General features: G+C 43.6%; 36 protein-coding genes (1 of these 36 running past the window's edge). 15 read left to right on the plus strand and 21 right to left on the minus strand.

The window, feature by feature from the left end; translation table 11 throughout:
• Positions 1-217, plus strand: a 217-nt coding sequence (locus tag AC1DXF_RS19370; RefSeq protein WP_477449268.1) for a transposase, incomplete at its 5' end; no start/stop codon positions are given.
• Between the two features lie 135 nt (positions 218-352).
• Positions 353-586, plus strand: a complete 234-nt coding sequence (locus AC1DXF_RS19375; protein ID WP_477450348.1) for a hypothetical protein — start codon at positions 353-355, stop codon at positions 584-586.
• Between the two features lie 85 nt (positions 587-671).
• Here the strand turns inward: AC1DXF_RS19375 and AC1DXF_RS19380 are convergent, their stop codons facing one another.
• A complete protein-coding gene (locus tag AC1DXF_RS19380) occupies positions 672-1,220 on the minus strand; it encodes a hypothetical protein (protein ID WP_477450349.1) in 549 nt (182 codons plus the stop codon).
• A gap of 303 nt (positions 1,221-1,523) precedes the next feature.
• Between AC1DXF_RS19380 and AC1DXF_RS19385 the strand changes: the two genes are divergently transcribed.
• Entirely contained in the window at positions 1,524-3,023 is a 1,500-nt protein-coding gene (locus tag AC1DXF_RS19385) for a malate:quinone oxidoreductase (RefSeq protein WP_477450350.1), read from the plus strand.
• Here AC1DXF_RS19385 and AC1DXF_RS19390 read toward each other — a convergent pair.
• The 3 genes from AC1DXF_RS19390 to AC1DXF_RS19400 all read right to left on the minus strand — a co-directional run bounded on the left by AC1DXF_RS19390 (position 3,020) and on the right by AC1DXF_RS19400 (position 7,725).
• Positions 3,020-4,000 carry a TonB family protein gene (locus tag AC1DXF_RS19390; RefSeq protein ID WP_477450351.1) on the minus strand — a complete coding sequence of 327 codons (981 nt, stop codon included), beginning with the start codon at positions 3,998-4,000 and terminating at the stop codon, positions 3,020-3,022. The genes AC1DXF_RS19385 and AC1DXF_RS19390 overlap by 4 nt on opposite strands.
• A gap of 53 nt (positions 4,001-4,053) precedes the next feature.
• Entirely contained in the window at positions 4,054-5,055 is a 1,002-nt protein-coding gene (locus tag AC1DXF_RS19395; RefSeq protein WP_477450352.1) for an energy transducer TonB, read from the minus strand.
• 66 nt (positions 5,056-5,121) lie between these two features.
• Positions 5,122-7,725, minus strand: a complete 2,604-nt coding sequence (locus tag AC1DXF_RS19400) for a M1 family metallopeptidase (protein WP_477450353.1) — start codon at positions 7,723-7,725, stop codon at positions 5,122-5,124.
• A 322-nt stretch (positions 7,726-8,047) separates the two neighbouring features.
• Between AC1DXF_RS19400 and AC1DXF_RS19405 the strand changes: the two genes are divergently transcribed.
• From AC1DXF_RS19405 to AC1DXF_RS19445, 9 genes are all read left to right on the plus strand, one after another.
• Positions 8,048-8,998 carry a glycosyltransferase family 2 protein gene (locus tag AC1DXF_RS19405; RefSeq protein WP_477450354.1) on the plus strand — a complete coding sequence of 317 codons (951 nt, stop codon included), beginning with the start codon at positions 8,048-8,050 and terminating at the stop codon, positions 8,996-8,998.
• Between the two features lie 134 nt (positions 8,999-9,132).
• On the plus strand, positions 9,133-10,101 hold the full coding sequence (locus tag AC1DXF_RS19410) for a glycosyltransferase family 2 protein (protein WP_477450355.1): 969 nt from the start codon (positions 9,133-9,135) through the stop codon (positions 10,099-10,101).
• Positions 10,102-10,233: 132 nt separating this feature from the next.
• Positions 10,234-10,812 carry a hypothetical protein gene (locus tag AC1DXF_RS19415; RefSeq protein WP_477450356.1) on the plus strand — a complete coding sequence of 193 codons (579 nt, stop codon included), beginning with the start codon at positions 10,234-10,236 and terminating at the stop codon, positions 10,810-10,812.
• A 3-nt stretch (positions 10,813-10,815) separates the two neighbouring features.
• Positions 10,816-12,312, plus strand: coding sequence for a GH3 auxin-responsive promoter family protein (locus AC1DXF_RS19420; RefSeq protein ID WP_477450357.1), 1,497 nt, complete (start codon positions 10,816-10,818; stop codon positions 12,310-12,312).
• Between the two features lie 353 nt (positions 12,313-12,665).
• Entirely contained in the window at positions 12,666-13,853 is a 1,188-nt protein-coding gene (locus tag AC1DXF_RS19425; protein ID WP_477450358.1) for a 1-deoxy-D-xylulose-5-phosphate reductoisomerase, read from the plus strand.
• 16 nt (positions 13,854-13,869) lie between these two features.
• Positions 13,870-15,204: an RIP metalloprotease RseP gene (rseP, locus tag AC1DXF_RS19430; protein WP_477450359.1), complete on the plus strand. Its 1,335-nt coding sequence runs from the start codon at positions 13,870-13,872 to the stop codon at positions 15,202-15,204.
• A gap of 165 nt (positions 15,205-15,369) precedes the next feature.
• Positions 15,370-15,969, plus strand: a complete 600-nt coding sequence (locus tag AC1DXF_RS19435) for a GNAT family N-acetyltransferase (RefSeq protein ID WP_477450361.1) — start codon at positions 15,370-15,372, stop codon at positions 15,967-15,969.
• Between the two features lie 107 nt (positions 15,970-16,076).
• Positions 16,077-17,654: a glycoside hydrolase gene (locus AC1DXF_RS19440; protein WP_477450362.1), complete on the plus strand. Its 1,578-nt coding sequence runs from the start codon at positions 16,077-16,079 to the stop codon at positions 17,652-17,654.
• A 133-nt stretch (positions 17,655-17,787) separates the two neighbouring features.
• The gene (locus tag AC1DXF_RS19445; RefSeq protein ID WP_477450363.1) at positions 17,788-18,867 is read left to right on the plus strand and encodes an AI-2E family transporter; all 1,080 of its coding nucleotides are present in this window, start codon (positions 17,788-17,790) and stop codon (positions 18,865-18,867) included.
• Between the two features lie 263 nt (positions 18,868-19,130).
• On the opposite strand, the gene AC1DXF_RS19450 is transcribed toward AC1DXF_RS19445, so the two are convergent.
• Entirely contained in the window at positions 19,131-20,003 is an 873-nt protein-coding gene (locus AC1DXF_RS19450; RefSeq protein WP_477450364.1) for an AraC family transcriptional regulator, read from the minus strand.
• A 125-nt stretch (positions 20,004-20,128) separates the two neighbouring features.
• Between AC1DXF_RS19450 and AC1DXF_RS19455 the strand changes: the two genes are divergently transcribed.
• Positions 20,129-20,971, plus strand: coding sequence for a phytanoyl-CoA dioxygenase family protein (locus AC1DXF_RS19455; protein ID WP_477450365.1), 843 nt, complete (start codon positions 20,129-20,131; stop codon positions 20,969-20,971).
• 67 nt (positions 20,972-21,038) lie between these two features.
• Entirely contained in the window at positions 21,039-21,854 is an 816-nt protein-coding gene (locus AC1DXF_RS19460; protein ID WP_477450366.1) for a sugar phosphate isomerase/epimerase family protein, read from the plus strand.
• 157 nt (positions 21,855-22,011) lie between these two features.
• Here the strand turns inward: AC1DXF_RS19460 and AC1DXF_RS19465 are convergent, their stop codons facing one another.
• From AC1DXF_RS19465 to AC1DXF_RS19535, 15 genes are all read right to left on the minus strand, one after another.
• Positions 22,012-23,031, minus strand: a complete 1,020-nt coding sequence (locus AC1DXF_RS19465; RefSeq protein WP_477450367.1) for a DUF4097 family beta strand repeat-containing protein — start codon at positions 23,029-23,031, stop codon at positions 22,012-22,014.
• Positions 23,032-23,208: 177 nt separating this feature from the next.
• Positions 23,209-25,599, minus strand: a complete 2,391-nt coding sequence (locus AC1DXF_RS19470; RefSeq protein ID WP_477450368.1) for an ABC transporter permease — start codon at positions 25,597-25,599, stop codon at positions 23,209-23,211.
• A 155-nt stretch (positions 25,600-25,754) separates the two neighbouring features.
• Positions 25,755-28,136 carry an ABC transporter permease gene (locus tag AC1DXF_RS19475; RefSeq protein ID WP_477450369.1) on the minus strand — a complete coding sequence of 794 codons (2,382 nt, stop codon included), beginning with the start codon at positions 28,134-28,136 and terminating at the stop codon, positions 25,755-25,757.
• 186 nt (positions 28,137-28,322) lie between these two features.
• The gene (locus tag AC1DXF_RS19480; RefSeq protein ID WP_477450370.1) at positions 28,323-30,698 is read right to left on the minus strand and encodes an ABC transporter permease; all 2,376 of its coding nucleotides are present in this window, start codon (positions 30,696-30,698) and stop codon (positions 28,323-28,325) included.
• A 128-nt stretch (positions 30,699-30,826) separates the two neighbouring features.
• A complete protein-coding gene (locus AC1DXF_RS19485; protein WP_477450371.1) occupies positions 30,827-33,253 on the minus strand; it encodes an ABC transporter permease in 2,427 nt (808 codons plus the stop codon).
• Positions 33,254-33,345: 92 nt separating this feature from the next.
• Positions 33,346-35,730 carry an ABC transporter permease gene (locus AC1DXF_RS19490; protein ID WP_477450372.1) on the minus strand — a complete coding sequence of 795 codons (2,385 nt, stop codon included), beginning with the start codon at positions 35,728-35,730 and terminating at the stop codon, positions 33,346-33,348.
• Between the two features lie 134 nt (positions 35,731-35,864).
• Positions 35,865-38,255, minus strand: a complete 2,391-nt coding sequence (locus tag AC1DXF_RS19495) for an ABC transporter permease (RefSeq protein WP_477450373.1) — start codon at positions 38,253-38,255, stop codon at positions 35,865-35,867.
• A gap of 491 nt (positions 38,256-38,746) precedes the next feature.
• On the minus strand, positions 38,747-39,823 hold the full coding sequence (locus tag AC1DXF_RS19500) for a cellulase family glycosylhydrolase (protein ID WP_477450374.1): 1,077 nt from the start codon (positions 39,821-39,823) through the stop codon (positions 38,747-38,749).
• Between the two features lie 18 nt (positions 39,824-39,841).
• Positions 39,842-40,996 carry a sialidase family protein gene (locus AC1DXF_RS19505; protein ID WP_477450375.1) on the minus strand — a complete coding sequence of 385 codons (1,155 nt, stop codon included), beginning with the start codon at positions 40,994-40,996 and terminating at the stop codon, positions 39,842-39,844.
• A 12-nt stretch (positions 40,997-41,008) separates the two neighbouring features.
• Positions 41,009-42,052 (minus strand): family 43 glycosylhydrolase, encoded by a 1,044-nt coding sequence (locus AC1DXF_RS19510; RefSeq protein ID WP_477450376.1) that lies wholly within the window; start codon positions 42,050-42,052, stop codon positions 41,009-41,011.
• Positions 42,053-42,064: 12 nt separating this feature from the next.
• Positions 42,065-44,128, minus strand: a complete 2,064-nt coding sequence (locus tag AC1DXF_RS19515; protein ID WP_477450377.1) for a beta-L-arabinofuranosidase domain-containing protein — start codon at positions 44,126-44,128, stop codon at positions 42,065-42,067.
• Between the two features lie 166 nt (positions 44,129-44,294).
• Positions 44,295-46,136, minus strand: coding sequence for a glycoside hydrolase family 2 protein (locus AC1DXF_RS19520; RefSeq protein ID WP_477450378.1), 1,842 nt, complete (start codon positions 46,134-46,136; stop codon positions 44,295-44,297).
• 244 nt (positions 46,137-46,380) lie between these two features.
• Entirely contained in the window at positions 46,381-47,085 is a 705-nt protein-coding gene (locus AC1DXF_RS19525) for a DUF3823 domain-containing protein (RefSeq protein WP_477450379.1), read from the minus strand.
• A 20-nt stretch (positions 47,086-47,105) separates the two neighbouring features.
• Positions 47,106-48,998 (minus strand): RagB/SusD family nutrient uptake outer membrane protein, encoded by a 1,893-nt coding sequence (locus tag AC1DXF_RS19530; RefSeq protein ID WP_477450380.1) that lies wholly within the window; start codon positions 48,996-48,998, stop codon positions 47,106-47,108.
• 22 nt (positions 48,999-49,020) lie between these two features.
• On the minus strand, positions 49,021-52,119 hold the full coding sequence (locus AC1DXF_RS19535; protein WP_477450381.1) for a SusC/RagA family TonB-linked outer membrane protein: 3,099 nt from the start codon (positions 52,117-52,119) through the stop codon (positions 49,021-49,023).
• A gap of 293 nt (positions 52,120-52,412) precedes the next feature.
• Between AC1DXF_RS19535 and AC1DXF_RS19540 the strand changes: the two genes are divergently transcribed.
• A complete protein-coding gene (locus AC1DXF_RS19540) occupies positions 52,413-56,417 on the plus strand; it encodes a hybrid sensor histidine kinase/response regulator transcription factor (protein WP_477450382.1) in 4,005 nt (1,334 codons plus the stop codon).
• A gap of 109 nt (positions 56,418-56,526) precedes the next feature.
• Here the strand turns inward: AC1DXF_RS19540 and AC1DXF_RS19545 are convergent, their stop codons facing one another.
• Positions 56,527-57,671, minus strand: the 3' portion of a protein-coding gene (locus tag AC1DXF_RS19545) for a vanadium-dependent haloperoxidase (RefSeq protein WP_477450383.1). It continues 175 nt past the right edge of the window; the window shows 1,145 of its 1,320 coding nt (coding positions 176-1,320); its start codon lies beyond the right edge, outside the window; it ends in the stop codon at positions 56,527-56,529.

Here is a 57,671-nt window from a genome sequence, read left to right on the forward strand (position 1 = left end):
GTATAACGATGTGGAAGAGTCGGGAATAGATGCTTTTAAAACGGTGGCAAGGTCTGTACAAACGCATTATGAATCGATCCTGAACTTCTTTAACAACAGAAGTACCAATGCCTCAGCAGAATCATTCAACGCCAAGATCAAAGCATTCAGGGCTACTTCAAGAGGTGTTAGAGATACTACCTTTTTCCTCTTCAGGCTCGCTAAAATATATGCTTAAACTGATCTTCCCCCAGAAATACGGCTTGATCCGAAAGCATTTCCATTTCCGGTTGAACACGAAAAAATTATCCTGAACAAGATACTGACCAATGAAGATTATAACACGTTAATATTAGGTCATCGCCCACAGGATATGGACGATAGATGGTTTGTATATTATAAAGACTCGTGGCTTTACCTGCACAGAAGCTGGACCGGCTACTGCATCTTCAAAGTTAAGTTAGCCCTTATTGATGAGAGGTATGTGCTGACAGAAGCCTTGTTAAGCCGCGACCCTGACCAATTCAAATCGACCGATGAAGAATCGGACATTAACATTATTAATTTCGTTATCGATTTAGTTATAAAAGGCAATTTGCGTACTTAGGTTAAATCGCGCTGAAAAGGGCACTCTCCCGTCCGGTACCCTTGCAAATAAAAAAATCTTGCTACTTGATACTAACTACTTGATACTATTTATTTCCCGATGCTACTCCCCAATAACAACTGTTTCTGATCTTTTTCAGTAACTCGGGTGTAATGCTGCTTACCGCATGCTCCAGCTTATTTTGGGTGTTTATGAGGTACATTGTACCATCTACATTGTTATAAATATAGGCAATCAGCTTTTTATCCTCCCCGTCTTCTATCCTTTTCACATCTACCCGCACAGCATTGGTTTTGTCGCTCGTATCGGGTTGCAACACAGGATTGGTGGCTTTTACCCAATTAACGGTATAGTTAATATCCTGCGGCGATAAACCGGCGGTATTGGCCTTAAAACTCTTGCTATCCTGTATAACCTGCAACAGGCATTTTATGCATGGATCGCTAACGGTAGCCGTTCCATATTTTTTGCCGGGGTTATTGTAAACGCTATCTTTTTTTCCGGCCACCTGCACAGTGGTTTTGGTAATATCTTTTGATACAGCTTTTGGCCTGGCTTTTTCCTGTTTGCAGGCGCTTATGGTTATCAGCGCAAGCGCTATAACAAAACCGGCATTTAATTTATTAAGGATCATAACTTAATTACAATAGTGGCTTAATAAATACAGTCCAGTATCTATTTTGTGTTAATTTATTATAAATACAATTGTGGTAATTTGTTCAAAAACGTGGCTATCTAAATTTAAACATGGTTTTTATTGCAATTAATGGACAGATAGAGACAGATTTTCTGTAAAAAATCCTTAAAATTGTCAAATTTATTTCCCGCCTGCTTCAATCAGCTATCCGGGGTTAAATCAGCATAACAATTTTGCAAAAACCGGGTTATACCTGGTATAATTAATTTCAAAATACCTTTTACAGGGTATCATACTAAGATGGTTAACAGCGATAAAGTTTCGGGAACAACGGTTGATGTGGTTTTAATAGGCGCGGGTATTATGAGCGCAACACTTGGGGTAATGCTTAAAGAATTACAGCCCGATTTGACTATCGAAATTTTTGAACGGCTTGATGTTATCGCTTCAGAAAGCTCGGCGCCAATGAATAACGCGGGTACCGGCCACTCGGCTTTTTGCGAATTGAATTATACGCCCGAACTGCCCGACGGCACCGTAGAAATAAAAAAAGCCATCAAAATTGCCGAGCAGTTTGAGATTACCAAAGAATTCTGGACTTATCTCATCGATAAAAAATATATCGCGTCGCCGCAAAGTTTTATCCGTAAGATACCGCACATGAGCTTTGTTTGGGGCGCAGACAATGTAAACTACCTTAAAAAGCGCCAGCAGGCCCTTATCAAACATCACTTTTTTAAAGGGATGGAATATTCTGAAGATAAAGCGCAGATTAAAAAATGGATTCCGCTGGTAATGGAAGGACGCGACGAAAACGAGGCTGTATCCGCCACATTTATGGATATTGGCACCGATGTTAACTTTGGCAGCCTTACCAGCAGCTTAATTGATAACCTGAAACAAAAACCGGGCGTTAACCTAAGCCTTAACCACGATGTAAGCAACCTTAAACGCAATAAAGATGGCAGCTGGCTGGTTACGGTAAAAGATAAAACAAGCGGCGCCAAAAGAAAACTGAACAGCAAATTTGTTTTTGTTGGCGCAGGTGGCGGCGCTTTGCCGCTGTTGCAAAAATCGGGCATTCAAGAAAGCAAGGGCTTTGGCGGCTTCCCTGTAAGCGGGCAATGGCTGGTTTGTAACAACCCCGATGTTATCAAACGCCACGAAGCTAAAGTTTACGGCAAGGCATCGGTAGGTTCGCCGCCAATGTCGGTGCCGCACCTGGATACCCGGATGATTGATGGCAAACGCGAACTGCTGTTTGGCCCTTACGCAGGTTTCTCTACCCGTTTTTTAAAGAAAGGATCGTTGCTTGACCTGTTCGGATCAATTAAACTAAACAATATACTGCCTTTACTGGCCGTGGGCCGAGATAACTGGCCGCTAACCAAATACCTGATCAGCCAGGTGCTGCAATCGCCTGCCGACAGGCTTAAGGCCTTGCAGGAATACCTGCCGACCGCCAAAGCCGAAGACTGGACACTGGACATAGCCGGCCAGCGCGTACAAGTGATCAAGAAAGACGCCAAACACACCGGCGTACTGGAATTTGGAACCGAAGTGGTAACATCTGCAGATGGAAGCATATCGGCCCTGTTAGGGGCGTCGCCGGGCGCGTCAACATCGGTGCCAATTATGGTACATTTAATTGAGCGTTGTTTTAAAACCCATATCAAAACTACCGAATGGCAGGAAAAACTGAAGCTGATGATCCCATCTTACGGGCAATCATTATCAAACGATGAGGCTTTGAGCGTTGCCACACGCGAGCGTACGAGCAAGGTTTTGGGGCTGAATTAACGGCCACCCAGGCTAAAATTTATCGGTATCGAATACCGGACGCGTACCGGGGCACCGTTTTGAATGCCAGGCTGCCATGGTGGAGACAGTTTGACAACTCGTATAGCTTCTTCATCAATACTTTGACTTAAGCCCCGAATTACCTTTATGTCGTTTAAAGTACCGTCTCTCTCCACTACAAAAGTGACAATCACCTTACCCTGAATACCACTGTCGCGGGCATCACCCGGATAACGTAAATTTTGGGCGATAAAACGCATGAAGGCGTCCACCCCTCCCTTAAATTCGGGAAGCATTTCAAAACCTGTGAACTTATACTGATTTCCCTTTTTATCATAGGTAATACCCGAGATCATTTTACCGTTGGTGTATCGGCACACATAATAAACCGAATCATTTGGATAGCCTTTCCAATCGCCGTTTTCAATGCCATTTGTCACCTCACCTTCCTGGTACAGGGTTTTACCATCGGCCCTAAACTTTAACCATTTGCCGTTACCATTTTCGGCCAGTACTTTACCGGTTGAATCATTACAGGAAACGAGATTCAATCGGCCATTTTGATAGTTCCCTGTTAAATAAACCTTCCCGTTTGGATAAGATTCAATAATAGCGCCCTCCCTGTGGCCATCCTGGTAATTGCATATCAACTTCTTATGTCCATTGGGGTAAAATTCGATACAACTACCTTGTAAATTAACATTGGAAGTCCATACACTTGAATTACCCATCATTTTAAGTTTACCAGTCAAATAATAATCTTTTACCTGGAATAAAGTTTTATCGACCGAGGTATCCGGCGTAATTACAAGGCGAATAAAATCGGCGCTGTCTTTATCGTTAACAGGGATACTTTTTACCCTATCGTAATCCAAATAGGTATTTTTCATGTACGATACAATAGTGTCCTGCTGGGCTTTCACACTATGAATGCCTAATACCATTGTAAGGATAGCTAAGTAAATTATTTTACGCATAGATTTAGGAATAATGGTTGGTAAGGGGTTATTTAGATGATGTATTCTGATTATCATTCCAATGCAAAACTGATAGGCATTGAGTAACGAACGTCTGTTTTAATACCATATTTATACCCTGGCTTCCATTTAGGCGATTTCTTTATACAGTTTAACGCCTGTTCATCCAAACTCGGGTAAAGACTTCTGATAACTTTAACATCTGCAAGTGATCCATCCGTTTGAACAACAAATTGAACGATAACCCTACCCTGAATTCTTTTGTCGCGTGCATCAGATGCGTAAACAACTGAACGGGCAAGATAAGCGAGCAATTTATCTTGTCCTCCCGGGAATTCGGGCAGGCTTTGAATTTGAGTAAAAGGATATACATTACCTTTGGTACTTATACTTTTGCCTTCTTTTAAAAGGCCCATATCGTATTTACAGCTATAATTAACAGTATCATTTAGCTTGCCATGCCATTCACCATCCTCAACGCCTTTTTTCACTATTCCTTCGGCAAATGGCACATTACCACCGTGGTATTCTACCCACTTTCCATCGCCTCCATCTGCCAGTACATTACCTAACGAATCAAGGCATTGGGTTAACTTTAATACCGGTCGTCCAATACTGTTAACGTAATTGCCGTCGCCAACAGTTTTAACTGTATTTACACGGCCGTTGGGAAAACATTCAATCACATCCCCGGCTAACCTACCTTTGTCGTACTGGTAAATGTCTTTTTTATGACCGTTTTCAAAATATTCGATGCATGTGCCCTGTAACTGCGTACGCCACGTTGGTGATAACGACTCGCCAGAAAACTTAAGCTTGCCGTTTAAATAATAATCGTTAACCCGATAAAAACCACCATCAGTAGCAGGCGATAAAAGTACCCGAATAAAAGTAGCATCTTCCTTTTTCATGGCAGGCTCACCCGCTCCGGCATCGTAGGAATCGTAACCATCGTTAACATCTCGCATATACAACATTACCGTATCTGTTTGGGCAAACAGGTTATTGGTAACACATGCAGCTATTATTACTAAAACAAGTAAAATTTTCTTCATATAAATTAAAAAGGGCGTTGATATTTAAATATCAACGCCCTAAATATATAAAATGTTAACTAAAAACTATTGAAACTGCACCGCCGGCATATTGCTATTTACCGCCGTTTCTTTAACCTTAAAATCGGCCGGGTGGCCAAGGATAACCGTTTTTATTAAAAATGGAATTTTAACGCCACCGTTTATACCCTCGTAATTTCCCCATTCGGTAACCGAGCTTGAGGTGCCATCAATTACCTGCTTTATTTTGAGGCCGGTTTTTTGGCTGTAATAGTTTTTAATAGTTACCCCGTCGGCAATATGTATGTCAATTTCATACGCCATATCGTTGTTTACTACTTTCAGTGCAGAATCAAGTCTCATCGCATTTCCAAACCTGTCATAATCCAGTTCGGGAAATGGTTTGCTTTTTTCTTTAAGTATTTTTTTGGCTACATCATCCAAAGGCATATCATGATTTATCTGTTGCACACTGATGTTGTCGTTATTAACCAAAATACGGCTTAATGCCAGGTTATTATATGATGGAACTGTAATTTGCTGAAAGTACATCCCCGGAACACGGTACCTGGAAAGCATTTGCACTTCGGAGCCCTGAACGCTTGCCGCCGCCGAAACCTGCAGGTCTTTTATATTTTTCAGCTTATCAACCCCGCCAATAGCATCAAGATAGGTTTTAATTACGCTGGCAGCGGTAACCCCGGCCGGCACCGGCAACCCGCTAAACGAATTATTTTCGGGGTTAACATCCGGTAGTTTATGGTCAGGATCTATAGTCGCCAAAGTTATTTTGGAGGTCGATTTATACGGAAAAGTCCAGGTGCCACCCCGCTGCCATATTTCGGCAGGCAGTTTTACAATGCCGGTTTTGCCGTTTTCTTCTTTAATGCTGATGATTACCGGCAGGGCCATCTCTTCCAGGTTCTCTATAGTAATCAGCGCCCCTTTTGCCGGGTCGCCATCCTGGTAAGCAATACCGCTTATCGCCTGGTCAAGTTTCCAGGTGGTAAAAAACCATTCGTTCCAAAACCAGCTCAGGTCTTCGCCGGCGGCGTTATCCATGGTATGAAAAAAGTCCCAGGGCGTTGGATGTTTAAACGCCCAACGTTTTATATAGGTGCGGAACGCGTAATCAAAGCGCTGCTCGCCTAAAATTTGCTCGCGCAAAATCGTTAGCCCCAAAGCAGGTTTTTCATAGGCGGCTACGCCCAAAAAGCCCTCCTGTAGCACATCGGGAACGTTCATAATGGGCTCAGCATCGGCACTAAATAAACCCGATGCGGCTTTTTGTTGGTCTACAGGTTCATAATACTCGCCTTTATTAAATACGCGGGTATCTACATTATTTAAAAAGGTGTTAAAACCTTCGTCCATCCAGGCATATTTACGCTCGTTTGAGCCCACAATCATCGGGAACCAGTTGTGGCCAAATTCATGGTTGGTTACTTCCCAAAGGCTGCCTGCTTTACTTTCCCATCCGCAAAAAACAATTCCGGGGTATTCCATCCCCCCTACCGTACCTGCCACATTGGTTGCTACAGGGTAAGTGTACTCAAACCATTTATCTGAATAAAGCTCAATGGCCGCCTTCACATACTCTGTCGACCGGCTCCAGGCATCGTTACCCTTAACTTCGGCAGGATAAACCGATTGTGCCAGGGCTTTTTTACCGCTGGGCAAATTAATCCGCGCCGCGTCCCACACAAATGCCTTTGAGGCCGACCAGGCTACATCGCGGGCATTTTTACAGGCAAAGTGCCAGGTAAGCATCGGCTTTTTGGGGTGATCGTTACCGCTCAAAACATCAGCCTCATCCTTTATCATCACTGTTTTATCGCTTGCACGGGCAGCAGCCAGGCGGCTCATTGTAGTTGGCGAATAAACATCATTTGGATTAAGCAATTCGCCCGAGCCGGTTACCACCAGGCTTGCGGGGGCTGTAATGGTGTAATCAAAATTACCATACTCCAGGTAAAACTCGCCGGCGCCAAGGTAAGGCAGTACATTCCAGCCGGTTACATCGTCATAAACTTCCATGCGGGGGTACCACTGGGCAACCTGGTAAATCCAGCCATTTTTTGTTTGCAGGCGGCCCATACGGTCGGTACCATATTGGGGAATTTCGAAGCCGTATTCTACTTTAATCTGTAGCTTGCCACCAGCGGCCTTCAACGAATCTTTAAGTTTTATTTGCAGGCGGGTATCGGTAACCAGGTAGTCGGCCTTTGTGGTTTTGCCGTTTTTTATAATGTAAATAGCCTTTATTTCGTCGCCTTTGGTATAGCTACGGTTGGCAAACCGCCCCCCGGTAACCGAGCTGGTAGCTTCGGCGCGCGAATCCTCGCGGTAAATATTCTGATCGTCCTGCAGCCATAAAAAAGTCAGGGCATCCGGGCTGTTGTTGGTATAGGTTATGACGGCGGTTCCGTCAACGCGATGCTTCACGGTATCCAACGTAACATCAAGCTTATAATCGGCGCGGTTTTGCCAGTATTTTGAGCCGGGGGCGCCACCGGCATTCCGGTATTCGTTGCCTTTATCGGGATAAAATAATGGATTGAAAACTTTATGCTGATCGTATTTTGCCCCCTGTTGATCGTCGGTTTGAGCGTAGCCTAATGTGGAAAAAAAACACGGCAGAACAAAAAGAATTGCTTTACAAAATTTCATGAAGGCTTTATTTATAATGACAGGCAAGTTATGCAAATATTTCCAAGTGCTTTTAACGTAATAGAGGCTTTACATATTGTGAAGAGCCTCACCTAAATAAGCCTCACCCAACCCTCTCCAAAGGAGAGGGCTTAAAAACAATCGCAATCATGCAAATCAAAAGTCCTCTCCTTTGGAGAGGATTTAGGTGAGGCTTCCTTTGGAGAGGGTTGGGTGAGACCGAAGCTTAAAAATCATTATACAAACCATTCCCTATTTTTTATATTTTTGCGGATGATTGCGGGCAGACCATATTTTTAGCCCGGCATCACATTCCTTATAAATGGATATATCAGTTGTAGTACCGCTTTATGACGAAACAGAATCATTGCCCGAGCTTACCTCATGGATAAGCCGCGTAATGGATGATAATCGTTTTACTTATGAGATCATATTAGTTGACGATGGTAGCAAAGATGGGTCATGGGATACGATCAGGAAACTAAGTTTTGATAACCCATTCATTAAAGGCATCAAATTCAGGCGTAACTATGGCAAATCGGCCGCGCTTAATACTGGTTTTGCTGCCACCAGGGGCGACGTGGTAATTACTATGGACGCCGATTTGCAGGACAGCCCCGACGAAATACCTGAACTTTACCGCCGCATTACCGAAGAAAAATACGATCTGATATCGGGATGGAAAGCCAAACGGTATGATCCGTTGAGCAAAACCATACCAACCAAGTTATTTAACTATGCCACCCGCAAAATGAGCGGTATAAATAACCTGCACGATTTTAACTGTGGTTTAAAAGCATACCGCGGTACAGTAGTCAAAAACATCGAGGTTTATGGCGAAATGCACCGCTACATCCCGGTATTAGCCAAATGGGCCGGTTTTACCAAAATTGGCGAGCAGGTAGTTGAGCACAGGGCGCGCAAATACGGCAAAACCAAGTTTGGTATGAGCCGCTTTGTAAACGGTTTCCTGGATTTGCTGTCGATATTTTTTGTAGGCAAGTTTGGCAAGCGCCCCATGCACTTTTTTGGAACTATGGGTACAATCAGCTTTTTTACCGGATTGGTAATAGCGATTTGGATAATGTCAGACAAGCTTTATAATCTTTCGCATCACATCAAAGAAAGACAGCCAACAGATAATCCCTGGTTTTATATAGCTATTGTGGCCATTATTTTAGGCTCGCAGCTGTTTTTAACCGGCTTTGTTGCCGAACTGGTTTCCCGTAGTTCAAGCGAACGGAACCATTATTTGGTAGAGGAAGTAATCTGATTTGAAAATTTGAGGATTTGAAAATTTGAAAATTGATCTTTTCAAATTGAAATGATTGAAAAGCCCGACATTTTCAAATCCTCAAATTTTCAAACGGCGAAGCCCTCAACGAAGTTAATCCTCAAATTCAAAACATGTTTTTTTCCATCATCATTCCCTTATATAACCGCCCGCAGGAAATTAAAGAGCTGCTGGAAACACTGGTGCTGCAAACGTACCGGAATTTTGAGGTTTTGGTGATTGAAGATGGTTCGGTTAATGATGCCGAAGCCATTGTAAATAGCTTTGCCGGCAAACTGAATGTTCGATATTTTAAAAAAGCAAACGAAGGCCAGGGCTTTACCCGCAATTTTGGATTTGAACGCGCCCAAGGCGATTACTTTATCATATTCGATTCGGATTGTTTGATTCCTGCTGATTACTTGCAGATTGTGAACAATTCGTTAAGCGCAAACTACCTGGATGCCTATGGTGGCCCGGATGGTGCGCATGCTTCATTTACGCCAACGCAAAAGGCCATTAGCTATAGTATGACCTCCCCTTTTACAACCGGCGGCATCCGCGGTAATAAAAAAGGGATCGGGCAGTTTCATCCACGCAGTTTTAATATGGGTGTATCCAGGCAGGTTTGGGAAAAATCCGGCGGCTTTATTATTACCCGCCTGGGCGAGGATATTGAATACAGCATCCGCATCCATTCCATGGGTTTTAAAATAGGCCTTATCCCCGATGCTATTGTTTTTCATAAGCGCCGCACCAATTTTGTTCAGTTTTTTAAACAGCTGCATTTTTTTGGCAGGGCGCGTATTAATATTTATAAGTTTTTCCCCCGGGAATTAAAGGCGGTGCATTTTTTCCCGGCGGCGTTCACGCTGTTCCTGCTTTTCACGCTCATTTTCAACCTGTTGGGATGGCAGATAGCCAAATTGGGCAATTTTATAGTGTTGTTTATCATTTTGTTAATATTTTTTCATGCATGGTGGAAAAATAAATCAGCAAAAATCGCATTTTTGAGCATTATAGCTGCCTTCACTCAACTAACAGCCTACGGGATAGGATTTATGCAGGATTTTTGGAAGCGAGTAATTTTTAACAGATCATAATAACCTATGTACCACGCCTTTTCTGTTGCAGAAACATTTAGAACTGCATGGAATATTTTTAAACGAAATTTCGTCACAATTTCCGTATTTTCTGTTATCGGGTTTCTGATCGTTATTATATCAGGTTTTATTGTGTATTACTTTTTCGACGATGGCGCGGTATTCGGATTGGGCGGCTTTTTTATTTTACTTACCGAAATAAGCTTCATATTTCTGGCATTCAATAAGTTAGTCTTCAGGCTCATTGATAAAGAATATTACGATTTTGATTTTTCTGAAGTAGTGCCTACAATTAAAATGCTGGCAAGCTACCTGGCTTTATTAGTGTTGGTTAGCACCCTTGCCGTACTTGTTACCCATTTAATAGAAAGCTTTGATAAAGGTTATGCCAAGGATATATTCGGGATAACTATTGGCATTTTTGTACAGTTTTTTTTCCTTTTCTATTTTCCCATCTGCACTTGCTTTATAGTTGATGATGCTTCGGGCCCGATTGAATCGGTGGTGCAAAGCTTCCACTTGATACGAGGGAACTTTTTAAAATACCTTATTATATTTATCGTCATCGAGGCTTTAATATTTGTTGGATCCTTAACCATTCTCGGTATCTTATTTGTGATCCCTTTTGTGAATATCATCCTGATAGCCACCTACCGTAAACTGGTTTACAGCCACCAGGATGTAGATGATGACCTGTCTGAAACCAACTAACAAATGGGCTTTAAATCTGTATTGAGCAAAGTTTTTGCGGCCCTTGTAAACAGGGAGCTTAACTACCTGCGTAAAAACGCGCTCGTATTACAACAAAATACATTTAGCAACCTTATTTACCAGGCTAAGGACACCGCCTTTGGCAAAGCGCACAATTTCGCGCAGATCAATAATTACGAAGATTTTAAACGCAATGTCCCTATCCATGATTATGAAGACCTCCGTCCTTATATAGACAGGGTTGTAAAAGGCGAAGAAAATGTGCTGTGGCCGGGCAAACCAAAATATCTGGCCAAAACATCCGGTACCACATCTGGCGTAAAATATATCCCGATATCAAAAGAGAGTATGCCGCAGCACATCAAAGCTGCACGCAATGCCCTGCTTAGCTATATTCACGAAACAGGCAACGCCGAATTTGTCGACGGTAAAATGATCTTCCTGCAAGGCAGCCCTGTGCTGGCCGAAAAGAATGGTGTTTCAACCGGCAGGCTCTCGGGTATTGTGGCCCACCATGTACCGGGTTACCTTCAAAAAAACAGGCTCCCCAGCTATCAAACCAATTGCATCGACGATTGGGAACAAAAGGTTGATGCCATAGTTGAAGAAACTTTTAATGAAGATATGCGCCTCATCAGCGGCATCCCGCCATGGTGCCAGATGTATTTCGACAGGCTTTCGGCAAAGGCTGGCGGCAAAAAGGTGAAAGATATTTTCCCTAATTTTAAATTGTACGTGCATGGAGGCGTAAATTACGAACCTTACCGAGCCCGGATGGAAGAAAGTATTGGTTTTGATATCGATTCAATAGAAACCTACCCGGCATCCGAAGGCTTTATCGCTTTCCAGGATTCGCAAAAGGAAAAAGGGTTGCTGTTGCTGGTAAATTCGGGTGTGTTTTACGAATTTATCCCGTCCGAAGAATATTTTAACGCAAACCCTACCCGCATCAATATCAAAGATGTGGAACTGGAGAAAAACTACGCGCTCATTATGAATACCAGCGCCGGTTTATGGGGATATAGTTTGGGCGATACCATTAAATTTATATCTAAAAACCCTTACAAAATTATAGTAACCGGCCGCATTAAACATTATATATCCGCCTTTGGCGAACATGTTATTGGCGAGGAAGTGGAACATGCTTTAATGAGCGTGGCCAAAGCTGAGGGCGTAGATGTGGTCGAATTTACCGTAGCGCCACAAGTTAACCCGCCGGCCGGGCAACTACCCTATCATGAGTGGTTTGTGGAGTTTGGAACGCCGCCGGCCAATCTTCAGGCTTTTGCCATAAAAGTGGACAAAGCCCTGCAAAAGAAAAATATTTACTATTTTGACCTGATTGAGGGTAACATTTTGCAACCTTTGATCATCCAAGGCCTGAAAAAAGACGCGTTCATTAATTTTATGCGATCGGAAGGAAAACTGGGAGGACAAAATAAGGTGCCAAGGCTATCGAACGACAGGAAGATAGCGGATGGGTTAAAAGCGTATATTTAAGCCCCTCTAAATCTCACCTAAAGGGGAGACTTGAAAAAGACAAACAGGCATAACAGAAGCGTATTATAATTATATTCGCAGAAAAAAGTGGCATGGGTAGCCGTAAAATTTAATGAAACCCTGAAGCGGAGACGGCATTCAAAAACAAAGACTGTCATGCTGAGGTACGAAGCATCTATTCGCGAACTTTTCTATCGGTCATGCATAGCTGATAGATCCTTCGTTCCTCAGGATGACAGGAAAATTGGACATGTGATGGGTAGCCCGCCGAAGCATAGCGTGCAAAGGCCTGTCTGCGCGTGTTTTTACAAGCATAGGATGACCGGTATTTTTCTTATATAAAGATATTATAATTGAGTAACCAGATAAAAAACATTGCCATACTTGGCTCAACAGGCAGCATAGGAACCCAAACCCTCGAGGTGATTAAAGGTAACAGCAACCTGTTCAGGGCTTTTTTGCTTACCGCGCACTCCAACGCCGGGTTATTAATTAGCCAGTCTATTGAGTTTATGCCGGCGTATGCCATTATATGCGATACCGGCAAATACCTGCAGGTTAAGCAGGCATTAGCCCACCTGCCGATAGAAGTACTGGCAGGCCACCAGGCTATTATTGATACAGTTACACACCCCGATATTGAGATAGTACTTACCGCTATGGTTGGCTTTGCCGGTTTGGAGCCTACCATTGCAGCTATAAAAGCAGGTAAGGATATTGCCCTGGCCAATAAAGAAACTTTAGTTGTGGCTGGCGAAATAGTAACCAACCTGGCCAAACAACATAACATCAAAATTCTGCCTGTTGATTCCGAGCATTCGGCTATTTTTCAATGTTTGGCGGGCGAAGAAAACAACCCGATAGAAAAACTGATCATTACCGCGTCGGGCGGGCCGTTCCGCGGCCGCAGCCTTGATTTTTTGACAGGCGTAAGCCGCGAGGACGCTTTAAAACACCCAAACTGGGTAATGGGCGCCAAGATCACTATCGACTCGGCCTCGCTCATGAACAAAGGCCTGGAGGTGATAGAAGCCAAGTGGTTATTTGACGTAAGTGCAGATCAGATTGACGTAGTTGTTCATCCGCAATCTATTATCCATTCTATGGTGCAGTTCCGGGATGGATCGATTAAAGCGCAAATGGGACTGCCCGATATGAAGCTGCCTATCCAGCATGCGCTCACCTACCCTAACCGCATCCAGAATGATTTTAAACGCTTTGATTTTACGGCTTACCCTAACCTGACGTTCGAAAAACCAGACCTGGAAACTTTCCGCAATCTTGGTTTAGCTTATGCGGCGTTAAAAAAAGGCGGTAACATGCCCTGCATTATTAATGCGGCCAATGAGATTGCAGTTGCCGGCTTTTTAAACAACAGCATCGGATTTTTGGCCATGAGCGACCTTATTGAGGAGTGTATGCAGCAAATAACTTTTGTATCGCAGCCAACCATAACCGATTATTTGAATACCGACAAAGAAACACGCATCTTTGCGCAAAATTTTATACAAAAACGGCCGTTAAAGGCTATAAACTATTAATAGATAAATATAACTAATGAGTATAGTGATCATGGTAGGCCAGCTTGTACTGGGCCTTTCAATTTTAATAATCCTGCATGAGTTGGGCCACTTTTTGGCGGCGCGGGCATTTGGGATTAAAGTAGAAAAATTTTACCTGTTTTTTGATGCATGGAATATCAGCCTGTTTAAATTTACATACAAAGGTGTTGAATACGGTATCGGCTGGCTGCCTTTAGGCGGTTATGTTAAAATTGCCGGTATGATAGATGAATCGATGGATACCGACCAGATGGCCGGCCCGCCGCAGCCCTGGGAGTTCCGCTCAAAACCGGCCTGGCAACGTTTAATTGTGATGCTTGGTGGTGTTACAGTTAACATTATACTGGGTATTCTTATATTTTGGATCCTGACTATCCGCTTCGGCGAAAGCTATATTCCGAACAACAGCGTTAAATATGGCATTGTACCGGGTGTGGTTGGCAGAAAAATAGGTTTAATAGCAGGTGACAAAATAACCGCAGTTAATGGTAAACCTGTAGTAAAATTTGATGACTTAACAAGCCCCAAGGTATTGCTTGAAAATACAGTTTTTACTGTACAGCGTGGCTCGCAAACGTTGAGTGTCACTGTTCCGCGCACAATTTTGAACGATTTGGCCGACAATGGCATAGAAGAATTCATTAGCCGCATACCACGCACAAAGTTCGTGGTAGATTCATTAACATCGACAGGAACAGCTATAAAGGCGGGGATAGTTAAAGGCGATAGTATTGTAGCCATTAATAATGTACCCATCTCATTTTTTGATGAGTTAAAACCTGAACTAATAAAAAACAAAGGCAAAGTAGTTGATTTGACTATAAAACGTGCAGGCACAACAATAGCGTTGAAAACCCCTGTAGCTGCCGATGGCACCCTGGGTTTCTATCCATCAAAAAACGACTTGCCTGTAGTTAAAACCATTAAATACGGTTTCTTCCAATCCTTTCCTATCGGTGCGGCAAGAGCTATCAGCACATTTACTGATAACGCCAAAGGCCTGGGTAAAATATTCAAGGGCGATGTTAAGTTTAACAAAGCGGTAAGCGGCCCGGTTGCTATAGCCAACCTGTTTGGCGGCACTATTGATTGGATTCACTTTTGGAGCCTGGTAGGCTTTTTGTCAATGGTACTGGCGTTAATGAACCTTTTGCCAATACCGGCACTTGACGGCGGCCATGCTGTGTTCCTGATAGTGGAGATGATAAAAGGCAAACCGTTGAGCGATAAGTTCCTGGAACGCGCGCAAATTGTGGGCTTTGTAATACTGGTTACCCTGATGGTATTTGTGTTTGGAAACGATATTGTAAACAAGGTAATGAAGAAATAGGTTTGAAGCCGAAAGCTAAAAGCACAAGGATGAAAGCTATAAATGAACAGCCCGGGAGTTTTATCTCCGGGCTGTTTTTAGTTTATGACCAAGGCAGGCCACATCCAACTATATTATCAATTTTTACATATTAGTACGCTTCATAATTTCCGATATTTACCAATTATGTACACGCTTAAATACCAGGAATTTTCTGAAGCCTTATACCAGGCATTACAGCCCGATCCGTTTTATATCAGGCTGTTACAATCAATCCCCGGCGATAAAGAGAAACGCGAGGCGTTAATAAGCTACCTTGATTATTCGATGTACGAGGCCGAAAAATACGGCCTGCTGTTTATTCCCGGCCAACACAGGTACGGCGCGTCTGTATGGAGCAAGCCGTTAAACGAAGATATTGAATCGGAAAAAAGCCACGAAAAGAAGGCATTTTTAAAAACCAATTTAGGCGATGGCGTGCTTGATGCCTACGTGCAGATGGTAGATTTTATGTCGGCAAAACTGGAGGATTTAATTGCCGCAGAATCCTGGTACCTTTCTATCGTCGGCATTAAACCTGAGTTCCAGGGCAAAGGTTTGGGTGCTGTTTTGGTAAACGACGTACTACAGCAAACCGATAAGTTGGGCTTGCCCACCTACCTGGAAACTTTTACGCCAAGGAATATATCCTTTTACAATCGGCTGGGCTATGAAATGACAGCTTCATTTTTAGAGCCGCTTACCAACGCCACGTATTGGGTATTGGTGAGGGAACCCAAGCCGTAAAAGAAAAAGCCCCAACATTACAGCAGGAGCCCCGATTATATATAAATCAGGATAAAGTACTTTGATATAGCCAACAATGTGCGTATCCACACTTATATTTGCCCCACATGAAACCTACAAAAAGCTTTTTTAAACCTATAGGCATTGCACTGCTATTGACAACTATTTTTAGCTGCCCAATCGTTGCCCAAACTCCCGATACAACAATTACAGTTCACATCGACTTAAACAAAACAGCGCAGGTTATTCAAAACATAGGTGCATCGGGCTGTTGGTTTTCTGAAGGGATTGGAAAATATTGGCCTGCCGAAAAGAAGGAGGCTATCGCCCGTTTATTATTCAGCAAGCAAAAAGACAAGTTGGGAAACCCATTGGGAATTGGTTTATCGGCCTGGCGTTTTAACATTGGCGCGGGCACTGCAGAACAAGGCGATAGCAGCGGAATTAAAGATTTCAGGAGGCGATCTGAGTGCTTTTTAAGCCCAAATGGCAATTATGACTGGAACAAGCAGTCGGGCTATCAATTCTTTTTAAAAAAGGCGCATGATTATGGTGTAGAAACCCTCGTCGCCTTTTCAAACAGCCCACCTGTGCAATTTACGCGTAACGGGCTTGGGTATAAAACAGAAAAAGACTTTACCAGTAACCTAAAGGCCGACGCCTATGGCGCCTATGTCAATTTTTTGGCCAAAGTGATCAGTCATTTTGATAGTGAAGGCCTTCATTTCAGCTATATCAGCCCGGTTAATGAGCCCCAATGGGATTGGTCGCGCCCGTATATGCAGGGCGACCAGGAAGGCTCGGCGTGGAAAAATGACGAAATATACCATGTGGTTAATGAGCTTAACGGAGTTTTAAACAAAGAGAAGCTGAGCACTAAAATTTTGATAAGCGAAGCAGGCATGCTCAATTACCTGTATTCGGGCAAGGGTAATTCATCAAGCCAAATCCAGCATTTCTTCGGCCCAAACAGTTCATTATCAGTAAAGGCCTTAAACCACGTACCGCTAATAATTGCCGGCCACAGTTACTTTACCGAAACTACCGACAGCGGCATGGTAGCTACCCGGAGCCAGCTGGCCGATACCGCAAAAAAATATGGCGTCAACTTCTGGCAATCGGAATACAGTATGCTGGCCGATGGTTTTAAGGAAGGCTCAAAAGGCGACCGGAGCGCGATAGATTGCGCGTTGTTTTTGGCAAAAATTATCCACTCCGATTTCACAGATGGTAACGCTACGGCCTGGCAATTCTGGAATGCCTACGAACCGGGCAGCGCCGATGTTAACACCCGTTATTACCTCATAGCTTTAAACCCCAAACCCGATTTTAAAGATGGCGAATTTACGGTAACCAAAAACCTGTGGGCACTGGGCCATTACAGTTTATTTGTGCGCCCCGGTATGGTACGCATACTTACCGGTACAGCGCCGGCCACGCAAAGTAAAATCCTGGTTTCGGCATGGAAAGATGCGAACAATAAACTGGTTATAGTAGCTGTTAACCGCGGAACGACCAATACAAAAGTAAAACTCGATTTAAAGAACACTGGCAAAAAATACAAAACGCTTAGCAGCTATTTAACCAATGGGGATAAAGCCGTAAATATGCAGGCTTCTCAAAGTAAGTATACTAACGGCGTTTTACTCCCGGCACGGTCAATATCAACATTTGTGCTGGATTAACCACCGGTAAACGGAGGAATGAGTGCTGTTCGGGCTTTGGGTCTTGATATTAAATCAATATTGCGATATTGTTAAAACTTTTGGAGGTGTTCATTGTCCCCTATTTGAACATTCTTTTTCAAATCAGGACAATATGGCCCTCAATAGTGATAAATATACCGGTAAAACAACTCAAAAAGAACTCACCTACATTCAAAAAGTATGGCAAACCGTTGCCGTTGTGGCCCTGTTGGTGGTAGTGATACTGATTGCCCGGGTTGCTTTTAATGTATTGCTGATGGTGCTGGCGGGTATACTCATCTCCGTATACTTTCACGGCCTGGGCGACATGATCCAGCGGAAAACCCTATGGCGCCGCCGCCTCTGCATGATTATTTCTATCGGAGGCACCTTTGTACTGCTTGGGGTGCTGTTTTGGTTTATGGGGTCTAAAATATCAAACCAGGTAGCTATATTAAGCGATACGCTTCCGCATACAATTAGTAATGCCAAACTCAAACTGGCCGAAACCCCTATCGGAAGAAAAATCCTGGAATACCTGGCAGATGATAACTCAGATGCTTTAATGACCACCGCCAAATCCTTCTTTAATACCAGCTTTGGTGTGTTGGGCGATATTTATATCATCCTGTTCCTGGCTATATTTTTTACCAGCAACCCTAACCTGTATAAAGATGGCATGATAAAGTTAGTGCCCGAAAGCCGCAAACCGCTTGCCCACCAGGTGATAGACAGGATTAGCTTTGCCCTAAAGGGATGGCTAAAAGGAATGATGTTATCCATGGTGCTGGTATTCATTTTACTTTCTATCGGGTTAGGCGTCATGAGCATCCCCGTGGCTTTGGTACTTGCCCTGCTTACCGGCCTGCTCAAGCTCATTCCCAACTTTGGGTCGTTGGCTGCCATGATACCGGGGGTATTGCTGGCTTTAACCATCAGCACAAATACAGCTATAGTTGTGGCATTAATGTATATGGTTACTCAAACTATAGTAAGTAACATAGTAACCCCTATCATCCAAAATAAAATGATAAACCTGCCACCGGCATTAACCATATTGGCGCAGGTATTAATGGGCACGTTATCAGGTGTTTTGGGTGTTATACTGGCAGTGCCCCTGTTAGCTATTGTAATGATTTTGGTTGATGAGCTATATGTTAAAAAAATAGCAGACCTGGATATTGTTATTGTGCCAGAAAAAGGCCAGCCATAAAAAATTTAGCGTTCCGGATCTCATCCCGGAACGCCAATTACTAATCAACTAAATCCAAATTTCTCAAGTTTGGAAGTTTTTATCAAACGGCAGTATTTAAACCCAAACATTGGGTTACTGTACTGTCTGGGTGCATTTCCAGTTGTATCTTAAAAATACGTATCAAATATATAGTATTTTGATACTCAGAAATTTGCAAAACATGCAGCTATTTTACCCTTACGCGAACGTACAGCAGGGGTACATTTTTAAACCCAACATTATTAAATTGCTTGCCGCTGATATAACTTCCTAAAGTTTAATGGGTTGTTATGGTATACCGCCCTAAACTGACGGTTAAAATTAGATAAATTATTAAAGCCACAATCAAGGCAAATGGCCGTTACGCTTGCCGGGGTTTCAATCAACAGGTTAGCGGCATAATTTAGCCTCACCTCGTTCAGGAATGCCGTAAATGATTTTCTTGTGCGCTTACTAAAATATCTTGAAAATGAATTTTCGGCCATATTGGCCAACCAGGCTACCTCTGCAATAGTAATTTCGCGTTTAAAGTTATGGAGGACAAAATTTAATATATCATTCATCCTTTTTGTTTCGGCAGGGTTTTGCCCGGTAATCACACTATGGCAAATTTCCTGCAAATCGTTACTGTCCGATAGGATATTTAATATATCAATCAATATCAGCCACCTCGTTAACCCTTTGGCGGTTAATAAGGCATCCAGCTTTTCCGTTACCAGCCTATTGGTTTTACCCGCAATGCTGAGCCCTTTAACCGAGCGTTGAAGTAATGCTGAAATTTTTTGCGCTTCGGGCAATGCAAAAAAGCCGTAGCCAAAGGAATCTTCCTTGAAATGAACAACTATCGATTTGGCTCTTAATACCGAATGTTCTTCCAGGTATTCAGCATCATTTTGGTAAGTATGCGGCAGATATGGCCCGATAAGCACCATGTCGCCCGGCTTAAATTCGCTGATATGATCACCTATAAAACGCTTCCCGGTACTTTCGGTAACCAGCACAAGTTCATATTCGGGATGGAAATGCCAGGGCGTTGGGAAAAAATTGTAATCAAAATATTTGGTAACAAATGATTCGCCTGCATTACGGGGCAAGTATTCGAGTACTGGTTTCATACTCAATAATAAGCTATTTTACATGAATATCACCCTTGCATGTCAGAAAAGTATCGGTTTTTAACAGATGTGATGTGGCAGCGGCCCGCAAAGATTTTCACCTTTGGTGTATTAAAACCAATTGTATGGCAAGTATTAAATTAACAGCAGAACAAGTTAGCCAGTACCATAAAGATGGCTATGTAATAGTAAAAGGCTTTTTTAGCAAACCGGAGGTGGATAAGATGTACAAAGCCGCAACCGCCGACGATAACATGCTCAATAACGCGCTTGATCTGAACGATCAATCGGGCAAAAAAACTAAACTGTCTTTGTGGTTTACACCCGGCAATGATATTTTCGGGTATTTAACCAGAAGTCAAAAGATGGTGGGTTCGGTTGCACAGTTGCTCGGCCATCAATCCAGCATATGTCATTTCCATTCAAAACTGATGCAAAAAGAGCCAAAAGTTGGTGGTGCCTGGGAATGGCACCAGGATTACGGCTATTGGTATAAAAACCAGTTTATGTTTCCCGACCAGCTGATTAGTGTAATGATAGCACTTACTACTGCCAACAAAGAAAACGGTTGTCTCCAGGTAATTAAAGGTTCGCACAAAATGGGCAGGGTTAATCACGGTTATGCCGGCGAACAAGTTGGCGCAGATATGGTGATGGTAGAAAATGCATTGCAATCAATGGAATTAATTTATGCTGAACTGGAGCCGGGCGACGCGCTGTTTTTTCATAGTAACCTATTGCACCGGTCAGAAGTTAATTTGTCTGATTACCCCAGATGGTCAATTATATCCTGCTATAGCCTGCAATCAAACCTTGCTTATAATGAAAAGTCTGCTTCATGGAAAACACCGGTAGAGGTTGTTCCTGACGAGGCAATTATGGAATGGAAAACTGAGGAGAAAGTTAAAGCTGATTTTTTGAAAAAAGAAGAAGAGCCGGCATTACGAGGTAACGAGTGGGGCAAATAATCATATATTTATATCATAACCCGGTTTAACCCGACGAACCGGTTTTACCATAGACTAAATTAAAAAAATGGAAGTAAAGTTTTTTTGCCCGCGCTGGGGTTCTGAGCAATTGCCCTGGGATGAATTTTGTTTTAAAGTAAAAGAAGCCGGTTACCAGGGTGTTGAAGCAGGTGTACCTTTTGATGAAAGCGAAAAAGACATCATTTTAAATGCGATCAAAAAATATGACCTGTTATTGATTGGCCAGTATTACCAGTCGTTTGAAGAGGATTTTGAGTTGCATAAAATCAGCTTCTGCAAGCACCTGGAAAATATAGTAAAAGCACAGCCGGTTTTAATTGATTCGCAAACCGGAAAGGATTATTTCACAAACGACCAAAATAAAGAGCTTTTTGCCATAGCCAACGGTATTGCCCTTGCAAGCGGCATCACCATTGCCCATGAAACACACCGTAATAAAGCTTTATTTGCCGCCCATATCGCTAAGCAATTACTTACCGATAACCCTGATGTTTTAATAACGGCAGATTTTTCGCACTGGTGTAATGTATCTGAAAGCTTGTTGGAACAGCAGGCAGAGGCGGTAAAAATAGCCATTGGCCGCACTGTTCATATTCACGCGCGCGTTGGCCACGCCCAGTCTGCCCAGGTTTCTGACCCAAATGCCCCCGAATGGCAAACAGAGCTGGAAACACATTTGCAGTGGTGGGATGCCATAATAAATTCACGCCGGCAAAGCGGCGCGCACCTATTGACCATTACACCCGAGTTTGGCCCTTCCCCCTACATGCCTGTGCTGCCATATACAAAAATGCCGGTATCAAACCAATGGGACATTAATGTGGGGATGATGCGGTTACTCAGGAAGAGATATGAGTCTTAAGTCCGAAGTCTTAAGTCTGACGTAAACCATCAACCTAAAGTTTGAATTGCCTTTTTTGACTTAGAACTTAAGGCTCCAGACTTATGACTTAAAACACGAAGAGCCTGTCGCGTTAAACAACAGGCCCCCGTGCGTACTTGTTTACTTTATATAGATCTTAGTTAAGATTAAGATTGATACGGTTGCCCCTGATTACCACCGACGAGCCGCCGCCATTTAGTTTACCTTCTATTTTTTCCTTTTCTTTGGTGCCGCTAAAGTTCGAGCTGAAGCTGGCCTCAACTCTATCGGCACGCAGATCAAGATCTAAACCTTGCTTTGCGGGAACTGAAATATCCACATGACCGCTTACATCAACCTTAACATATTTGCCCACACTGTTAAATTGCGCGTGGAAGCTGCCGCCGCTGGTAGATGCATCAAGCGCGCATGCCAATTGGGTAAGGTTGATGCTACCTCCCGAAGTCCCGGTTTTAAATTCGCCGGCTATGTTATTTGCGCTGATACTGCCACCGCTGGTATTTGCATCAATAGTACCTTTTAAATCGCTAAGGTGTAACGAGCCGCCAGAAGTTTCCAGGTGAATTTTACCATTGCAATTGCTGGCTTCAATACTGCCGCCGCTGGTTTCCAAATCAATACTCGAACCCGAATTACTTACATGGATACTGCCGCCAGATGTTTGGCCTTTGATAACGCCGGTTAATTTATCAACATGTAAGCTACCCCCACTGGTTTCAAATTTTTCGTTACCTGATAAATTATCCATGTGGATGCTGCCCCCACTGGTATTCAGGCTGGTGTTAACATTTTTTGGTACAAATACTTTAAAGCCGATACTTAATGAGTTTCTCCAGTTCGAAAAATTGTGCTTGTTCTTTGCAGTCGCGTGAACTTCGCCGCCACTAACGGTAACGCTTAGTTCGTAGTTTTGCAGGCGTTTCTCTATTTCTTCTTTTGATATTTTGCCAATAACGTTGTTGCCCTGGATATAAACCTCAACACGTGGCGCCTCCCCGGCTGCTCCGCTAACACTGATGCTGCCACCCGACGTATTAACAAATACATCTTTAACAGCCCCGGATATGGGTTTAGTCATGTATGGCGTTTTGGAGTCCTGCGCAAAAACAACACAGCTTTGGCAGGCGACAAAAAATAACAGTAAATGCTTTTTCATAATGTTTTAGTTTGGTTTATTAATAAGACAACGGCGGGAAGAAATACGTTGCATGTGGAGGAAAATAAAAAGCCTCACCTAAATCCTCTCCAAAGGAGAGGACTTAAAAAGAAAAGTTTATAATTTTCAGTGTGCAAGTCAAGAACCCTCTCCTTTGGAGAGGGCAGGGTGAGGCTCCTACTCACTCCTCAAACTATCCACCGGATTTGCCAGCGCCGCCTTAATTGCATGATAGCTTACAGTAATAATGGCTGCTACTACAGCAATGCCGCCTGCGGCAGTAAATACCCACCAGGGTATAATGATACGGTTAGCAAAATTCTGCAGCCAGTTATGCATCGCCCACCAGGCCACCGGCGAAGCGATAATAACCGATAAAAGCACCAGTTTTAAAAAATCCAAAGAAAGCAATGTGCTTATTTTTGACAGGCTGGCTCCTAATATTTTGCGGATGCCAATCTCTTTGGTGCGCTGCTCAATAGTGAACGCTGCAAGCCCAAACAAGCCCATCGTAGCCAATATCACCGTGATGTAAGTGAATAAGCTAAAGATGGCGGCTAACCTGTCTTCGGCCTTGTATTGCTGGTTAAAGGCATCATCCATGAAAGTGTAATCAAAAGGCGTATCCTGGTCGTATTTTTTATAGATGCCCTGCATTTTGCTAAGTAACGTTGGCAAATTGGTATGGGGTTTTATTTGGGCGAAAAGGCTGCAGCCAGTTCTTTTCCAAAAGGATGCGGTATCCGGCAGCGTAAACAAAGCAAAGGGTCTTAACTCATCTGCCATTGAGCTAAAGTTGAAATTTTTAAGCACCCCCATAACCTGGAGTTTGTTATTGCCATCACTAATAAAACTGCCTACAGGGTTTGCAGGCAAATTCAGTTTTCCTATAGCCAGTTCGTTAATCACTACTTTGTCACGACCGGTAATTTCGGTATTTTGTGCAGGAGGATATTTCCATTTTAAACCAAGAACAGGGATAAAGTTATTATCGGCAACTAAGTTGGCTATAGCTATACTTTTCTCTTCTTTAGTTTTGCCGGCGGCAAAAAACATATCATAGCCTTTATACATGGCATAATGCGATGTAGCTATCTTATCGATACCTGCCAAATCACTGATGTCTTTTTTAAAGGCCTGGTAATTTTTTACGAGGTTGGTACCTACAGGCAGCATCACAATATTATCGCGGTTGATACCTGTATCCGCATGCCTGAAATAGTAGAGCTGCCTATCGATAATAATACCGCAAATAATCAACCCTACCGATATGGCAAATTGCAATGTAGTAAATACTTTACGTACCGCGGTACCACCAGCCTGCCTGCTCATTTTGCCTTTGAGTGTAATCACCGGCTTAAACGCCGATAAAACCAACGAAGGATAGCTACCGGCTATTAACACCGTAAGCACCAGCAAAGCCGACAGCAAACCTAAAACCATCGGGCTATACAAAAACGAGTTGTCTATTTTTAACTGTAACACGTTTAAAAACCACGGCTTACACAGGTAACACAGGCAGTAACCCAGCACGAATGAGATGCCCGTAAACAAAGCAGACTCTACATAAAACTGCATGGCAATGCTGAAACGGCTTGCACCGGATACCTTGCGGACCCCTACCTCCTTGGCCCTCAGCGTTGCCCTCGCGGTTGAAAGACTCATGTAATTTACCAGGGCCAGCAGCAATATGAGCACGGCCACCAGCGGAAAAATCTTTAAATACCTGGTGTTTGATGAATCGCCAAAGTTCATGTGCAGGTGGGTATCCGTTATTGGCGATAAGGAATAAATCATCTCGCCAAAACTTTTATCCTTTTTGGCCATTGCCTGCAGGTTGCGCTTCAACGCGGCAGTATCCGAGGCGTGTTTTAAAAGCAGGGTCAATCCGAATGAACCAAAGCTTATACCTTGCGAACCTGTGTACATCGATGCTTCTTTCATAGCAAGCAAACTTGAGTTCGAGGCCACAAAATTAAAGTCGATAGATGAATTTGACGGAGCGTTTTCGGCTACGCCCGTAATGTGGTAGGTATATGCGCTATCTGTTTTTATAACAAGCGTTTGGCCTACCGGGTTTGCGTTGCCAAAATATTTTTTGGCGATATCCCTGGATATTACTACCGAGAATGGCGCTTTAAGTGCATCAGAGGCCTCGCCTGCCAATAATTTGAAGGAATAAAAATTAAAGAAACCCGCATCTGCAAAGATAAGTTTACTTTCCGCGAACTTATTTTCGGGTGATTTTGGATTGCTCACCACCATTGGCCTGAAATAAGCCAATGTTCGCATGTAATCCTCCACCATGGGATTGTTTTGTTTTACAATAGGGCCGGCAGTGTAACTCATGTAGGCCATATTCATGACATTTCCCCCCACCTTAATAGATGCCCGGAGGTTATAAATCCGCTTACCGTTTTTGTGAAAGCCATCGTAACTCATTTCATGCGTTACATACAGCATGATCATGATACAAACCGCAAGCCCTACGGCCAAACCCGTAATGTTAATAAAGGTAAAACCCTTATTCCTGCTCAAAGCTCTGAAAGCAATTTTTATATTGTTCATGGGTTAGTTCATTGGTTCACTGGTTCATTAGTTCGTTGGTACTTATCGCTGGCAAACGACTTATTACTGTAACTCTGTCATGTGTCCACTGCAAACTGTTAACTGCCGGCTGCAAACTGTTAACTGCCGGCTGCAAGCTGCCCACTGCAAACTGCCTACTCACTCTTCAGGCTTTTTACCGGGTTGGCCAACGCGGCTTTGGTTGATTGTATGCTTACCGTAACGGCGGCTACCAATAAGGCTGCAATACCTGTTACTACAAACACCCACCACTGTATATCAATACGATAAGCGAAATCCTGCAGCCATTTGCTGGATATATACCAGGCAATGGGCGATGCAATAACGGTGGCAATAATCACCAGCGCTAAAAAATCTTTGGCTATCAGCATAATAATATTGGCAATGCTTGCGCCTAACACCTTGCGGATACCAATCTCTTTGGTGCGTTGTACTACGGCAAAGGCTGTAATGGCAAACAACCCTAAGCAGGCCAACATTATAGCCAGTGCAGAAAAGGTAGTGAATACACCTGCCGTACGCTGTTCGGTACGGTATAACGCATCATAATCATCATCCAGAAAACGGTAATCAAAGGGGCGGTGGCTGACCCTATCTTTCCATACCTTACCAATTTCTGCCAAAGTTGCGGCGGTGCTATTCCCATCTATCTTCACAAACATCCGGTGTAGCTGTTCGTTGTCCAGGAATAAGATCAGGGGCGTGATCTGGTCATGGAATGATTTAAAATTAAAGTCTTTTATCACGCCTTTTATTGTTCCGGTTACTCCTTTTGATATGGTTTTGCCAATAGCCTGCTCTGGAGTCCAGCCCAATGCTTTTACCGCCGACTCATTCAACATAAAGGTGTAATGATAATTTTTACCATGATTTGTAGTATCCAGCAATAGCAAATCCGCATGTGTATAATCACTTCCCGAAATTAGTTTGAGCTGCATCGTTTTTATAAAATCCTCGTCGACAGGGATAGCATTTACAGAAATATTTTTACCGTCATTGGTGTTTATACCATCGCCCCAGCCAACATTTATAGGTTCGTCATTAGCGGCAGCTACTGATTGCACGCCGGGAATGCCGCTCATCGCTTTTTTTATTGCATCCAACTGTGGTAACATTTTCGCATCTATAGGCAGTACTACCATGTTGCTTTTGCTGTAACCAATATCCTTATTGCGGATGTATGATAATTGCTGCAGTATCACGATGGTAGATATGATCAAAAATATCGAGATTGCAAACTGGAAGACTATTAACGATTTACGTACGTTTTGACCGGATGTAAATGAGAAACCCGATTTTAATATTTTTACCAGCTTAGCATTTGATAATAACAATGCAGGATAAACTCCCGCCGCAAAACCAACTAATACACTTAATGCAATAAGACCCAAAACGATGACCGGGTTAATTAAGGTAGCAGCCTCCAGTTGTTTGCCCGATATTTGGTTGAACAGAGGCAAAACCAACGCCGCCAGCGCAATGGCTAATAGTGCAGCTATAGCCGCTGTAAATACGGATTCAACAATGAATTGCCAAAATAATTCGCCATTGCCGGCACCCATAACTTTGCGTACACCAATTTCGGCACCCCGGCCTGCGGATTGGGCGATAGCAAGGTTAACATAATTTACACAACCTATTATCAATATTAATAAGGCTACAATTAAAAGAACGTAGATGTACGTTATGCTGCCAACCGGCTCAAATTCATCAGCCAGGTTTGATTTTAAATGTATGTCTGTTAAAGGCTGCAAATTGTAAGTAAGATAATGGTTGCCATCCATTTTTAGTTCTTTTTTGCTCACCGTATTTACCATGTAAGCCGATACCTGTTTTTGCAATGCAGCAGGTGAAGCTTTATCGTTAAGCAGCAAATAAGTCATGTTATTGGCTGTCCACCATTGCTCCGGCCCGTTCATATCCATATAAAGACTAAAGGGCAGCACAAAATCAAACTGTATTTGCGAATTACTGGGCGCATTTTCTGCTATTGCCGAAACGGTGAAGTTTTTAGAGCCAACTTTAAGCACCTTTCCCACGGCATCCTGGTTACCAAAGTATTTCGTGGCCGATTTTTGAGTGATCACAATTTTATCCGGGGCACTTAAAGCCGATGAGATATCACCTTTAACTAAATTAAATGAAAATACTTTGAAGAAATTCGGATCAGCATATAAAATGCTCTTTTCGTCGAATACCTGGTTATTATAACCAATTACCCTGTTTGATTTAAAGGTGCGTACATAGTCCTTCACCCCAGGCAACACCCGCTTAAATTGCGGGCCAGCTTTAGTGCCGCTAACGGCTATGCTTTGTGGTCCATCAGCGTTGTTATATTCCATAGTAGCCCGCACTATCCTATCGCCATTAACGTGAAACTTATCGTAACTTGTTTCGTGCTTAATGTAGATGCCTATAAGCAAACAACTGGCAATCCCCACAGTTAAACCCAGTATGTTGATGAACGCATACAACTTGTTCTTTTTTAAATTACGCCACGCTAATTTGGTATTCATATGTATTTAAATGATAATTTCTAAACTCAAAAAGGAAAAATCCTAAATTCTAAAAAGGAAAAATCCTAAATCCTAATTTCTAAACTCTAAAAGGAAAAATCCTAAACTCTAAATTCCAAGTTTCCGAACTTTTCACCAATGAACCAGTGAACTAATGAACCAGTGAACCATAAACTAATGAACAATCTATTCAGATCTTAAGCTTTTCACCGGGTTCATCAACGCTGCTTTAAGCGATTGAAAACTAATGGTAACCAACGCTATAACAAAAGTTAAAAATGCCGCCAGCACAAAAATCCACCAGTGCAGCGGGGTTTTGTAAGCAAAGGTTTGCAGCCATTTATTCATGCAATAATAACCAATTGGCATTGCTATTACTGTTGCCAGTAATACCGGTTTTAACAGATCTTTCGAAATCAATATCAAAATGCTTTGCACCGATGATCCTAACACCTTGCGCACGCCAATTTCTTTGGTGCGCTTAGTGGCTGTAAACGATGCCAGGCCAAATAAACCAAGGCAGGCGATAAAAATGGCCAGGCCCGAGAAAATAGTGAGCATGGTTTGCTGCCTGATATCGGTTTTGTACGTGGTATCAAACTTTTGGTCTAAAAACGTATACTCAAATGGGTAAACCGGCGCTACCTTGCTATAAATATCTTTAACCGCCGCCACAGATGCAGGGATATTGCCTGCCTTTAATTTGATAACGACCACCCTCCTGTCGTCGCCCGGCGAGATTACCAGGGCATCCATATTTTCTTTAAGTGAAAGGAAGTTAAAATCGTCTACTACACCAATAATAGTACGCCGCTTATCATCACGCACTTTGTTTTTTATCCATTTGCCGATAGCCTGTTGCGGCAAAAAACCCAGGTCTTTGGCTGCCGTACGGTTGATAAGGACCGAATTGGTAGTATCGGTGGCAAACGCGGGCGAAAAATCGCGGCCGGCAATTATTTTCAGCCCTAAGGTTTTTACGTATTCAAAATCGGCAAATTCTGTTCGCGCCATAAAATTGGCTTGTTGTCCTTCGGCGTCAAAACCATGCACATCGTAAAAGCCACCGGGCTCGCCTGACATCAGCGACACCGATGAAACTGCTCCGGAGTTTTGTAACTCGTCTTTAAAAGTTTTACGGTGATCATAAATATCGTTGTTATCAATTTTTATCACCAGCGTTTGTTCCTTATCATACCCTAATGATTTGCTTTTGATATACCGCATCTGGTTTACAATAACAATAGTACCAATGATAAGCATTACCGAAATACTGAATTGCAACACCACCAATCCCTGCCTGAAAATACTGCCGCCTTTGCCCAGCTTCAATTTGCCCTTTAAAGCCTGGATAGGCGAAAACGCCGACATAAATATGGCCGGATAACTTCCCGCCAAAAAGCCTACTACCAAAATAACCCCCAAAAGGAACAACCAGATAGGCAGGCTACTCCAGGATACAGTTAAATCATAACCTAACAATTGGTTATAGGATGGCATCAATACCAGCAGCAAGCCGACAGATAATGCACACGAAATAAGCGCCAGCATCATTGACTCGCCGATAAACTGCCATATTAAATGATTGCGCAACGCACCCATTACTTTGCGCATCCCTACCTCTTTTGAACGCTCAACCGCCCTGATGGTGGCCAGGTTGGTGAAGTTGATACAGGCGATAAGCATAATAAGCGCCGCTATCGATATAAATATAAAAACCACCGTTTTATCGCCATGCTTCACATTATCAAAGGCCGAATACTGTTCAAAATAAATATCGTTGAGCGGGGTAAGCGATAAATCAAACTTAGCGCCGAATTTTTGCATATCCTTGCCCATGTACTTATCCATAAACTGGGTAAAACGGCGTTCGAGCGCGGTTTGACTGCTGTGCTCATTTAAAAGCACATACACAAACAGGCCATTATTTATCCACACATCAAAGCCCGGGTTTTTGGTGTAATTGGCAATGGACATCACCAAATCAAAATCAAGGTGCGAGTTTGATGGCGCATCTTTAGCAACGCCGGTAACTTTCAAGTTTAACTGCTTGTCAAACTGTACCACTTTGCCTATCGCGTTATCAACAGTGCCAAAGTATTTTTTTGCGGTAGTTTCGGTAAGCACCACGCTGTTAGGATTATCAAGCGCTGTGGCGGCATCCCCCCTCAGCAGCGGGAAGGTAAACAGTTTAAAAAAGCCGGCATCTACGGCATAAACCTTCTTTTCGTTAAAAGCTTTTTCGCCAAAAGATACCAGGTTGTTTTGTGGCGATACCCGCACTGCCATCTTAATATCCTGCGGATAATCGTTCAGCAAGGCCGGCGCATACGGGCCCGACAGGTATGGCACCTTTGGTTTTGCAGGATCGAACCCGCGCATTACCCGGTAAATATTTTTGCCCTGCTTATGAAATTTATCAACACTAAACTCATTCATAATATACAGGAAAATCATGAGGCACACCGTAATGCCCATGGTTAACCCCAGGATGTGGATCAGCGAAAAAGCCTTTTGCTTATAAAGGTTCCGCCAGGCTATTTTTAAATAATTTCTTATCATCTTTTAGTTCATTTGTTCACTGGTTCATTAGTTCATTGGTACTTATCGTTTCATAACTTTGTAGCGAGCTCCCCGCTGCTTACTGCAAACCCACAACTGCCCACTCACTACTCACTACTCACTACTCACTACTCACTACGAAGGCTCTTTACCGGGTTACTCAACGCCGCTTTGATGGATTGAAAACTGATGGTTGCAAAAGCGATAAAAACAGCCAGGAAAGCCGATACTGCTATTACCCACCACTGAATATTTTGGCGATAGGCAAAGCTTTGCAGCCACTGGTGCATAGCCAGCCAGGCTAAGGGTGTTGCCACCAAAATGGCTATCAGTACCAGTTTAATAAAATCTTTACTTAACATGGCCACAATGGTACTTACCTCGGCGCCCAATACTTTGCGGATGCCTATTTCTTTTCTGCGTTGTTCGGCGGCATAGGCGGCAAGGCCAAACAGGCCAAGGCAGGCAATAATAATGGCCAGCGTGGTAAACACAATGGCTATGGTGCCCATGCGCTGCTCGGCGCGATAGGTGGCATCAAAGTCCTCGTCCATAAACGAGTAGCTAAACTCCCGGTTGGGCGCTACCGATTTCCATTTGTTTTTAATGAGGCCCATCAGCGTGGTAATGTTGGCGGTATTAACTTTTAAACTTAAAGCCCCTTTGTCTTCGCCATACATCAACACAACAGGGCTAATGTTGGTCTTCAACGAATTGAAGTTAAAATCTTTTATCACCCCGATTATCCGGTACCCCTTCCAAATTTTGGCCATATTATCCTGCGGAACGTACATCATTTTGTTTATAGGATCAGCCACATCCATCAATTTGGCCGCTGTTTCGTTAATGATCATCGATGCGGTATCGGTGCCCATTTGTTTATTAAAGTTGCGGCCCTTTACCAGTTTCAAACCGAGTGTGCCCATATAGTCTTCGTCAACGGTCCAGGTTTGTGCAAGCACTGCTTTCTTTTGGTCAAGGTTACGGTCCGGAAATACGCTGCTGCTGTTGCGGTAGTCCATGGTCGGCAAAAAGCCTGTCATGGTTGCATCCATTACGCCGGGCAGCTGTTTTACCTCATTTTTAAACGTGGCGGCCTGGTTGCCTAAATCCCAGGTGTTGTGTACAACCAATACCTGGTCGCGTTTATAGCCCAGGTCTTTATGCTGGATAAATTGCAGCTGGTTATAAATAACCAGCGTACCAATAATCAGAAAAATAGATATCGAAAACTGGAATACTACCAAAAAGCTTCTGAGCCAGCCGCCTTTAAAACCATTAGCCAGTTTACCCTTTAATACCTCGATAGGCTGAAATGCCGAAAGGAAGAAAGCCGGGTAAAAACCAGCCAAACAGCCAATAATTAATACTGCCGCCAGCATGCCCGGCAACAGCCAGCTTAATGAGCTGATGTTAAAGCTGAACGATTTATCGGCCATGTTATTAAATACCGGCAAAAACAAATAAGCGGCAATAATGGCCAGCACCGCCGCTATAAATGTAACCATTACCGACTCGGCCAAAAACTGGAAAATAAGGTATTTACGCGGCGAGCCCAGCACTTTACGCACCCCAACCTCTCGTGCCCGGTTTGATGAGCGGGCGGTAGATAGGTTCATAAAGTTTACACAGGCTATCAGCAATATAAAAATAGCCACAGCCGTAAATATGTATACATACTGCATGTTACCATTTGGCGCAAGTTCTGATACAGCGTTCGACTTTAGGTGGATGTCTTTTAACGAAATTAAATTAAGCTGGTATTTATTACCTGCTTTTTCAAACTGATCGAAAGTGATATGCAGGATGCTTTGCAGCTGCGGCCCGGCGTATTTACGCATTAGCAGCGGCAGCTTTGCTTTAAATTTCTGCGGATCGGCTCCTTCCCGCAATAAAACATAGGTATTAAAATTATTGCTGAACCAGGCAGTCTCCTTACTTTCGGCAAGGGTGCTCATGGATAAAAAGAAGCCAAAATTAAAGTGCGATTGCTTTGGGATATCTTTTATAACACCCGTTACTTTATAAAGTGTGCTATCATTAAAGGTTAAGGTTTTGCCTACAGCCTGTAGCGGATCATTAAAATAGCGCCTGGCAACGGTTTCATTAATAACCACACTATGTGGCTCAACCAAAGCTTTTTGCGGGTCGCCGGCAATCATCGGGAAGGTAAACACGTCAAAAAGCGTGGCATCGGCATATAACATATGGTCTTCCTTAATATTCTGGTTGCCCTTTTTAACATTGTTGCCGCCCCGGTTTATCAGTCGCACAGTTTTCTCTACCTCCGGTATATCGGCTACCAAAGCAGCAGCCAAAGGTGCCGGCGAACTGGCGTACGACTGATCATTGCCGCCAAACTTGATATCGTTGTTGACGCGATAAATCCTATCGGCATTGATATTAAACCTGTCATAACTCAGCTCATCTACCACATAAAAAACAATAAGCAAACAGGTAGCCAGCCCAAGGGCCAGCCCCAAAACATTAATAGCCGTAAACCCTAAGTTTTTCTTCAGCGTACGAAACGCCGTTTTAATGTAGTTTTTTATCATTCTATTGGTTCATTAGTTCATTGGTACTTATCGCTTCATAACTTTGTAGTGAGCTCCCCGCTGCTTACTGCAAACTCACAACTGCCCACTCACTACTCACTACGAAGGCTCTTAACCGGGTTGGCCAAAGCGGCTTTTACCGATTGTATGCTGATGGTTAGCAGGGCTATTGCTGTTGCGCCAAAGCCGGCCATCAGGAAAATCCAGGCGGTTATGGTAATTCGGTAAGCGTAATCCTGCAGCCACTTATCCATGGCATAATAAGCTATGGGCACGGCTATACAAATGGATATTATAATGAGCACAACAAACTCGGTGGCCAGCAACCTGATAATGCCTGCAACGCTTGACCCTAATACCTTGCGGATACCGATCTCCCTTGTTTTTACCTGTGCCGAATAAGTTGCCAGGCCAAATAAGCCAAGGCATGATATAAAAATGGCAATGGCCGAAAACACATTAAATAGCGAGCCTGTACGTTGCTCTGTTTTGTAGAGCTGGTTAAACGAGTCATCTAAAAAAGTATAGGAAAATGGCGAATCGTTATTGTATTGCTTCCAGGAGGCAAGCACGGCTGCAATGGCTTTTTGCGCATCGGCACCGGTAGTTTTGATGTATATTTTGTAACAGTCGTCGGTACGGTAATACAATACGGCCGGTTCGATTTTTTTACGCATAGATGCGAAGTGAAAATCCTTTACTACCCCGCTTATGGTACCCTTCATTTTTTGGATGCGGATATTTTTACCTATCGGATCTTTAAGGCCCATGGCAGATACAGCGGCCTCATTTAGCACAAAACGGGTAGTATCAGAAACAGCCCCGGTAAAGGCCGCGCCCTCCTTCATTTTTATTTTAAAGAAGGATATAAAATCCTTGTCGGCAGCAATCGGATGAAAAAACAGGTTTGCTTTGGCTGATTTACCGTCCCAGTCGTTATCGCCCGTCCAGTTATCGTTTTCAATAATGTCATTACCCGATCGGGTTACCGATATAATGCCGGGCTGCTTCAGCAACTCCTGTTTAATGGCATCGTAATGCGTTTTCATATCGCGCATATTAAACACAAACACGTTCTCTTTATCGTAGCCAAGATCCTTTTTCTGGATAAAATTGAGCTGCCTGCCAATTACCAGGGTGCCGATGATCAACACAATAGAAACGCTGAACTGAACCACAACCAGTACCTTCCGGAAAACGGTATTTCCTATACCCGCCGTTACTTTACCCCTAAGTGCTTTTAATGGCTCAAAAGATGAAAGTAACAAAGCGGGGTAAATGCTTGATGCCGCTAAAGTGCCTGTGAGTGTAATCACTACATACATCCAAACCTGGTAGTTGGTTACAGACAGTTGTAATTGCTTGCCCGAGAAGTTATTATACATAGGCATCAGCACATACATCAAAACAAGGGCAAACAGGGTTGATATGGCAAACAGCAAAGTAGTTTCAATCATAAACTGCATAAATAGCTGCAGTTTACCGGCACCTATTATTTTGCGCATACTTACTTCCTTGGCCCTCAACATTGATCGCGCTGTTGAAAGGTTTACGTAGTTAATGCAGGCTATCACCAGGATCAGGATGGCCACAACGGCAAATGTGCGCACGGTTTCAATGCCGCCGTTGCTGCCGTCGGCTTTGTACAAATGCATCTCGAACAGTGGCTGCGCCAGGTAAGGCACGGGCGCATCTACCGGGTGTTCGCGTTCGTGTATCGCACGAAGCTTTTGGGTAACCTTGCCAATATCGGTGTTGGGCTTAAGCAACAGGTAGGTATCATATGCAAAATTAGCCCAATCACCATCTATCGAAGGGATAAATGTTTTATTATCGTAGCTTAATTTTCTATCCTGGTAGGCCAGTTTGTTAAACCGGCTCATGGGCAGCAGGATGTTATATTTTAGGGTGGAGTTTGCAGGATAATCGGCAACTACACCGGTTACCTTCAGGTTTTCGTTTAAGCCTAAAACAACCACTTTGCCTATGGGGTCTTCGTTACCAAAGTATTTTTTGGCTATAGCCTGGGTTATCACTACCGAACTATTATCCGGGAATGGGTTTTTCTTATCGCCGGCAACCAGCTTAAAGTCGAATACCGAAAAGTATGAAGGATCGGTAAAAGCAAAATTATCTTCCCTGAAATTCTTGTCCTTATATTTAAACGGCGCAACGCCGATATTCCTGATCCGCACGGCATCGGTAACCTCCGGCATCTCGGCCTTGGCGTAAGTAGCAAGCGGAGCAATAATCGAGGTAAATATCTGTTTGCTTTCATCAGTACCACCCACAATGCCAACGCGGTATATTTCGGGCCCTTTTTTGTTGAACGTATCAAAACTCAACTCATCCTGCACCCAAAGCAGCATAAACAGGCCAATCACCAATCCAAAGGTTAACCCCGCCACATTAATGGCCGCGTAAAACTTGTTGTTTACAATATTACGCCAGGCTGTTTTAAAATAATTTTTTATCATTTTGATTAGTCATTAGTCATTTCGCTGTGCTGTCATTGGTCATTTCGTTGCATTACACTGTTATTGGTACTTTAAATTGATTTACTTGCCACCAGACAAGCACCAATGACCAATGACTATTGACCAATGACCAATCATTCACTTTTAAGGCTCTTCGCCGGGTTAGCCGTCGCGGCTTTTATTGATTGTATGCTTACTGTAACAAGGGCTATCGCGATAGCTGCTGTGCCTGCCATGGCAAATACCCACCAGTGGATGTTGATACGGTAGGCAAAGCTTTGCAGCCATTTGCTCATGCTGTACCATGCCAATGGCGATGCCACGATAGTTGATATTAAAACCAGCTTGATTAAATCCTTTGACAACAGGCCAACGATAGAGGTTACACTTGCCCCTAATACCTTGCGGATGCCTATCTCCTTTACCCTTTGCTCGGCAGTAAAAGTCACCAGGCCAAACAGGCCAAGGCAGGCAATGCTGATGGCCAGTATGGTAAATATGAACAGGATGTTGCCTTGCTTTTGCTCTGTTTGGTATTGTTTGGCAAAGTTCTGATCAAGAAAGTGGAATTCTGCTTTGCTCGCGATATCAAAACGGCCATATACTTTACTGATGTAATCAAGCGTAGCCGGGATATTAGTTTTGGCTATCCGCACGTATAAATTATCCTCGTCGTTTGCTTTGGCCGGCATCTGTAGTACCATAGGCTCTACTTTGTGCTGTAACGAGTAGGTGTTAAAATCTTTAACAACGCCCACAATGGTTTGGGTAATTACATTACCCTTCTCATCAACACCGGTACGCACCCTTTTGCCTACGGCATCCTTCCAGCCCATTTCATTTACCAGGGTTTGGTTTACAATGATGGCTTCTTTTTGATCGGTAGCCATCGATGGCGAAAAATTGCGCCCTTTTGCCATTTTTATTTGCAGTGTAGGGATAAAATCCTCGTCAACAACCAGGTTTTCTACAATTTTCGATTCGGGGTTTATTTTACCATCGGGGCCAAGGTTAAAATCGCCGCCGCCAATGTTGTTATTACCAATGGGGTTACCGGCTATGCCAACGCTTTCTACGGCCGGGTTTTGCAGCAATTGACTTTTAAGGGCAGCTATTTTTGTACGTGCCGATTTATCGCCGATGTGAAAGGTGAGCACCTGGGCCTTGTTAAAGCCCAAATCCTTGTTCATTACAAAATTTAGCTGTTGATAAATTATACACGATCCGGCTATCATTACGATGGTAACAATAAACTGAAATATCACCAGCGATTTACGGAACAATATGGTAGCCGATTGGCTGCCCACCTGCCCTTTGATAGCAGATATAGTGCCGAAACCCGACAGGAACAACGCCGGATATAAACCGCTAAACATGCCGGTAACAAACGAGAATATGGCTAAAGCTGCAATTGTTTCGGCCTGCCCGAATTGGGTTAGTATTAATGTTTTGCCCGATAGCTGGTTAAAATAAGGCAGCGCTACTTCAATTAATACCACAGCTACAACTGTAGCAATAACCGTTAACAAAACAGATTCGGCAAAAAACATCAGCATCAATTGCTTTTTACTGGAACCAATAACCTTGCGCACTCCTATCTCTTTCATCCTCACCGATGAACGGGCTGTTGCCAGGTTTACATAATTGATAACCGCTATTACCAATATAAGCAAAGCCACAACGCCAAACACGTACACGTAGGTAATGTTACCGTTGTTGCCAATCTCGTAACCAAGGTTTGATTTTAAATGGATATCGGTAAGCGGCTGAAGCTCCAACCGGTACTTCATAGGGCCAAGGTCGGCGGTAAGATACTTTTTGTGAAACGCAACCGAACCGGCCTCTATCTTTTTAAAATCATCATGATTTTTTAGCAGCAGGTAAGTATATATGCCCGAGTTGCCCCACCTATCAGTATAACCCGATGGAAATGAGCGCAAAGCCGAAAATGTAAAATGCGAGTTTGCAGGAACATCGTCAATAACTCCTGTAACTGCGTTTTGCTGATCATTAATGGTGATTATTTTATTAAGCGCGTTACCTGCATCGCCAAAAAGTTTAACAGCCAGTGTTTTGGTTAAAACCACAGTTTGCAGCTTTGACAAGGCCGAACCGGCATCGCCTGATAAAAAGTGGTGGCTGAATATATTAAAAAAGCCATTATCGGTAAAAAGGATGCCGCCTTCATTTACCTGCTTGTCACCGTAAACTACTTTGCCACCGCCTTCTGCGTCGATACGGGCAAAATCTTCAACTTCAGGATAGTCATTTTTTAAAGTAGGGCCATAAGGTGGCGATGTAACTGCCAGGTTAAATTTGCCGCCATTCCACTCGCCATGCTGCGCAACCCTAAAAACACGATCTGCCTTTGCATGATAACGGTCATAACTCCACTCATCAGCAACATATAAACTGATAAGCCAGAAGGCCGCCACACCAATAGCCAAACCGCTTACGTTGATGATGGAAAAAACCTTGTGCTTAAGCAGGTTTCGCCAGGCTATTTTTATATAATTCCTCAACATAAGTACAACTATTTAATGTTTGCACTATTTAAATACTAAAACCCGTACCAATTACATAATAAATTAACTGTCAGTTACTTATAAAAAAACTAAAACTCACAAACCGTACGAAAGCGGACGGTAGCCGTGCACAGGCGAACAGATGTGGTTGTAAAAAGGCTTTCGTAAAAAGGGCTGTCATGGTGAGCCTGTCGAACCATAGCGGATAAAGGACTCTCCGCGAGACCCTTCGACAGGCCACCCATGAGATATCCAATTTTCCTCTCATCCTGGGGTACGAAGGATTTGCCAGCTGTGCATGACCGATAGAAAAGTTAGCGAATAGATCTTTCGTATCTCAATATGACAGTCTTCTATTTTTGTATAGTCTGAAAATTTCGCGAAATTCTGAAGGGGTGATGATAAGCCGGCGAAAGACTTAACGTTTTAAAAACTTCTAAGTCCGGGATTTTCCAATATGTCATGGTACTCCAAATCTGCACATCTGAAATCTATTTCCCCCGTCCTGTCAGACTTTTAATCAGTTCTGTTTCTTCGGTTTTATATGGCGTACCATCTTTGTGAAAAATATCGTGGAACCACAGTTTTGGTTCGGCGCCATCGGGCATTGGGGTATCCCAGGCGTAAATGGTATTAGTTTTGCCGGTTACGAAGCCCCAGTTTATGGCGCCTACATTTTCTTTTTTCAGCATGGGCAATATGGTTGCAAATGTACTGTTACGCGGGCGGGCCATATATTCGGTACAAATTAAGGGGCGGCCAATCATTTTTAGGAATTGTACTGTTTTCAGGTGATCATCAACCGGCGAATAATCGTGATAAGTAGTTACATCCGAATTAGCTATCTGGAACTTGTTTAAATCCTCTAATCCCCATGACCATACACCTGCACTTAGCGGCTGGCCTGGGTTAACCTGGCGGGCCCATTTAAATATGTTTTTAAGCAGTGGTAAACTTTTGTTCCCTTTACCGGAGTTACCTGGCTCGTTATATAAATCCCAAAGCAATACGCGCTTATCTGCCTTAAAAGTGGTTAATACGTCCTTTACGTATTTTTCCAATACGGGCGAGTTGGCCATCTCTTCAGATGCCGGCTGGCCGGGGTCCTGCGCCCAGCCCGAATTGTGGATGCCCGGTTTTGGCTCGGGTTGTTTACCTGTTTTTGGCACCTTGTTCCAGCAATCGTCAAAAAACACAAACATGGTTTTAATGCCGTGTTTGCTGGATATGGCCAGGTATTCGTTCACCCGTTTTTTAAAGCCGGCTGGATCTTGCTGCCAGGCCAGGTGGTGTAAAAACACACGCATTACATTCATGCCAATGCCCTGCGCATAGCCCAGTTCCTTATCGATAGTCTTCGGGTCGAAGGTATCGGCCTGCCACATTTCCAATTGGTTAATGGCGTTGCTGGGGATAAAATCGCTGCCTACCAGCCATTGGTTTTTGGCGTACCAGGCATTGGCTTTTTGAGGGCTCCAAACGGGTGCTGTTGCTTTTTGCTGGGCCGCCAGCTTCATGCTCAATGGCATTATTAAAGCAATGGCCAATACTTTTAATTTAGTTTGCATGTATAAGTGTTTAATAGTTTAATTCAATTTTTTATTGGTTAAATGTCCTTTTATCATCCAGATAGCGTTGCTGCCATAAGCATCTGTTGATGTTAAGGCGATAATGGTATCGTCACTAAGCACGCACAGCGAATTCCACAAGCCATGCTTGTTTAAAGGTACGATAAATGGCGTGCTTACATTTTTAAAGTTTTTTGCACTATTATCACCAACGGCCACCTGCATACAGGCCAAATCGCCATTGCTATCCCGGTTTTGAGTGCTTTGGTACGATAAAATTGTTTGCCCGCTATGCAACTGCCGCAAATAAGGTGCGCCGGCGTAAACCGCCTGCGGCAACCTGGGTGTAATGGCATAAGTGCGTTCAGTATCGCCAGGCCCAACAGTTTTTTGCCAGTTTTGCGCAATGCTGTTGCGAATGACTGAGGGCTTAAACTGGCCGCCGCCATTATCTTCGATGGAAAACACTATCTCTCTTGTCCCTTTTAACAAAACAGGCACAGGCATCCCGTCGCGATGGCCGGGCGTGAATGATACTATTTCGGGTTTCTTCGTCCAGGTGAGGCCGCCATCGAACGATCTGAAAAGCGAAATATTTTGCTCATTCGATTGTGTATAGATGCCCTCGTCAGAATAAAACAACTGAATTTCGCCGGATGGCAGCTGCAATTGCGATGGCTCCCAACAGCCATCCTCAAACCGGTAGCCCGCCTGGCATATCAAGCGTTCATCAGTCCAGGTTTTACCTTCGTCGTAACTTTTTTTGGTGACGATGGCAAAGTGTTTAGTAGTATCTGTCCCGCCATTTACTTTGTGTGGCCGGGGATTATAGGATACCAGCAACGAGTGGTCTTTCAGCTCCAAAATATCGGGTACAGCCATATTAACCCCGGCAACGGATGATGCCACTTTTACCGGTGCCAACCATGTTTTGCCCAGGTTGGTACTCACCGTACTCTGAATTCCGCCATCGCCTTCATAAACGCAAAGCAGGTAGCCGTTGCTAAGTTGTATGGCACGGGCATAGTTGCCACCACCGGCAGATACTTGTTTTAGGGTGGACTGATCCCAGAGGATATCGACTGAATTACTTGCTTTTACAGGCATTTTTTCTTGTCCACAAGCCATCAGCGGGATTAACATACCGGCAAGCCATATCTTTGTTATCCCCATTTTCATCATCCGTCAGTTTACAATATCGGCCAGCCAAAAGTTAAAGGGTTTATCCCTGTCGCACACCAAAGTGCTGCCATCAAATTCAAGTTCGGCAGCATGTATAGACGTGCGCCTGGTTGAGTAAGAATAAACCCCGTCTTTATCCAGCCCCCCGTTATCCCCATGTGTTTTACGGCCGGGGTGGGTAAAATAAATGATATAGGCATGATCGCCGCTCACCACTACATCGGCATGGGCACCCGTTGGCGTATCCTCGTTACGGTGGCCGGGTTTATCCAATATAAGGCCCTGGTGTTCCCAGGTTTGCGCATCTTTTGAACGGTACACGCGCTGGCCCTGCCATTCGTCGGTTATCATCCAGTAATAGTTTTTAAACCAGAATATCTTGGGGCCTTCGTGGGCACGCCCACCTATGGCGGGTTTATCATCAACCTTCCAATTCACCAGGTCGGTACTTTGAGCAGTCATGGTTATGCTGTTCAGCTTTTGATCTTTATACCACATATGCCATTTTCCATCGGGCAGTTTTATCAGCGTTGGGTCGATGATATTATGATCGGGCAGATGAAGAGGACCTTCATATTTCCAATCCCACAGGTTTTTACTGGTATAATGTACCAGTTGCGAATCGCCGCCCCATTGGCTGTAAACACCTTTGATGTAAACTACAAACATATGGTAAACGCCGTTTTGATAAACAACATCCGGCGCCCAGAAAGTATTCTGGCCCTGTCCGTGTTCTAAATTTAACGCGCCTTTATATACCCAGCTATGCCCATGATCTTTTGACACCGCTACACCTATAGCCGTGCCATAACAATATGCCACACCCGGCGATTGTACGTTGGCCCGGCGCTGGGTATACAGCATCGTCCACTCCTTTTCGGCACGGTTAAAAACCAATACCGGGTCGGCAGCGCCATCATAAATGGGATCGCGATACAGCGGCGATGGTGGTTGCCGGGTGATAGCCCCTTCCTTAGGCTGAGCCACAACGGTTAAACACATCGTGGCCAATGCGGTGAATGCTGTTATAAATTTAAGGCTTTTCATTAGCTGTTATATTTACTCTGCTACCGGGAACGACGAAATTCTTAACCTTGCGCCGCCCATAGGCACCAATGTTAAATTGACTGTTGGCTGTCTGGTTTTAACAGGGCTTTGAGGCAGCACACCACAAAGGCCATATTGATCAATTGCCCATCCGGGAATTTGTTTGCCCTTTGTCCTCAACTCAATCGGGGCATTGGCGTTTGTGAATGGATTGTTGTTTTTAGGCCATGCACGGTGAATAATTTCAATTGATTTCTCAGGATGTTCCTGGTCAATTACCAAACCGTAGTTCCAATCAGATGCAGCGTGAATTTCATACGACGGCCATTTTTGCGGATCGGCCGTAGGCTGCCAATGCGAATCACCCTGCGTTGTAGTGCGGCTATCTTCCCTGGTATATTGCTCATCAATTTTGAGCGAATAAGTTAGCGGACCGTAGTTTACGCTCACGCTATTCTTATTTTGCTCCCACCGGCGTACTTTTAATTGCATAGGTAAATGCAGGGTTATCTTATCGCCGTTTTTCCAGGTTTTGTCCAGTTTTATATAGTCGCCTGCGGTGGTATTTAATTTTACAGGAATGCCGTTTACCTTTACTGATGCAGCCTTACACCATTCCGGTATACGCAGGTAAAGCGGAAAAGCAACCGTTTTTGACGCATTTACTTTAAAGGTTACCTGGTCTTCAAAAGGATATTTGGTGGCCTCTACAATATTTACATTTACACCTTTGCCAACTTTTGCCGATACCTGGCCTTGAGTATACAATTGGGCTACAATGCCATTATCGGGTGTAGCCATCCAGCTATTTTCGACATAGTATACCCAGCCTGCCGCGTGGTTGTGCTGGCAGCAACGGCTGCTAAAAGGATTCATCATTAAAAACGGACCTTCATTGGCAATGCCGGGGCTGTGGTTTTTGCCATCGCTAAGCACCATGTTAGGCGCAGTTAAATACCTTAAAGAACGATAGTCGGGCATAAACGCCGCCGAAAACGTGTTGAATGCCACATCCTCGCAGTTTGATGCCCAAAAGGTATCGCCGGTTGATCCTAACAGCATTTGATCTGATGTCATTTGCTCAACCATGCCGCAGGTTTCTACAGCCTGGCGTGGGTCGTCATAACCTTTGCGGGCATTTTCATCGGCGCCAAACATACCGCCGGGTACCTGGCCATATATTTTACGGATAAGGCTAAAATCGTTATAAGTAGCAGCCAGATCCTTTGGCTCATGGCTCTGCAGGTAAAAAGTTGCCGGTTCGCGAAAGCATTGTGCTACGTTTACATTATGCCAGTTGGGCAGGTTATTGGCCTGGCGCCAGTTAGCGGTATTTTTATCCAGCTTGGCAGCCAAATCCAGCAGGAATTTATCGCCGGTGCGGTTGTACAGCCAGTAAACACTCAGCATATTATCGCCGCCACGGCTGTTTTCCCAGTAATCTTCTAAAAACTGATCATCGGGCACCGATAGTTCATACTTAAAATATTTGGTCATGAACGGGATAACCCTCGGATCTTTAGTGTACTCATAGTACGATTGCAGGCACCAAAGCATCGGCATGTTTGTCCACAGGTCGCGGTTACCTTTATTGATACGGGCCGGGCCAAAATCGCCGTTATCGCGCTGGTTATTTAATACCGCATCAATCCAGAATTTGGCTTCTTTAATAATCTTTTGATCGCCCAGCATATAGCCAATGTTGGCGTAGCCTTTTAACCAGTAAGGTAATTCTTCCCATCCATATTCGCCTTTACCTTCTTTATTTAGCCAGGCGTTGTTAGTTTTTGATAGCCAAACACTTATTTCGCCCAGGTTACCGGTAAGGCCATCACGCTGTAACTCCAACGCTTTTTTTAGCCAGCCGCCTGCTTTAATGCTGCCTACCGGCAGTTTGGTAAAATATTCGTGCTGCAGTGGCGCCCGGTTATTAACGTAATTGGTATTCATCTGCCGGTTATTAACCTTTGCTACTACCGATGCCTTTACTGCTTGTGCCGATGCTGTATAAATATTGCCGCATGCAGCTAATGCAATTAAGCAAAAGCCTGTCCCTATCTTATTGAAATTACTCATATTAAGTATATTAGCCTCACCCTGCCCTCTCCAAAGGAGAGGGTTCTAAAATTTTATTTCTGCGAATTAAGTTATCTCCGTTTTAAGAGAATTATTCACGCTTTTTTTTGTTGTTTGTACTCGTGGATAGCTACACAGTTTAGCGCTGCTAAATCGTTACTATCATTTATTTCACTAACGCCGGGTCGTAAAGTTTCACGTTTTCTTTGTGTAACAAATCCACAGGCATTTTAATCACTTTACGATCATAAGTCATAAAACCGTTTACCTCTCCTTCTACATCGGTGGTTTGGGTATACACAGCTGCCGAAAGGCCAAGTTTTATAAGTTCCTGTAACCTATCGGTAAAAGTGATGTATCGTTTTAGCAGGTCGTCGCCGTTCTTAAAGTTCTGGTAACCCCAGTTTTTGTTGGCTTGCCAGGTATGCCCGTCAACAGGCCAGCCAAGGCCGCCAAACTCGCCCAGTACCACGGCTTTGGTTTTACCAAAAATCTCGGGCCGCGGCATTGCAGGGTGCGGGTAATTGTGCAAATCCACCATGTTTCCGGTATCGTAAAAATTCCCCCCGCTGGCACTGTTCACCAGGCGCGATGGATCTTTTTTCATCGTCCATTCTGTAATTTCAACTGTTTTAAATTGTCCCCAGGCTTCGTTAAATGGTGTCCATACCACAATACAGGGGTAGTTGTACAATGAGTTGATGATGGCGTTCCACTCCTTGCGGTAATAATCTTCAGATTCGGGCGTGCGTTGCTGGTCGGTAGCTTTATCCAACACGCCTGGGCGGTTTTCCCAGTGGTTACCCAAATCGCCGCTTGGCATATCCTGCCAAAGCAGCATACCTGTTTTATCGCAGTAATTGTAATAGCGGGCAGGCTCAACCTTAATGTGCTTACGTATCATGTTAAAGCCCATGGCTTTTAACTGGTCAATATCGTAGCTCATGGCCTCGTAAGTTGGCGGGGTATACAAACCATCGGGCCACCAGCCCTGGTCAAGCGGGCCGTATTCAAATACAAACTTGTTGTTCAGCAACATGCGCTGCACGCCATTGGCATCGGCACCAAGCGAAATTTTGCGCATAGCAAAATAGCTTTTTACCTCATCAACCGGCTTACCCTTGCGGATAACGGCCACCTGCAAATCGTACAGGAAAGGATCTGTTGTCGACCATAATTTTTCGTCCTTTATATCCAAAACAGCGGCAGCACCTGCATCAACTATTTTTTCGTCAACTTTGGTTTTGCCGTCCCATGCCGATATTTTTAGTTGGTCGCCGGGCTGGTTATCGGTTACTTCGGCCGAAACAGTTAATGTATGATTATCAATATCGGGGGTTTGTTTGGTGGCTTCAATATGCGTTTTGGCAACGCCCTCCAGCCAAACGGTTTGCCATATACCGGTTACAGGCGTGTACCAGATCCCTTCGGGATTTTTTACCTGTTTACCGCGTGGCTGCGGGCCATCATCTGTGGGATCCCACACACTCACTTTAATTTCTTGTTTGGCACCGCCTTTTAAATAAGGGGTGATATTGAAGGTAAAGGGATCAAAGCCCCCTTCGTGTTTGCCGGCGCTTACACCGTTTACAAATACTTCGGTACGCCAGTCAACAGCACCAAAATGCAGTAATACATCTTTCCCTTTTAAGTTTTTATTGAGGGTGATGGTCGTTTTATACCATAACACGCTATCCTTCCCTACCGTTTTGCCAACGCCCGAAAGCGCGGATTCCACAGCGAAAGGAACCAATATCTTACCTTCATACTTTGCAGGGCCTGCGATACTTTTTTGTACTATGGCGTAATCCCACAATCCATTCAGGTTTTGCCAGTTACCCCTTACCAACTGCGGACGCGGATACTCCGGCAGCGGCGCTTTTGGGTCGACCTTATCGGCCCAGGGTGTGGTAATTTTTGTTTTGATAAGGTGCCAGCCGCTTTGCTGCGCATTAGCCGATAAACAGGCAGCAGTAAAAACCGCAAGGCATAAATTCAGTTTTTTCATTAGTTTTATTAGAATAAATTCATAAGTATCAAGTAATTAGTATCAAGTATCAAGATTTTATTGTGATTAAAGGTACCGTATTTGCAACTGTCTTGATACCTGATACTTGCTACTTGATACTAAATGGTAGCTGTCTTGATACCCGATACTTTCTACTAAAGGGCAGCAGTCTTGCTACTTGCTACTAACTACTTGATACAAAAAGGGGCCGCACCGCACAGTACGACCCCAACCAATTATTAACTTAGAAGGACACTTTTGTTACAGGCGTATAGATCATATCTTCAACGCCTGCAATTTTTAGCCCAACCCGGGCAAAAACATAGTTTTGGGTAGGCGTAATAGTTGGTATATTAACAGTTAACGAAACATTGTTAAGGCCACTAACTGCCGAACCCGCCAAATCAGTCCTGGCGATACGGTTATCGCCGTTTTCGGATACAAACTGGGTTTTACCAAGGTATAAAGTAACACGTTCAATATCCTTTGCATCAACGCCGGCAATAACTTTCTCGATATTAAATACCGCTGTTACCTTTTTACTGGCAGTGGTAAACTTTGCCTCACGTAACATGTAATAGGGTGTTACTTCAATATCTATAGTTTGATTGCCGCTTAAGTTTATGGCAACAGTATCACGTTTTCCGGGACTAAGTTCCTTCCATAAAAACGGACCCTGGTTGGCGGGCATGGTAAATTTATAATTACCATTGAACAGCAACAACGAGTAAGCGCCTTCCTGGTCAAAAAATCCCCTGATTGATCCGGACTTGCCGAATCCAGGCTGATAAATATCGAAAGGCACCTGGTTGGTTTCAACATTAATATTATCTCCTTTGTAGGTTAAATGCCCTTTTAGCGTTACCGATGGCGCGTCGTAGTTATCCTTCTTACAGCCCGTGGTTGCAAGTAAGAGCGTTATTATGATATGATGAAATTTTATTTTCATGATGTTATTTTAATTAATACCTATTGATTTGGTTGTTTAACGATTTTCGGATTTTTCGAGATAACGTCATCCGAAATTTGTGAATAATAATTACCAAACTGGAACCTGTTTGAGCCCGTAACCGGACTTGGTTTTACCTCTTTAAAAATCCATTTGCCGTTATTGGCATTGCCCGGGTTGTAATATTTATATGGCCACAAACCAAAAGGCTGGGTATTGTGTTTTTTAGCATTGCCAATATTGCTTACCAAATCGGCAACGTCCATGGTATTACCATCCCAAACAATGTGGGCCAGCCTCCAGCGTTTCATATCAAACAAGGTATGCCCTTCAAAAGCAAGCTCAACACGGCGTTCGTGTACTATCCTGTCAAAATAATTAGCCGGGGTTAATACAAGCGGTGTGGTAAGGCCCGCCCTTGCACGTACCTGGTTAATATAAATTGAAGCTGTAGCATAATCGCCCAGCTCGGCAGATGCCTCAGCCGCGTTTAACAAAACTTCGGCGTAACGATAGCGGATGAAGTTAACATCACTACCACGGCCACGACGGCCGGAGCCTACAGTAGGATCAAGGTATTTGCGGATATAAAAACCTGTTTGTGTCCGAAACTCGGCACCGTTAACCGGGCCATCTTTTCCTACAACCTGCACGCGGCCTAAGCCTGGTACCTCCTGTAATTGTGTGGCATCGCCGCTGCTGATAACAGTTCCGTTAGCCAACTGGTAACCGGCCATTACATCGGTACGTTTTCCTTTAAACAAACCGTTTGGCAACAGCACCGTGCCGGCAAGCCTGGCATCTCGGCCAGCAAATATATCTAACTGGCTGGCATAATAAATAGGATCGCCTGAGCCATCTTTAGTAGCCATAGGCGCATAAGTATTATCCAGTTTTTCAAACGCTTCTACCAGGTTTAATGATGGGTTTAACCTGCCCGCATCTAAACCTTCATCTGAGATAGAAAAGGGCTGATCGTTGGTTGTAAAGCCATGTGTTTTACCACCGTTTGCTTTAAAATCTTCCACAAAGATTGATTCGGGGCTGGTTTTATCCAGGAAAAGGTTGGCAAAGTTGTCGCTCGGATCCGGAAGGGATTTGTATAACTGGTAGTTGCCCGCGCTGCCACTGATAATAGCCTTTGCAGCAGTAAGGGCTTTGGTATAGTAGCCGGTTGCCATGCTTGCAGGTATACCTACTTCGTTACCTGGCAAAGTAACCAATGGCGTTGTAGCGCCATATTTAGCAATTGAGGCGGCATATAAGGCTGCCCTTGCCTCCATGGCCAGGATAGCGCCTTTTGACGCCCTTGATTTATCGTTAACGTTGGTGGCCAGATCTTTAATCGCTTCGGCTTCGCTGATGATAAAATCATATACTTCCGATTCTTTGGCGCGTGGTATTTGCAGCGGTGTTACGTTGCCCGAAAAATCGTAATCTAATGATTTCGTGATGAGTGGTACACCGCCCATTCTTTTTACCATCTCGAAGTAAAAGTTGGCACGCAAAAACCTGCCTTCGGCAATAAAGCCATTTTTAACATCATCCGTAAGTTTGGTAGCGGCCGTAGCACGCTCAATAAACAGGTTAAGGTCCCTGATGTAGGTGTAATCATATAAACCCCATTCGCCAAAGCCCCAGCCTGTTCTTTGTACAAAGAAATAGCTTCCGTTTTCTGATGGGAATGCCTCGCTAAAATCGGTAAAGGACGACCAGCCATTGTCCAGACCAGAAAAATCTACCTGCCTGTTATAAAGATCGCCTAAGATAGACAGTACAAGCGCCGGATCTGAAAACGCTACATCAGCAGATACGATCTGCTTTGGCGGCACATCCAGGAACTCGCTGTCTTTTTTACATGCACCTGTAATTAACAGTGCTGCAAACATGGTTGTTATAGTTATTTTTTTCATTGAATTTAAACTTAAGGGATAATTAAAAGGTTAAATTAACACCGAAGTTAAGTACCTTGCTTTGAGGAAACTGAAGCCCGTTATCATCTGTTACTTCCGGATCAACCGCGTATTGTTTCAGGTTATCAAATGAAAACATGTTGTATGCGTTAACATAAAATCTCGCTTTCCTGATCTTCACCTTTGTTAACATGTTGGCCGGCAACGAATAACCTAACTCAAGCGTTCGGGCACGCAGGTATTTTACATTATGCAGCCAGTAAGTGGAGTTACGCTGGCCATTCAACTCATAATCGGCATGACCAAATCCGGGATTAACCCTGTTTGCCGGATATTTGCCCGGAACCCACGGACTGTTTACATCAAATGGATCCGAATGGTGGTACCTATCGGTAAAAATGGCATTTAAGTTGCCGTTGTTTTGGAAAGCCCAGCGTGTCTCCCAGTTCTGGAACCAGGTATAGCCGGCGCCTCCCGAAAAATCAGCATGAAAGTCAAAGCCTTTATATGCGCCGCCTAAGGTAAATCCAAAATTAATGTTGGGTTGCGTACCGTAACCAAAACCAATAGGGCGCTCGTCGTACTGGTCAATCCGTCCATCGTTATTTTGATCCTTGTACATCAAATCGCCTGGTAGCAGGGAAATATTGCCCTTACCGTCGTTGTTGATCTTGTAATTATTGATCTGTTCCTGTGACGTAAACTGGCCAATAACCTGGTAGCCCCAATCGATATGAGCATACCTGTTTGCCGCCGAGTTACGGTATTGATCGAGCGAATTGTTAAATAACGGCTTGTATTGCTGCAGATTTTTGGAACGCGAATAAGAGAAGTTACCACCAATGTTATAAGCAAAAGCGCCTATTTTGTTAGCGTAATTAAGCGATATCTCCTCACCATACTGCGCATCGCTGTTTAAATTTTCCTGCGGCAGGTCATATCCTACTTCCGAAGGCAGTACTACATCATACTTACGTGCAAGCAGGCCCGTGCGCTTACGATAAAAATAATCTACCGTACCGCTTAAATGGTTATTGAGGAAACTGAAATCGGCACCAACGTCAAATATTTTACTTTTTAGCCATGATATATTTTTGGTTACAATCCCCTTATCTCTTGAGGTTACCAGCGGGTTGCCGCCTATGATTGCCGTACCTTGATTATAGTTGTAACCGGGAATGTAGGAATAAGCACCGATCAGGTTTCTGTCATCTCCCAATACACCGTATGATGCCCTTAATTTTAGATCGTTAAGCACACTATTTTCGCCCAACAGGCTGCTAACAAAATGTTCCTGCGTAATTCTCCATCCAACAGATGCACCGGGGAAATAGCCCACACGTTTATCTGGGGCAAACAGGTATGATGCGTCGCGCCTTGCCGAAGCCTCAAAGTAATATTTATTGTCGTAATTATAGTTAAACCGACCGATGTAACCTGTACGTGCTTCTTTATCATCGCTGTCATCATACCTATCCGTTATAGGGAAATAAATAAGCGGTAAATTATTGGATACAGGTGAAGCATGCAGCCAGTTACGCAGGTGTTGTAATTCAATACGCTCGGATACGAAAGTAGCGCCTATAGTATGCTTGCCGAAGGTATTGTTGTAGTTAATTTGCCATTGGTAAGTTTTGGCAAACTCTTTACGCTGTTCGCGCTCTCTCCAAGGGTTGGTACTGCCACCGGTTACATCGTAAGTATCGGTTGCCGGCCTATAGGTATAGGCATTATAAGTATACTCCTGGTTATTCAGCAAATAATCGGCAAGGTAATAGGAATATAAACCTTTAACAGTTAAACCTTTTATGCCCGGAATTTGATACTCTGCACCAAAGTTGGTTTGTAAAACGCGCCAATCGCTGTGATAAAGACCTGATAATTTTTTGTTGAGGAACGCGTAATTTGATTCGGTATGACCGATATCGTTCAAATAAGCAGGATTGTCATTGGCGTACGGACGCTCTAAGGGCGTGTTTCTTAAAACAGCATACCTGGCCAAAAAGTAGTCGTCGCCCCCCGGAACACCCGGGTTTTCGCGGGTTTCAATACGGCCGTTAATGTCTAAACTTACTTTTAAACCGGCAGCGACCTTAACCGAAACGTTTGACTGGATATTGGAACGGTTAAATTTGTACTCTTTACCTAACTGCGAGTTCTGGTACAGGTTGGTTGCCGATACATAATAGTTAACCCTATCGGTACCACCGGTAAAGTTGGCATTCACGGAGTTTTGAGGGGCGTTATTATTTGCCTTTAACACGTAATCGCGCCAGTTAAAGCTTTGATAACCTTTTTCGGTACCGGTCTTGTATTTTTCAAGCTCGGCCGGGGTTATCTGGGTTGATCCATTGCTATTTACCTCAGCTTCGGCACGGTAACGCATATAATCGTACGAGTTGGTTAACACATTGGGGAACCTGTACCAGTTTTGATAACCGGTATAAGCATCAATGTTAATGCGCGCATCACCACTACCTTTTTTGGTAGTCACCACCACAACACCGTTTGCCGCACGTACACCGTAAATAGCTGCCGAACCATCTTTTAACACCGTAATACTTTCCACGTCATTTGGAGCAAGGTTATTAAACTGGCCTTCATCCTGCTGGATACCGTCGATCACGTACAACGGCGAACCCATGTTACGGATTTGGATACTGGCGCTTGCACCAGGCCGGCCTTCGGACATTCTGAAGGTTACCCCCGGAATTTTGCCGGCCAAACCTGTACTCACCGTCGATCCGGCATGTACACGGTCGAGATCTTTACTGGTTACGCTGGAGATTGCACCGGTTATTGACTCCTTTTTTTGCGAGCCATAACCTGTAACCACCACTTCCTGCAGCGATGAGTTGGTTGCCTTCAGGCGCACCCTGATACTGGTTTGTCCGTTCAGCGGAAACTCGGTTGTTGCGAAGCCAATGTAGCTTAGTAGCAGTACGCTATTGGCATTGGGTACGGTTAAACTGAATTGCCCTTTTACATCGGTTGTTGAGCCGCCCTGAGCGCCTTTAATACGTACGGCAACGCCGGTAAGCGCTTCGCCGGTGGTATCGGTTACCGTTCCCGTTACCTTCACCTGTGCCGATGCACCAAGCGAAAAAAGCAGACAGCTCATGACGGAAAATACAACTAATGTTACTTTTTGGCACCATTTACTGGGCGGCCATTGCACGCGGGAGGGCCCCCCATGCCTGAGTAGTAAAAATTTTCTCATAAATTGATTTTTTATTGGTTAAATGTTGATTTTAAAAATGTAATGTTGACATATCTAAAATCACGATGTAAAGAAAAAGGATTTAGCGTGCTCCTTATTAACCAAATCATCTCAATAATTAGTCAAAAAGTATCAATTTTTATTCAGACGAAAACCCTTGCCCAGAATGGCTATATTTGTTTAAGCGATCGATTTTGAAACCTGCATATTTATTTTTTTTACTCTTCGTACTCCCCTTCAATATCTGTAATGCACAGCCTTATTATTTCAGGCATTACCAGGTTGAGCAGGGCTTGTCAAACAATACCGTTTACTGCAGCCTGCAGGATAAACAGGGTTTTTTGTGGTTTGGCACACGCGATGGTTTAAACCGTTTTGATGGTTATACCTTCAGGATTTTCAGGCATAATCCCAAAAACAATAAAAGTATCTGCAGCAATATGGTGCATGCCCTGGCGCTTGACCACGATGGCAACCTATGGGTTGGTACCGATGAGGGGATTGACAAATTTGATAGTAAAACAGAAAGTTTTACACGTGTAAATTCTCTTAATACCAATGGTGTGCGGAGTATTGCTTTTGACAATTACAATAACTGCTGGTACGTTGCGGGTGCTTCGCTCATCAAATACAACACCAAAACAAAACAAATTACCGATTACTTTCCGCAGCAACATTTTGAGGCAACGGGCATTGCCCAAAACAGCGATGGGGCTATATGGGTATCCACCAGCAGGGGCAGCATTGAACAAATGGACACTGTTCATAATTCATTTAAAAGCTACAGCATAACCAGCCACTCCAAATGGGCGCCATCAAATTTTGTCGAAAAAATATTTAGTGCTGGTAATAACAAAATATTTATAGCTACAACAAGCCAGGGCTTTAAGGATTTTGACTGCGCAACCGGCGCGTACCGCGACCTGTTAACCTATAACAAAAACAAAACCGAGATATATGTAAGGGATTTTACTAAATATGCCGAGCACGAATTTTGGCTGGCTACAGAATCGGGCATATTTATTTATGATGATGTGCATGGCACTTTTTTGAACCTCCGGAAGAAATATAATGACCCGTATTCCATATCTGATAATGCTGTTTACACTTTATGCCACGACATGGAAGGTGGTATGTGGGCAGGCACCTATTTTGGTGGTGTAAACTATTACCCCAAACAATATTCAACCTTTAATAAATTTTACCCAGGCGACGAGAAAAACTCGCTCAAGGGCAATGTTGTGCGCGAAATTTGCAAAGACGATTATGGCAATCTGTGGATGGGTACCGAAGATAATGGCCTGAACAAGCTGAGCGCCGATAAACATACCTGGACACATTACCTTCCCGGTGGCAACACAGATATAACTAATACTAACATTCATGGACTAATTGCCGACGGGAAAAATCTTTTTATAGGCACATTTGAGCGCGGCCTGGATATTATGGATATCCCCACCGGGAAAGTAGTAAAAGTTTACATAGCCGGAAAAGATAGCAAAACGTTAAAAAGTAATTTTGTAATATGTTTCCGCAAAACGCGCGACGGCAATATATATATTGGTGCTACCAGAGGCTTTTACCTGTACAACCGCAAGGAGAAAGACTTTACGCTGATTGATAAAATACCTGTCTGGGATTTTATTTACGACATTGTTGAAGATCGTGCCGGGATGCTTTGGATTGCCACGGTGCGCGATGGTATTTACCGGTATGATCCTATACAAGACACCAGCTATCATGTGCCCTATAATTACCCGGTAAAAAATGCGCTAAATGGTATTACTGTAAACGGGGCGTTTGAAGATAGTAACCACATTTTATGGTTTGCAACCGATGGCCTTGGCTTATGGCGACATGACCCGGTAAAAAACGATTTTAAATTTTACGATCTGGACAATGGCTTTCCCAGTAATTATGTGTTCCGGATGCTGGAGGATGATCATAAAAACCTATGGGTAAGCACGTCCCGCGGCCTGGTTTGTCTTAATATAAATACCAATACAATTAAGGTATATACTAAAGCCAATGGGTTGCTAAGCGATCAGTTTAACTACAACTCGGCATTTAAGGATACCGATGGCACTATGTATTTTGGCTGTGTTAAGGGCATGATAAGTTTTAACCCGGCCGGCTTTAACAATAACAACTACGTAGCCCCGGTATATATAACAGGTTTCCAGGTTCATAATAAAGAAATCACGGTAAAAGGGGCCGATTCCCTGCTTAGCCAGTCAATCATCTACACAAAAAAAATAAATTTAAATTACAACCAGTCTTCCTTTAGTATTGATTTTGCCGCTTTAAGCTATCCATCGCCCGAGATGACCCAGTATAAGTACACCATGAAGGGGCTTGACAAGGGCTGGACCGATTTAAAGCGAAACCGGAAAGTATACTTTACACAGCTACAGCCCGGCCATTATACTTTTATAGTGAAGGCCGCCAATAACAATGGTGTTTGGACCACCAAAGAAACCACGCTTGAAATAAACATAGCGCCGCCTTTTTGGGCAAGCATATGGGCTTATATCCTGTATGCAATGCTGGTTATTTTTATTTGCTATTACCTGCTAAGCCAATACCATAACCGCAACAAACAGCGCAATAAACGGTTGATAGAGATACTGGAGAGCGATAAAGAAAAGCAGATATATAATGCAAAAATTGAATTTTTCACCAATGTGGCCCATGAAATACGTACTCCCCTAACCCTCATTAAAGGGCCTATGGAAAAGGTGATCAAAAGATCGGAGCATGTGCCCGAAATTCAGAATAACCTGAAAATCATGGAGAAAAACACCAACCGGCTGCTTGATCTTACAAACCAGCTGCTTGATTTCAGGAAAACAGAAACCAATGGCTTTAGCCTGAGCTTTGTAAAAACAAACATTGCCGATTTGCTGGCCGATATATTTTTGAGGTTTAAGCCCCTGGCCGAACAAAAGGGGCAACAATATACCTTGTTGAGTATTGATAAAACCCGTTACGCCTACGTTGATATTGAGGCTTTTACCAAAATAATAAGTAACCTCATTAACAATGCCATCAAATACGGCGAAAACGCGATAGAAGTGGAATTATTAAAATCAGAACCGGGCGATAATACATTTACCATCGAAATAAGGAACAACGGCTACATTGTACCCTATGAAATGCGCGAAAAGATTTTTGAGCCATTTTTCAGGATGAAGGAATCAGAAAAGCAAATTGGTACGGGGATAGGTCTTTCGCTTTCACGTTCACTTGCCGAACTGCATAAAGGTTTACTAGCATTGAATAAATCCATCAACGACTTTAATATTTTTAACCTGACCTTACCTATTCACCAGGAAAAAGAATTTGACCTGCACACTACTCCCGGCGATTATGAACTAACCGATATTATTAAAGAAGAAAATTTTGACTTTATGAAACCGATTATACTTTTAGTGGATGACAATCCCGAGATCCTTGATTTTATTTCGGATGACCTGGGCGATAAATACGCTGTAATAAAAGCACTTAACGGCCAGGAAGCATTGGATATGATAGAAATTGAAAACATTCAGCTTATCATAAGCGATGTAATGATGCCAGGCATTGATGGCTTTGAATTATGCAAACGCATCAAAACCACATTTGATTACAGCCACATTCCTATCATATTGCTCACGGCCAAAAACACCCTGCAAAGCAAAATAGAAGGCCTGGAAGTAGGCGCGGATGCCTATATCGAAAAACCGTTTTCGCCAGAGCATTTGCAGGTGCAAATAGCCAATTTGCTTATTAACCGCAATAAAATTAAAGATCATTTTGCAAGTTCGCCGCTGGCAAATATTAAAACCATGGCCTACTCCAAACCGGATGAAAGCTTTTTGGATAAGCTTAACGCTGTAATTAACCACAACATTCAAAACCCCGACCTTGATGTGGAGCATATTGCCAGCCTGATGAACATGAGCAAGCCTACGTTGTACCGTAAAATTAAAGCTATATCCAACTTAACCATCAACGAGCTTATAAATATAACCCGCCTTAAGGCTGCCGCAAAACTGTTGGAGGATGGCGATTACAAGGTTTACGAGGTTGCCAATATGGTAGGCTACAGCTCACAATCGCACCTGGGCCGTAACTTTTTAAAACAATTTGGCACTACCCCTACCGAGTATCAACAAAACAAAAAGAACCTGAAGATTATTAATTATAGTATCAAGTAGTAAGTATCAAGATTTTTGACTTACTACTTGATACTAAACAAGGTAGCGGTCTTGATAATTGATACTAAACAAGGCAGCTGTCTTGATACTTGATACTTACTGCTTGATACTACTCACGTGTCTTTAGCTTGTTGATCGCGAAGTTTCCGATACGCCTCCCTTCATCAACGCCATTTACAATAGATGGCATATAGTGGATGCCGCCATAAAACCGGCTGATGGCCGCCTCGTCGGCCGCTGCTTTAAATGATTTAAATTTCCGTGCCGGGATGCTAAACTCCACCTCGGTAGAATCGGTAAAGGCAAAATTATCGCCAAACAGCTTGCCAAGTACAACTGCCGATGCATTTGAAACTACGCTATGCCCGCTGGTATATTCGGGGAACGGCGGGGTTTGCAGCAACGGCATCCAATTTTGATCAATGTATTGGTTAATATAGGTTTCGGGGCGAATGACCTTGCTTTTGTACTTTTCGTCCCAGCAATTTATAAAGCTATCGGCAATTACAACAGCCAGGCAGGCATAGGTCTCGGACGAACGGACGTAGTCGGCTTTTGCCTTGCGGCAAACCAGCCCCGCAATGTTTATCCAATGGCCTCCCGGCGATATTTTTTTGGTGGCAAACATGGTATGCCCATTGGTATTAACCTTAAACGGGTTATCGTCCCAATAAATAGCTATCGCGCTTTGTTCTGGTGTTAAATGTTGGCCTGCATCCCTAACGGCAACAGCCAGTTTATAAAAATAACTGGTGGGTTCCTTCGAAAAATCTACAGCTTTTGCAGGCTTAAACTGCTGTGCCGAATCCAGCAAAAATGGGCGTATTTCGTTCCAGTGCGGCTCCACACCTTTCATATAGGCCGGTGGTGTTGGCTTCCAGGTGGCGTCATCTGTTTGCACATCGTATTTTGATAATGAACGGGTATGCTTGTAATTATCCTTGCCCGCCCATTTAATGATCCGGTCGGCAATCAACTTTCCATAAGTTATCGAGTTTTGATATACGTCGTCGGGCATGCCGGTATTTTTAAATTCATCCATCAACTCCGTGTGAAAAGCCTCTATCCGGCCTTCGGACATGACCAGGATTTTCCCAACCGTTAAAATGGCATGTGCGGCGGCTAAATTGTAGCAGTATTTTTTGCCGGCTTCCGGTTTGGGGATTGAATCCAACCCTTTTACCTGTCCCGCAAGCGACAGGTAGTTTGTGTTGCCGTTACGTGCGGCCTCATACCCTGCAACGGTAATATAGG

It is taken from the genome of Mucilaginibacter sp. P2_A5 (genome assembly GCF_056404995.1).

Coding starts and splice junctions, on each gene's coding strand:
- AC1DXF_RS19475 (WP_477450369.1), bottom strand. CDS start 28,136: ATGAATACCAAATTAGCGTGGCGTAATTTAAAAAAGAACAAGTTGTAT.
- AC1DXF_RS19395 (WP_477450352.1), bottom strand. CDS start 5,055: ATGAAGAAAATTTTACTTGTTTTAGTAATAATAGCTGCATGTGTTACC.
- AC1DXF_RS19485 (WP_477450371.1), bottom strand. CDS start 33,253: ATGATAAAAAACTACATTAAAACGGCGTTTCGTACGCTGAAGAAAAAC.
- AC1DXF_RS19470 (WP_477450368.1), bottom strand. CDS start 25,599: ATGAACAATATAAAAATTGCTTTCAGAGCTTTGAGCAGGAATAAGGGT.
- AC1DXF_RS19435 (WP_477450361.1), top strand. CDS start 15,370: ATGTACACGCTTAAATACCAGGAATTTTCTGAAGCCTTATACCAGGCA.
- AC1DXF_RS19420 (WP_477450357.1), top strand. CDS start 10,816: ATGGGCTTTAAATCTGTATTGAGCAAAGTTTTTGCGGCCCTTGTAAAC.
- AC1DXF_RS19530 (WP_477450380.1), bottom strand. CDS start 48,998: ATGAAAAAAATAACTATAACAACCATGTTTGCAGCACTGTTAATTACA.
- AC1DXF_RS19440 (WP_477450362.1), top strand. CDS start 16,077: ATGAAACCTACAAAAAGCTTTTTTAAACCTATAGGCATTGCACTGCTA.
- AC1DXF_RS19490 (WP_477450372.1), bottom strand. CDS start 35,730: ATGATAAAAAATTATTTTAAAACAGCCTGGCGTAATATTGTAAACAAC.
- AC1DXF_RS19445 (WP_477450363.1), top strand. CDS start 17,788: ATGGCCCTCAATAGTGATAAATATACCGGTAAAACAACTCAAAAAGAA.
- AC1DXF_RS19380 (WP_477450349.1), bottom strand. CDS start 1,220: ATGATCCTTAATAAATTAAATGCCGGTTTTGTTATAGCGCTTGCGCTG.
- AC1DXF_RS19405 (WP_477450354.1), top strand. CDS start 8,048: ATGGATATATCAGTTGTAGTACCGCTTTATGACGAAACAGAATCATTG.
- AC1DXF_RS19375 (WP_477450348.1), top strand. CDS start 353: ATGGACGATAGATGGTTTGTATATTATAAAGACTCGTGGCTTTACCTG.
- AC1DXF_RS19520 (WP_477450378.1), bottom strand. CDS start 46,136: ATGAAAAAACTGAATTTATGCCTTGCGGTTTTTACTGCTGCCTGTTTA.
- AC1DXF_RS19385 (WP_477450350.1), top strand. CDS start 1,524: ATGGTTAACAGCGATAAAGTTTCGGGAACAACGGTTGATGTGGTTTTA.
- AC1DXF_RS19495 (WP_477450373.1), bottom strand. CDS start 38,255: ATGTTGAGGAATTATATAAAAATAGCCTGGCGAAACCTGCTTAAGCAC.
- AC1DXF_RS19505 (WP_477450375.1), bottom strand. CDS start 40,996: ATGGGGATAACAAAGATATGGCTTGCCGGTATGTTAATCCCGCTGATG.
- AC1DXF_RS19450 (WP_477450364.1), bottom strand. CDS start 20,003: ATGAAACCAGTACTCGAATACTTGCCCCGTAATGCAGGCGAATCATTT.
- AC1DXF_RS19500 (WP_477450374.1), bottom strand. CDS start 39,823: ATGCAAACTAAATTAAAAGTATTGGCCATTGCTTTAATAATGCCATTG.
- AC1DXF_RS19465 (WP_477450367.1), bottom strand. CDS start 23,031: ATGAAAAAGCATTTACTGTTATTTTTTGTCGCCTGCCAAAGCTGTGTT.
- rseP (WP_477450359.1), top strand. CDS start 13,870: ATGAGTATAGTGATCATGGTAGGCCAGCTTGTACTGGGCCTTTCAATT.
- AC1DXF_RS19400 (WP_477450353.1), bottom strand. CDS start 7,725: ATGAAATTTTGTAAAGCAATTCTTTTTGTTCTGCCGTGTTTTTTTTCC.
- AC1DXF_RS19390 (WP_477450351.1), bottom strand. CDS start 4,000: ATGCGTAAAATAATTTACTTAGCTATCCTTACAATGGTATTAGGCATT.
- AC1DXF_RS19460 (WP_477450366.1), top strand. CDS start 21,039: ATGGAAGTAAAGTTTTTTTGCCCGCGCTGGGGTTCTGAGCAATTGCCC.
- AC1DXF_RS19480 (WP_477450370.1), bottom strand. CDS start 30,698: ATGATAAGAAATTATTTAAAAATAGCCTGGCGGAACCTTTATAAGCAA.
- AC1DXF_RS19515 (WP_477450377.1), bottom strand. CDS start 44,128: ATGAGTAATTTCAATAAGATAGGGACAGGCTTTTGCTTAATTGCATTA.
- AC1DXF_RS19510 (WP_477450376.1), bottom strand. CDS start 42,052: ATGAAAAGCCTTAAATTTATAACAGCATTCACCGCATTGGCCACGATG.
- AC1DXF_RS19535 (WP_477450381.1), bottom strand. CDS start 52,119: ATGAGCTGTCTGCTTTTTTCGCTTGGTGCATCGGCACAGGTGAAGGTA.
- AC1DXF_RS19455 (WP_477450365.1), top strand. CDS start 20,129: ATGGCAAGTATTAAATTAACAGCAGAACAAGTTAGCCAGTACCATAAA.
- AC1DXF_RS19410 (WP_477450355.1), top strand. CDS start 9,133: ATGTTTTTTTCCATCATCATTCCCTTATATAACCGCCCGCAGGAAATT.
- AC1DXF_RS19525 (WP_477450379.1), bottom strand. CDS start 47,085: ATGAAAATAAAATTTCATCATATCATAATAACGCTCTTACTTGCAACC.